Origin of the sequence: Methylocella tundrae, from assembly GCF_901905185.1 — a bacterium.
Lineage (GTDB): Bacteria > Pseudomonadota > Alphaproteobacteria > Rhizobiales > Beijerinckiaceae > Methylocapsa > Methylocapsa tundrae.
In genome coordinates this window covers 1-57,671 of record NZ_CABFMQ020000046.1, presented here as the reverse complement: position 1 = coordinate 57,671, position 57,671 = coordinate 1, and the positions used below count along the sequence as shown (strand labels likewise).

The 57,671-nt window shown below is 62.5% G+C and carries 48 protein-coding genes and 1 riboswitch (1 of these 49 running past the window's edge); of the genes, 25 read left to right on the top strand and 23 right to left on the bottom strand.

The window, feature by feature from the left end:
- The 4 genes from MPC4_RS05065 to MPC4_RS05050 form a co-directional block, all read right to left on the bottom strand.
- On the bottom strand, positions 1–1,035 hold the 5' portion of the coding sequence (locus MPC4_RS05065) for a M16 family metallopeptidase (RefSeq protein WP_174511564.1). The gene continues 234 nt to the left of window position 1, outside the view; the window shows 1,035 of its 1,269 coding nt (coding positions 1–1,035); its start codon is at positions 1,033–1,035; its stop codon lies off the left edge, out of view.
- Positions 1,032–2,465, bottom strand: a complete 1,434-nt coding sequence (gene thrC / locus MPC4_RS05060; protein WP_174511563.1) for a threonine synthase — start codon at positions 2,463–2,465, stop codon at positions 1,032–1,034. Before thrC ends, MPC4_RS05065 begins: the two co-directional genes overlap by 4 nt.
- A gap of 151 nt (positions 2,466–2,616) precedes the next feature.
- Positions 2,617–3,351, bottom strand: a complete 735-nt coding sequence (locus MPC4_RS05055; protein WP_244628853.1) for an SURF1 family protein — start codon at positions 3,349–3,351, stop codon at positions 2,617–2,619.
- A complete protein-coding gene (locus MPC4_RS05050) occupies positions 3,348–3,725 on the bottom strand; it encodes a DUF983 domain-containing protein (RefSeq protein ID WP_134486575.1) in 378 nt (125 codons plus the stop codon). The genes MPC4_RS05055 and MPC4_RS05050 overlap by 4 nt, the downstream gene beginning before the upstream one ends.
- Before the next feature lie 925 nt (positions 3,726–4,650).
- Here MPC4_RS05050 and MPC4_RS05045 point away from each other — a divergent pair.
- From MPC4_RS05045 to MPC4_RS05025, 5 genes are all read left to right on the top strand, one after another.
- Positions 4,651–6,585 carry a non-ribosomal peptide synthetase gene (locus MPC4_RS05045; RefSeq protein ID WP_174511562.1) on the top strand — a complete coding sequence of 645 codons (1,935 nt, stop codon included), beginning with the start codon at positions 4,651–4,653 and terminating at the stop codon, positions 6,583–6,585.
- A gap of 10 nt (positions 6,586–6,595) precedes the next feature.
- Positions 6,596–14,704: a non-ribosomal peptide synthetase/type I polyketide synthase gene (locus MPC4_RS05040; RefSeq protein WP_174511561.1), complete on the top strand. Its 8,109-nt coding sequence runs from the start codon at positions 6,596–6,598 to the stop codon at positions 14,702–14,704.
- On the top strand, positions 14,701–17,559 hold the full coding sequence (locus MPC4_RS05035; RefSeq protein WP_174511560.1) for a condensation domain-containing protein: 2,859 nt from the start codon (positions 14,701–14,703) through the stop codon (positions 17,557–17,559). Before MPC4_RS05040 ends, MPC4_RS05035 begins: the two co-directional genes overlap by 4 nt.
- A gap of 216 nt (positions 17,560–17,775) precedes the next feature.
- Positions 17,776–18,891 (top strand): RuBisCO large subunit C-terminal-like domain-containing protein, encoded by a 1,116-nt coding sequence (locus MPC4_RS05030; protein WP_174511559.1) that lies wholly within the window; start codon positions 17,776–17,778, stop codon positions 18,889–18,891.
- A 294-nt stretch (positions 18,892–19,185) separates the two neighbouring features.
- A complete protein-coding gene (locus MPC4_RS05025; RefSeq protein ID WP_174511558.1) occupies positions 19,186–19,674 on the top strand; it encodes a cupin domain-containing protein in 489 nt (162 codons plus the stop codon).
- 53 nt (positions 19,675–19,727) lie between these two features.
- Here MPC4_RS05025 and MPC4_RS05020 read toward each other — a convergent pair whose 3' ends face one another.
- The 6 genes from MPC4_RS05020 to coxB form a co-directional block, all read right to left on the bottom strand.
- On the bottom strand, positions 19,728–20,594 hold the full coding sequence (locus tag MPC4_RS05020; protein ID WP_134486593.1) for a cytochrome c oxidase subunit 3: 867 nt from the start codon (positions 20,592–20,594) through the stop codon (positions 19,728–19,730).
- Between the two features lie 180 nt (positions 20,595–20,774).
- Positions 20,775–21,386: a cytochrome c oxidase assembly protein gene (locus MPC4_RS05015; protein ID WP_174511557.1), complete on the bottom strand. Its 612-nt coding sequence runs from the start codon at positions 21,384–21,386 to the stop codon at positions 20,775–20,777.
- A gap of 10 nt (positions 21,387–21,396) precedes the next feature.
- Positions 21,397–21,564 carry a hypothetical protein gene (locus MPC4_RS05010; protein ID WP_174511556.1) on the bottom strand — a complete coding sequence of 56 codons (168 nt, stop codon included), beginning with the start codon at positions 21,562–21,564 and terminating at the stop codon, positions 21,397–21,399.
- A gap of 4 nt (positions 21,565–21,568) precedes the next feature.
- Complete coding sequence (locus MPC4_RS05005; protein ID WP_174511555.1) at positions 21,569–22,519, bottom strand: heme o synthase; 951 nt, start codon at positions 22,517–22,519, stop codon at positions 21,569–21,571.
- Positions 22,520–22,731: 212 nt separating this feature from the next.
- Positions 22,732–24,396, bottom strand: a complete 1,665-nt coding sequence (gene ctaD / locus MPC4_RS05000; protein ID WP_174511554.1) for a cytochrome c oxidase subunit I — start codon at positions 24,394–24,396, stop codon at positions 22,732–22,734.
- Between the two features lie 36 nt (positions 24,397–24,432).
- Entirely contained in the window at positions 24,433–25,323 is an 891-nt protein-coding gene (gene coxB, locus MPC4_RS04995) for a cytochrome c oxidase subunit II (protein ID WP_134486605.1), read from the bottom strand.
- A gap of 343 nt (positions 25,324–25,666) precedes the next feature.
- Between coxB and MPC4_RS04990 the strand changes: the two genes are divergently transcribed.
- Entirely contained in the window at positions 25,667–26,233 is a 567-nt protein-coding gene (locus MPC4_RS04990) for an invasion associated locus B family protein (RefSeq protein ID WP_244628852.1), read from the top strand.
- A 261-nt stretch (positions 26,234–26,494) separates the two neighbouring features.
- Here MPC4_RS04990 and MPC4_RS04985 read toward each other — a convergent pair whose 3' ends face one another.
- Positions 26,495–27,448 carry an N-formylglutamate amidohydrolase gene (locus tag MPC4_RS04985; RefSeq protein ID WP_174511553.1) on the bottom strand — a complete coding sequence of 318 codons (954 nt, stop codon included), beginning with the start codon at positions 27,446–27,448 and terminating at the stop codon, positions 26,495–26,497.
- A gap of 278 nt (positions 27,449–27,726) precedes the next feature.
- Between MPC4_RS04985 and cpdR the strand changes: the two genes are divergently transcribed.
- Both cpdR and MPC4_RS04975 read left to right on the top strand, forming a co-directional pair.
- Positions 27,727–28,125, top strand: coding sequence for a cell cycle two-component system response regulator CpdR (gene cpdR / locus MPC4_RS04980; protein WP_174511552.1), 399 nt, complete (start codon positions 27,727–27,729; stop codon positions 28,123–28,125).
- Between the two features lie 92 nt (positions 28,126–28,217).
- Complete coding sequence (locus tag MPC4_RS04975; protein WP_174511605.1) at positions 28,218–29,396, top strand: lytic murein transglycosylase; 1,179 nt, start codon at positions 28,218–28,220, stop codon at positions 29,394–29,396.
- Between the two features lie 33 nt (positions 29,397–29,429).
- Here the strand turns inward: MPC4_RS04975 and MPC4_RS04970 are convergent, their stop codons facing one another.
- The 3 genes from MPC4_RS04970 to MPC4_RS04960 are packed head-to-tail and all read right to left on the bottom strand — an operon-like array spanning position 29,430 to position 31,542.
- Positions 29,430–30,038 (bottom strand): TPM domain-containing protein, encoded by a 609-nt coding sequence (locus tag MPC4_RS04970; protein ID WP_174511551.1) that lies wholly within the window; start codon positions 30,036–30,038, stop codon positions 29,430–29,432.
- Positions 30,038–30,991, bottom strand: a complete 954-nt coding sequence (locus MPC4_RS04965) for a TPM domain-containing protein (RefSeq protein WP_342343610.1) — start codon at positions 30,989–30,991, stop codon at positions 30,038–30,040. Before MPC4_RS04965 ends, MPC4_RS04970 begins: the two co-directional genes overlap by 1 nt.
- The gene (locus MPC4_RS04960) at positions 30,988–31,542 is read right to left on the bottom strand and encodes a LemA family protein (protein ID WP_244628858.1); all 555 of its coding nucleotides are present in this window, start codon (positions 31,540–31,542) and stop codon (positions 30,988–30,990) included. The genes MPC4_RS04965 and MPC4_RS04960 overlap by 4 nt, the downstream gene beginning before the upstream one ends.
- Before the next feature lie 307 nt (positions 31,543–31,849).
- Here MPC4_RS04960 and MPC4_RS04955 point away from each other — a divergent pair, with 307 nt between their 5' ends.
- From MPC4_RS04955 to MPC4_RS04875, 17 genes are all read left to right on the top strand, one after another.
- A complete protein-coding gene (locus tag MPC4_RS04955) occupies positions 31,850–32,623 on the top strand; it encodes a DUF1223 domain-containing protein (protein WP_244628851.1) in 774 nt (257 codons plus the stop codon).
- 309 nt (positions 32,624–32,932) lie between these two features.
- Positions 32,933–33,625, top strand: a complete 693-nt coding sequence (locus tag MPC4_RS04950; RefSeq protein WP_174511550.1) for an invasion associated locus B family protein — start codon at positions 32,933–32,935, stop codon at positions 33,623–33,625.
- Between the two features lie 115 nt (positions 33,626–33,740).
- Complete coding sequence (acs, locus tag MPC4_RS04945; RefSeq protein WP_174511549.1) at positions 33,741–35,678, top strand: acetate--CoA ligase; 1,938 nt, start codon at positions 33,741–33,743, stop codon at positions 35,676–35,678.
- A 161-nt stretch (positions 35,679–35,839) separates the two neighbouring features.
- A complete protein-coding gene (locus tag MPC4_RS04940; protein ID WP_425312421.1) occupies positions 35,840–36,448 on the top strand; it encodes a L,D-transpeptidase in 609 nt (202 codons plus the stop codon).
- 366 nt (positions 36,449–36,814) lie between these two features.
- Complete coding sequence (locus tag MPC4_RS04935) at positions 36,815–37,084, top strand: acyl carrier protein (protein WP_134486626.1); 270 nt, start codon at positions 36,815–36,817, stop codon at positions 37,082–37,084.
- 1 nt (position 37,085) lies between these two features.
- The gene (locus MPC4_RS04930; RefSeq protein ID WP_174511548.1) at positions 37,086–38,309 is read left to right on the top strand and encodes a beta-ketoacyl-[acyl-carrier-protein] synthase family protein; all 1,224 of its coding nucleotides are present in this window, start codon (positions 37,086–37,088) and stop codon (positions 38,307–38,309) included.
- A complete protein-coding gene (locus tag MPC4_RS04925; protein ID WP_174511547.1) occupies positions 38,306–38,761 on the top strand; it encodes a hypothetical protein in 456 nt (151 codons plus the stop codon). Before MPC4_RS04930 ends, MPC4_RS04925 begins: the two co-directional genes overlap by 4 nt.
- Positions 38,754–39,200, top strand: a complete 447-nt coding sequence (locus MPC4_RS04920; protein WP_174511546.1) for a MaoC family dehydratase — start codon at positions 38,754–38,756, stop codon at positions 39,198–39,200. Before MPC4_RS04925 ends, MPC4_RS04920 begins: the two co-directional genes overlap by 8 nt.
- Before the next feature lies 1 nt (position 39,201).
- Positions 39,202–39,990 carry an SDR family NAD(P)-dependent oxidoreductase gene (locus MPC4_RS04915; protein WP_174511545.1) on the top strand — a complete coding sequence of 263 codons (789 nt, stop codon included), beginning with the start codon at positions 39,202–39,204 and terminating at the stop codon, positions 39,988–39,990.
- A 401-nt stretch (positions 39,991–40,391) separates the two neighbouring features.
- Positions 40,392–41,708 (top strand): glycosyltransferase family 2 protein, encoded by a 1,317-nt coding sequence (locus tag MPC4_RS04910; RefSeq protein WP_174511544.1) that lies wholly within the window; start codon positions 40,392–40,394, stop codon positions 41,706–41,708.
- A 102-nt stretch (positions 41,709–41,810) separates the two neighbouring features.
- On the top strand, positions 41,811–42,455 hold the full coding sequence (locus MPC4_RS04905) for a hypothetical protein (protein WP_174511543.1): 645 nt from the start codon (positions 41,811–41,813) through the stop codon (positions 42,453–42,455).
- Between the two features lie 139 nt (positions 42,456–42,594).
- A riboswitch (glycine riboswitch) is annotated at positions 42,595–42,692 on the top strand.
- Positions 42,693–42,878: 186 nt separating this feature from the next.
- On the top strand, positions 42,879–44,012 hold the full coding sequence (gcvT, locus tag MPC4_RS04900; protein WP_174511542.1) for a glycine cleavage system aminomethyltransferase GcvT: 1,134 nt from the start codon (positions 42,879–42,881) through the stop codon (positions 44,010–44,012).
- A complete protein-coding gene (gcvH, locus tag MPC4_RS04895; protein WP_174511541.1) occupies positions 44,012–44,389 on the top strand; it encodes a glycine cleavage system protein GcvH in 378 nt (125 codons plus the stop codon). The genes gcvT and gcvH overlap by 1 nt, the downstream gene beginning before the upstream one ends.
- Before the next feature lie 56 nt (positions 44,390–44,445).
- Complete coding sequence (gcvPA, locus tag MPC4_RS04890; RefSeq protein ID WP_174511540.1) at positions 44,446–45,792, top strand: aminomethyl-transferring glycine dehydrogenase subunit GcvPA; 1,347 nt, start codon at positions 44,446–44,448, stop codon at positions 45,790–45,792.
- Entirely contained in the window at positions 45,786–47,333 is a 1,548-nt protein-coding gene (gcvPB, locus tag MPC4_RS04885) for an aminomethyl-transferring glycine dehydrogenase subunit GcvPB (RefSeq protein WP_174511539.1), read from the top strand. Before gcvPA ends, gcvPB begins: the two co-directional genes overlap by 7 nt.
- A gap of 706 nt (positions 47,334–48,039) precedes the next feature.
- Positions 48,040–48,459 (top strand): CopG family transcriptional regulator, encoded by a 420-nt coding sequence (locus MPC4_RS04880; RefSeq protein ID WP_134486656.1) that lies wholly within the window; start codon positions 48,040–48,042, stop codon positions 48,457–48,459.
- Positions 48,460–48,531: 72 nt separating this feature from the next.
- Entirely contained in the window at positions 48,532–49,761 is a 1,230-nt protein-coding gene (locus MPC4_RS04875) for an extracellular catalytic domain type 1 short-chain-length polyhydroxyalkanoate depolymerase (protein ID WP_174511538.1), read from the top strand.
- Between the two features lie 146 nt (positions 49,762–49,907).
- On the opposite strand, the gene MPC4_RS04870 is transcribed toward MPC4_RS04875, so the two are convergent.
- From MPC4_RS04870 to yihA, 9 genes are all read right to left on the bottom strand, one after another.
- Positions 49,908–50,456: an invasion associated locus B family protein gene (locus tag MPC4_RS04870; protein WP_174511537.1), complete on the bottom strand. Its 549-nt coding sequence runs from the start codon at positions 50,454–50,456 to the stop codon at positions 49,908–49,910.
- 129 nt (positions 50,457–50,585) lie between these two features.
- The gene (locus tag MPC4_RS04865; protein ID WP_244628850.1) at positions 50,586–51,536 is read right to left on the bottom strand and encodes a prephenate/arogenate dehydrogenase family protein; all 951 of its coding nucleotides are present in this window, start codon (positions 51,534–51,536) and stop codon (positions 50,586–50,588) included.
- Positions 51,529–52,680: a pyridoxal phosphate-dependent aminotransferase gene (locus MPC4_RS04860; RefSeq protein WP_244628849.1), complete on the bottom strand. Its 1,152-nt coding sequence runs from the start codon at positions 52,678–52,680 to the stop codon at positions 51,529–51,531. Before MPC4_RS04860 ends, MPC4_RS04865 begins: the two co-directional genes overlap by 8 nt.
- A gap of 22 nt (positions 52,681–52,702) precedes the next feature.
- A complete protein-coding gene (locus MPC4_RS04855) occupies positions 52,703–53,575 on the bottom strand; it encodes a chorismate mutase (protein ID WP_174511535.1) in 873 nt (290 codons plus the stop codon).
- A gap of 105 nt (positions 53,576–53,680) precedes the next feature.
- A complete protein-coding gene (locus MPC4_RS04850) occupies positions 53,681–54,172 on the bottom strand; it encodes a hypothetical protein (protein WP_174511534.1) in 492 nt (163 codons plus the stop codon).
- Positions 54,172–55,029, bottom strand: coding sequence for a 2,3,4,5-tetrahydropyridine-2,6-dicarboxylate N-succinyltransferase (dapD, locus tag MPC4_RS04845; protein WP_174511533.1), 858 nt, complete (start codon positions 55,027–55,029; stop codon positions 54,172–54,174). The genes MPC4_RS04850 and dapD overlap by 1 nt, the downstream gene beginning before the upstream one ends.
- A gap of 77 nt (positions 55,030–55,106) precedes the next feature.
- The gene (locus MPC4_RS04840) at positions 55,107–55,880 is read right to left on the bottom strand and encodes a pyrimidine 5'-nucleotidase (protein WP_425312423.1); all 774 of its coding nucleotides are present in this window, start codon (positions 55,878–55,880) and stop codon (positions 55,107–55,109) included.
- A 20-nt stretch (positions 55,881–55,900) separates the two neighbouring features.
- Entirely contained in the window at positions 55,901–56,785 is an 885-nt protein-coding gene (gene argB / locus MPC4_RS04835; protein WP_174511532.1) for an acetylglutamate kinase, read from the bottom strand.
- Between the two features lie 75 nt (positions 56,786–56,860).
- On the bottom strand, positions 56,861–57,541 hold the full coding sequence (yihA, locus tag MPC4_RS04830; protein WP_174511531.1) for a ribosome biogenesis GTP-binding protein YihA/YsxC: 681 nt from the start codon (positions 57,539–57,541) through the stop codon (positions 56,861–56,863).
- Positions 57,542–57,671 lie beyond the last annotated feature (130 nt).

Genomic DNA, 57,671 nt, shown 5'->3' with positions numbered 1-57,671 from the left:
GAGCAGCGAGACCTTCATCTGCGCCTTGGCGCGGCGCGCTTCGGCCTCGCTCAGCCGTTGCGCCGCTTCGCCGAGGCAATCAAGGGCGACTGGCATCAATTCCGCGACGTCCTTGGCGCCAGTCGCCGCGTAAAAGCCGAAAAGGCCGGTATCCGAATAGCCCCAGTGAAAGGCGTGGATGGAATAGGCAAGGCCGCGCGTCTCGCGCACTTCCTGGAACAGGCGCGAGGACATGCCGCCGCCGACGGCGTTGGCGAACACCTGCAGGGCGTAAAAATCCTCGTCGGCGTAGGAGAGGCCTTCGAATCCGATGACGATATGGGCCTGTTCGAGCCGGCGCTTCATCAGGATTTCGCCGCCGCGATAAAGCGCGGCCGGCGCCGCGGCGCGGGAATCGCCGCCGGCCGCAAGGCCCGAAAAGCGCTTCTCGACATCCGCGCAGATGCGATCATGGTCGATGGCGCCGGCGGCGCCGATCACGGTCGCGCGGCTGCAGTAATGGCTGTCGAGATAAGCGCCGATGGCGTCGCGGCTGAAGCCGGCGATCTGTTCGGGCGTTCCCAGAATCGGCCGGCCGATCGGCTGGTCGGGAAAGGCCGAGGCGTTGAACAGGTCGAAAACGAAATCGTCCGGCGTATCCTCGACCGCGCCGATCTCCTGAAGGATGACGCCTTTTTCGCGCTCGAGCTCTTCCGCGTCGAAGATGCTGTCGGTCAGGATGTCGGCGAGGATGTCAAGCGCGAGCGGCGCGTCCTCGGCGAGCACATGGGCGTAATAGGCGGTGTGTTCGGTGCTCGTCGCGGCGTTGAGATCGCCGCCCGCGGCCTCGATTTCTTCGGCGATCGCCCGAGCCGAACGCCGGCGCGTGCCTTTGAAGGCCATGTGTTCGAGAAGATGGGAGAGGCCATGTTCGCTCTTGCGCTCGTGGCGCGACCCGGCGCCGACCCAGACGCCGAGCGAGGCGGTTTCAAGATGCGGCATGGCGTCGGTGACGACGCGAAGCCCGGACGGCAATGTCGTGACCTTTGCGCTCATGACGCCGCCTTTTGAGGCTCTCGGCCCGTCTCGCCCGAGACGGCGGCGCGAATGAAGCGTTCGATTTCGCCCTGATCATTGGGCAGGACCGAGAAATGCTCGGGCCGCTCCATGAGGCCGGCGAGATGTGGCGGCAGTTCCGGGCGCAGGCCCGTGGCGGCCTCGATGGCGTCGGGAAACTTCGCGGCATGGGCGGTGCCGAGCACGACGAGCGGCGTTCTTGCCCCGCGTGAAAGAGCCTCCCGCCGCGCGGCGCTGACGCCGACGGCGGAGTGCGGATCACAAAGATAGCGCGCTTCGCGCCAGAGCCGCGCGATCTCCTGGCTGGTCTGTTCTTCGCTGACGCTGAACGCGTCGAAATCGGCGCGGATGGCGTTCAGCGCGCCGGCGTCGATGTCGAACGAGCGCGACTGGGCGAGTTGCGCCATCTTGGCGCGGATCGTCGGCGCGTCGCGGCCAGAGGCTTCAAACAGAAGCCGCTCGAAATTGGACGAAACCTGAATGTCCATCGAGGGCGATTGCGTCGGGCGCACCTCGCCGAGGGCATAGGCGCCGCTCGCGAGGGCGCGCGGCAGGATGTCGTTGGAATTGGTGGCGATCACCAGCCGGTCGACAGGTAGCCCCATGCGCTTGGCGATCCAGCCGGCGAAAACATCGCCGAAATTGCCCGTCGGCGTGACGAAGGAAACAGGACGATAAGGGGCGCCAAGAGCGACGGCGCTCGTGAAGTAATAGACGGTCTGGGCGAGGATGCGCGCCCAATTGATCGAGTTCACGCCGCAAAGATTGAGTTTCTCGCGCAGCGGCGGGTTGTTGAAAAGAGCTTTGACCGCGGCCTGCGCGTCGTCGAAAGAGCCCTCGATGGCGATTGCGTGAACGTTGTCGGCGCCGACCGTGGTCATCTGGCGCCGCTGCACCTCCGAGACGCGCCCATGCGGGTAAAGAATAAACACATCGACCTGTCGCAGGCCCGAGAAGGCCTCGATCGCCGCGGCGCCCGTGTCGCCAGAGGTCGCGCCGACGATTGTCGCCCGCTGTCCGCGCGCGTGCAGCGCGTGTTCGACGAGGCGCGCCAGCAGTTGCATCGCGAGATCTTTGAAGGCCAGCGTCGGACCGTGGAAAAGTTCGAGCGTAAAGAGATTATCGTCAAGCTGGGCGAGGGGAGCGACGGCCGGATGCCGAAAGCTCGCGTAGGCGGCCTCGATCATGCCGCGCAGGGCCGGCGCCGCGATCTCGTCCGCCACATAAGGCGAGATGACGGCTTCAGCGACTTCCGCATAGGATCTGCCGGCAAAACCAGCGATTTCCTCCTGGCTCAGCCTTGGATAGTCTTGCGGCAAGTATAGGCCGCCGTCCGGCGCGAGCCCTGCGAGCAGCGTCTGGGTGAAGGATAGCGGCGCAGCTTCGCCGCGGGTGGAGATGTATTTCAAGACAGGGATCCAGATCTCGCCGGAGCGACGAATTTATCGATTGAGTCAAGGCGTCTAACATAATTCAGCGAGGCGGGCAGCAACAGGCGCTGTTGCATAAGACGAAATCGCGCCACTGTTCTCAAACGAAAATCAGGAGAATATGGCGCAATTAGCGGTTTTGCCATGCAAAGACGACGAATACCGCGACAAGCGCGAAAGCGAGGCCGAACCAGGTCAGGGCGTAGGAGAGGTGATTATTGGGAAAAACCAGCTCCGTCGCGCCCCCTTGCGGCCAGCCGCCGGGGATCGGCGCCGCGTCCGCGTCGATGCTGAAGGGCGCCGCCGGGGAAAGACCGAAATGGGCGGCGATCAAGGCTGGGTCGCGCGTGAAATACGCGCCCGTTTCGGGATCGTCGGCAGGGGTGAACAGGTTTCGCGATTCCGGCTGGCGCATCAAGCCCGTGATATGGGTTTCGCCTTCGACCTGTCCCTGCGGCCGGCTGCCGGGGTCTTTCCGGTCGAGCGGCGCGAAGCCTCGATTGACGATGACGTAAGCGCCTGAGTCGAGCCGCAGAGGCGTGAGCACGAGATAGCCCGGCTGCCTCGCCGCGCCGCCGGCTGGGCGAAAGATCAGCGCTTCCTTGCCATTGTCAAAGACGCCCGTCAGTTCGACGTGGCGATACTCATAATCGTCCGGGCGCAATTGCGCCCACTGGCTCTCTGGCGGCAACGCCGAGGGGGGGGCCTTGGCGCGGGTCTCGATCTGCGCGATCAGGCCTTCCTTCCAGGCGAGGCGATGCAATTGCCAGACGCCGAGCGCCGTCAGAAAAGCACAGCCGAGAAGCGTCGCGATCGCAGGCCAGAGCAGCCTAGCCGGCCGTTCTTTCGTCAACGTCCGCGTCAACGCTCGAACCGCCCTTGTTCGGCCTTGGTGCGATATTGCTGCGCGACAAGTACGCCTTTCAGCGGACGCAAAAGTCCGATGCAGACAATCAGCGTCAGCGGCAGAAACACAACGAGATGAACCCACATCGGCGGTTCGAAAGTCAGCTCCGTCCATAAAGCTATGCCGAGCACGATGAAGCCGCCGATTAGGGAAACGAAAACCGCCGGGCCGTCAGCCGAGTCGGCGAAGCCAAAATCAAGACCGCAGACATCGCACTTCGGCGCGAACGTCAGGAAGCCTTTGAAGAGCGCTCCCTTTCCGCAGCGGGGACAGCGGCCTTTCAGTCCTGCGGCCAAAGGCGATGGGGGCAAATAGCCGTCTTCATGTGTCATCGCATATCCTTACGGGGTTGATCCGAAGCGGGGCCCGTCTCAAGCCTGCGCGGCGCGCAGTTGGCGGTCCGCGCCTGTCGTCCAACGTCATACCACGGCTTGGCGCAGTTTACGCCGCCCCGATAGGGGCGGCTCTTGCTAGCCCTCCGCCAGGAGCGCGCCGACATCGCTGCGGGACAATTATGGACAAGCCATCATTTGTATCGGTAAATGGTATATGGTAGTGTTTACGCGTGGTTTCATCTTGAGTGGCCGCACTCCTCAGCCGGGGAAACTACGAAGCCATGATGAATAATCACATTTAACACTAATTATTATTTAGAGCTTAAATTTATTGACCGGATCGGTTTCAGATCGAGGCATTAAGGCCTAATTTTTTGACTAATCTATTTAAGCGCGGAGTCTCCCAGGATAGCGGGATTTAGTAGAATTGCGTCCATTCGGGCGGCTCTTTGTCCACCTATTTTTGCGAATTGGGAGGGCGCGCGACAGCTACACCCACGCTCTTTCCGCGAGAGGCGGCATGCGTCGTTCGCCGGATTGATCGACGACTAATTGGAGCGCTGAATGAGTTTTCGCAAGGGTCGGGCTTTGCCCACGAGGGACCTCCCGGAGAGTCTTTGCCCGGGCGCGCGTCAAAACAATTCATTGATCTCGATTGGACGTATTCCCGCATGAGAAACACATTTTCGCCATATTGCCAAAAAGAGTTGGCCGGTTTTCAAAGCGAATATATAGTGTGTTGGAGAGTTATTATTAATCAATGGCTTAAGTCTCAACTCGAAAACATCCGCGGCGCAGTTTCCAAAGGTGCGAACGGTCGCTGTCTCTTGGGAGTCTCGTTGGGAGCTATCCGGCGTTGTCCCTGAATGGAGAGGTTGTTGCCATGTTTCACCATTCTGGACGCAGAGACGGGAATTCCGACGTGGCTGCTTTCGATGTGCGCCGGACAATTCATTCCTTTTTTATTGAAGTCGCGCGTGACCACCCGGACCATGCGGCGGTTTTATATGACGGTCGTGCTCTTTCATATTCGGAGCTCGATCGAAAGTCGAACCAGTTCGCCAGGTTCTTGACGTCGAGAGGGATTCGTCCCGGCGCGATCGTCGGATTGTTTCTATCGCGATCGCCCGAAGCGATCATTGCGATGCTTGGCGTTCTGAAGGCGGGCGCCGCCTTTGCGCCGCTTGACCCTGCCTATCCGGCCGATCATCTCGCCTTTATCGCGTCGGACGCTGAGCCATTCATCGTGGTTTCGGCCTCGCACATGTTTTCCAAAGCCCGATCGCCCGCCGACGGCGTCGCGTTCTCGCCGGCGGCGCTTCCATGGACGGCGCCAACTCTTTTGATGGACGCGGAAGAAGAGGCCATCGCGCGCGAGAGCGGCGGCGCGCTGGCGGAAACCGTCGCGGGCGATGATCTTGCCTATGTCATGTACACTTCGGGGACGACCGGGCGGCCGAAAGGGGTCATGGTTCCCCACCGCGGCGTGACCCGCCTTGCCTTCAACAGCTTCGTCGACCTCGGCCGGCATGATGTTGTCCTGCATCTCGCGCCATTGGCCTTCGATGCGTCGACATTCGAAATCTGGAGCCCCTTGCTCAACGGAGCCGCGCTCGCCATTGTTGGCGCCGCGCATCCGAGCTTCAATGAAATCGGCGCCGCCATCCGCGAAGGCGGCGTGACGACGGCCTGGTTCACCGCCAGCCTTTTTCATGCGATCGTCGATCATCAGATCGAGATTCTACGGTCGCTGCGCCAGCTGATCGCCGGCGGCGACGTGCTGTCGCCGCGACATGTCAGGCGCGTGCTCGACGCGCTGCCGCAATGCCGTCTCGTCAACGGTTATGGCCCGACGGAAAACACAACTTTCACCTGCTGCTACGATCTGCCGCGAGATTTCAGCGCGGATGCGGCGGCGCCGATCGGGCGGCCAATCGAGCACACCCGCGTCTATGTGCTGGATCAAAACCTGCGGCCCGTGCCGGCTGGTGAGGAGGGCGAACTGTTCGCGGCCGGCGATGGCGTGGCGCTCGGCTATCTGAAGCGGCCGGAGCTCACCGCCGAAAAGTTTCTGCCCGATCCTTTCTGCGGGGAGCCGGGTCAACTGATGTACCGGACAGGCGATCTCGTCCGGCGCCGGGTGGATGGTGTCATCGACTTCACCGGCCGCGTCGATCGCCAGGTGAAGATTTTCGGCAAAAGGGTCGAGCTTGACGAGGTCGAAGCGCTGTTGCGGCGACTGCCGCAGGTCGCCGACGCGGCCGTGCAGGTGCGCAAGCGCACAGACGGGGATCGGCAGATCATCGCATATGTCAGCTCACACTCATCAATCGATCCAGAGGCGTTGCGGCGGCACATGCTTGATCTTGCTCCAGACCATTTGGTCCCGGCGCATTTCGTCGTGCTGCGCGATTTGCCGCGCACGCCCAATGGCAAGGTCGATCGCGCGTCGCTTCCCGAATTCGTCGGCGCAAGGGCGGCGGCGCCTGCCGTCGCGCAGGATCTGAACGCCATCGAGGCGACGCTCGCCGGGGTCTGGAGCCGGCTGTTGAAAACGGATTCCGTCGGAGTCGACGCAAATTTTTTCGATCTCGGCGGCGCTTCGCTCGACGTGATGGCGTTGCAAGAGGAAATCAAGGCGCGCTTCTTCTGTGATGTGCCGATGACCGCCCTCTTCGAATTTACGACCATCCGTTCGCTCGCGGCGCATCTGCAAAGCCTTGATGCGTCCGCCGCGGGCAAGGGCGCTGAGGCCTCGACAGACAGAGTCGCCGTCGACGATCTCAACAGCCGCAAGGCGCGTCAGGCCGAGGCGCTCAAGCGCGCCTCCCGCCGTCGCGTGGTTTCGGCATCATAGAGCAAACGCCATGAAAGAGAACGCATCCGCCCCTTCGCCGGCTCCGCCGGGGATCGCCATCATTGGCATGGCCGGCCGGTTTCCCGGCGCCGCCGATGTCGCCTCGTTCTGGCGTAACTTGCGCGCGGGCGTCGAATCGATCAGCCATTTCACCGATGCGGAGCTCGAGGACGCTTTCGACGCAAGCGTTCGCGGCGATCCGAATTTCGTCCGCGCGCGCTCGGTGATCGAGGGCGTCGAGGAGTTCGACGCGGGCTTCTTCGGCATGCACGCGCGCGAGGCTGAACTCACCGATCCTCAGCACCGCGTGTTCCTCGAATGCGCCTGGCATGCGCTGGAGGACGCAGGCTACGATCCGGCCGCCTACAAGGACGCGATCGGCGTCTTCGCCGGCTGCAGCATGAGCACCTATTTTCTGCGCAACGTTCTCCAGGATCGCGCGGCGGTCGAGCTTTTCACCAGCAATTATCAGGTCGGCAGCTACGGCGAACTGATCGGCGCCTTGCCGGATGTTTTTGCGACGCGCGTCTCCTACAAGCTCGGCTTGCGCGGACCGGCGATGACGGTGCAGACCGCCTGTTCGACATCGCTCGTCGCCATAGCGCAGGCGTGCCAGAGCCTGTTGCTTTTTGAATCCGACATGGCGCTCGCGGGCGGCGTCTCGATCACGCTGCCGCAGCGCCGGGGCTATCTCGCGGTCGAGGGCGCCATGGTGTCGCCGACGGGGCGCGTGCGCACCTTCGACGCCAAAGCGGACGGCACCGTATTCGGCAGCGGCGCCGGCGTCGTTCTGTTGAAGCGGGTCGAGGACGCGATTGCTGACGGCGATCATATCTACGCGGTGATTCGCGGCGCCGCGCTGAACAATGACGGCGCCGCGCGGGCCGGCTTCACGGCGCCGAGCGTCAACGGCCAATGGGAGGTGATCGCGGCGGCTCTGGCGAACGCCGAGGTCGATGCGCGGTCGATCAGCTATGTGGAGTGTCACGGGACGGCGACGCCGCTCGGCGATCCGATCGAAGTCGCGGGCCTGACCCGCGCCTTCCGCGCCAGCACTGAGGATGTCGGCTTTTGCGCGCTCGGATCGGTGAAGCCGAACGTCGGTCATCTCGACGCGGCCGCCGGCGTCACTGGCCTCATCAAGACGGCGCTCGCCCTGCAGGACCGGCAACTGCCGGCGACGCTGTTTTTTGAGACTCCCAATCCGCATATCGCTTTCGAGGGCGGGCCTTTCTACGTCAATGACACATGGCGCGAATGGCCACGCGGCGACGAACCGCGCCGAGCCGGGGTCAGCGCCTTCGGGGTCGGCGGCACCAATGCGCATGCCGTGCTGGAGGAGGCCCCTTTGGCCTTTTCGGAACCGACCCGGCGGCCGGCGCAGATTATCTGCGTTTCGGCGCGCAGCGCCATCGCTCTTGAAACGGCGCGGCGCAATCTGGCCGCGCATCTTCAATCTCATCCTGAGCTGACGCTGGCCGACGTCGCTTATACGACGCAGGCCGGGCGGCGCGCTTTCAGCCATCGCGCGGCGGTTGCCGTCGGCGATCTCGAATCGGCGGCGGCGGGCCTCGAGTCGGGGAAGGGCTTGATCACGGGCGAGCCGCGCGGCGCGCGAACGCTCGCTTTCATGTTCCCCGGGCAGGGCGCGCAATATCCGGCCATGGGATTGGAGCTCTATCGGACCGAGACGGTGTTCCGCGAGAGCATGCGCCGCAGCGCGGAGATTTTGCGTCCGGCGCTCGGCGCGGACCTCTGCGCGCTCCTCTATGGCGAGACCGGGGAGCGCGCCGACGCGGAAGGGCTGCAGGCGACCGAAATCGCGCAACCCGCCCTGTTCGCCGTCGGCTATGCTCTGGCGGCGTTGTGGCGGAGCATCGGCGTGACGCCGCAGATGATGATCGGCCACAGCGTCGGCGAATTCGTCGGTGCCTGCCTCGCCGGCGTATTCTCGCATGAGGATGCGCTTCGTCTGATCGCCGCGCGCGGCCGTCTGATGCAGGAAATGCCGCGCGGCTCCATGATGGCGGTGCGCCTGCCGGAAGCCGAATTGACGCCTTTCCTGCAAGAGTCTCTGGCGCTCGCCGCGATCAATGGACCAAAGCTCTGCGTCGCGGCTGGCCCCGACGACGCCATCGCCGAACTCGACGCCGAACTCTCCGCGCGGGGCGTGATGACGCGCCGCCTGCATACCTCGCACGCGTTCCACTCGCCGATGATGGAGCCGGCCGCGAAAGCCCTGCGCGAGCAATTTGCGGGCGTTCGGCTCGCGCCTCCCGCGATGCGCCTGATTTCGTCGACGACGGGAGAGTGGCTGACCGCCTCCGAGGCGACCTCCCCCGATTACTGGGCGACCCATTGCCGCGCCCCGGTGCGCTTTGCCGCCGGGCTCGCGACGCTGCTGCGCGAGGCCGGACCAGACGCCATTCTGCTCGAGGCCGGCCCTGGCGTGACCCTCTCGACGCTCGCGCGGCAGGGTGGGGCGGGAAGCGCGCCCGACGCCGTGCTCGCCTCGCTGCCGGACGCGGCGCGCGAAGCCTCCGACAGCGAGGTCATCGCGCGCTCGACCGCGCAGCTCTGGTGCGCCGGCGTTCCGATCGATTGGCGCGGCGTCCATTCCGACGCCAAACGGCGCCGGGTTTCTCTGCCAGCCTATCCATTCGAGCGCGTCCGTCACTGGATCGACGCGCCGCCCGTCGAGCGGGTCAATGAGCGCCAGGCCCCGGCTCCCTCCCTTTCCACGTCAGCCTCAGCCGAGGTTCGTGAGTTATTTTCACGCGACGCCGCGTTCACAGGAACAATTTTGCCCCAGGCCTCTTTGTTTGAAACATCTTTTCCAGAGATTTCCCCGCCCATGACCGCAGCGCCCATTACTCCGACTCAAAGCGATTCCACGGCCGCATCCGCCGCAACGAGCGCGAGCCTGCATCAACGCGTGGTGGAGCTTTTCGAAGCTTTGTCGGGCGAGGCTATCGCCGATCTTGCGCCGGAGACGACCTTCCTTGAGATGGGCTTCGACTCCTTGTTCCTCAGCCAGGCGACACAGCAGCTGCAGCGTGAATTCAAAGCCAAGCTGACTTTCAGGCAATTGCTTGGCGATCTCTCTACGATCCCGGCGCTCACCGCTCACCTCGAGGCGAATTTGCCGCCCGAACTGCACGCCCCGCAAGCCGCCACGGCGGTTCCCACCGCCCTCACTCAGTCAGCGCCGGCGCCGGCAGCCGCCGCGCAGCCCTCCCTGTCGCAAGCGGCGTCTAACGCGCCGCCCGCCCCCGGATCGGCTGGCGTCGAGCAGGTGATCCGCGAACAGCTCGACGTCATGAGCCGCCTTATGGCGCAGCAACTCGAGGCCTTGCGCGGCGCTCCCGTGACCGGCGCGCTTCCTGCCCCTTCGGCGATGTCGGCTCCTCCTCAGCCGGCCGCAGGGGCGGCCGCCGCCGCGGCGAAAGCGCCGATTTCCGCGCCGATTTCCCTGGCGGTTTCCGCGCCGACCGCGAACGAGCCGAAGTCACGTTTCGAGATGATCGCGGCGTCCCGCTCCGCGCCGCCCGTCGACATGAATGAGAGGCAGCAGCGCGCCCTCGCCGAGCTCATTGCGCGCTTCAATGAACGGACGGCGCAATCCAAGCGGATGACGGCCCAATATCGGTCGGTTCTCGCCGATCCGCGCGCCGCCTCTGGCTTTCGTTCGGAGTGGAAGGATCTCGTCTATCCCGTCGTCAGCGATCGCGCGAAGGGCTCGCGCATCTATGACGTCGACGGCAATTCCTACATCGATCTCGTCAATGGCTACGGCCAGACTTTCTTCGGCCATGCGGCGCCCTTCGTCGTCGACGCCGTCGCCGAACAATTGCGCGAGGGTTTCGCGATCGGGCCGCAATCGGCTCTCGCGGGGCGCGTCGCGGCGCTTTTCGCCGAAATGACGGGCAATGAGCGGGTCACCTTCTGCAACACGGGGTCCGAAGCCGTCATGGCGGCGATGCGAATCGCCCGCACGGTGACAGGCCGCAACACGATCGCAACGTTCACCGGCGATTATCACGGCCAGTTCGACGAGGTTCTGGTCAAAGGAACGCTGCGCTCCGGCGTCGCGCGCGCCATTCCCGCTGCGGCTGGCATTCCGGGCAAGTCGGTCGAGAACATGGTGGTGCTGCCCTATGGCGCTCCGGAATCGCTCGAGTGGATCCGCGCCCATGCGGACGATCTCGCGGCGGTGCTGGTGGAGCCGGTGCAAAGCCGCCATCCCGAACTTCGGCCGGTCGAGTTTCTGCGTGAAATCCGCGCCATAACTGAAAGCTCGGGCTCGGCATTGATTTTTGATGAAGTCGTCACCGGCTTTCGCATGCATCCTGGCGGCATGCAGGCCCTGTTCGACATCAGGGCCGATCTTGCGACCTACGGCAAGGTCGTCGGCGGCGGCCTTCCAGTCGGCATTCTCGCCGGCAAGGCCGCCTTCATGGACGCGCTCGACGGCGGCATGTGGAGTTATGGCGACGATTCTTATCCCGAAGTCGGGATGACCTTCTTCGCTGGAACCTTCGTGCGCCATCCGCTCGTCATGGCGGCGGTGTGGGCGGTGCTGAACCATCTGAAGGAGCAGGGGCCGCCCCTACAGGAGAGGGTCAGCGCGCGCACGGCCGCGCTCGTCAAGCGCCTCAATGAATTCGTGGAAAAGCGCGGCCTCGATTTTCAAATCGAGACCTTCGGCAGCCTGTTCTTCTTCAATCTCTCGAATGTGTCGCGCTACGCTGGCCTGTTCTATCCGCACATGCTGGAACGCGGCGTCTATGTGCAGGAGCATTATCCCTGCTTCCTGACGACGGCGCATAGCGAGGCCGACATCGCAGCCATCGCCGAAGCGTTCGAGGACGCCATCATAACGATGCAAAAATCCGACTTCATGCCGGCGCCCCCCGGCCTAGGGCCGGAGCCTGAAACCGACGTTCCGCTGACCGAAGCGCAGACAGAAATCTGGCTCTCTGCCCAGCTCTCGGACGAGGCTTCATGCGCCTTCAATGAATCGGTTACGTTGCGCCTTCGCGGCCGGCTCGACCGCAATGCTTTGACGAAAGCGCTGAACGAGGTGATCGCCCGGCACGACGCCTTGCGCGCGGTCTTTCAGGCCGATGGCCAGCGCATGCGCATTCTGCCCTCGCTTGAACTCGATCTTATCGAGCGCGATCTCGAGCGGACGTCACGACCGGCGGCGCAGGACGCTTGGCGCGACCTTCTCGCCCATGATGCGAGGACGGCTTTTGACCTTGTCAACGGGCCGCTCGTGCGGGCGCAACTGGTTCGCTTCGCGGCGGATGATCACGCGCTAGTCGTGACGGCGCATCACATCATCTGCGACGGCTGGTCGTTCAATGTCATTATCGATGAGGTGACCAAGCTTTATGAGGCCGGCGTCTCGGGCGCGGCCGCTGAGCTGCCGACGCCTCTGTCATTTGTCCGCTACGGCGCCGAGGAACGCGCGCGGCAGGCGCGGGAAGGAGCCGTCGTCGAGGCTTTCTGGCTGCCGCAGTTCACGCCGCCGCCGCCGGCGCTCGATCTGCCGACGGATCATCCCCGCCAGGCGCAAAAAAGCTTTGCCGGCGCGACTCTGACCCGGAGGATCGATCCCGAGCTGACCCAGCTTTTCCGCAAGGCGGCGGCGCGTCAGGGCTGCACCCTGTTTGTCGGTTTGCTCGCGGCGTTTGAAACCCTGCTCGCCCGGCTCGCGGGTCAGGAGGAAGTCGTCGTCGGCATTCCCGCGGCTGGCCAATCTCTCGCCGAGGGCGATAATCTCGTTGGCCATTGCGTCAATTTCCTGCCGCTGCGCGGGCGTTGGACTGCTGAGACGACGATGGCCGAACATCTGGCGGCGACGGGCCAGATTGTGCTCGCAGCCTATGAGAACCAGAGCTTCACGCTCGGCACGCTGGTTCGCAAGATGGCGTTGCCGCGCGAGGCGGGGCGTCGCCCCCTCGTCGAGGCCCAATTCAATCTCGAGCGCATAGCCGACAAGATCCACGTGGCGGGGCTCGAGATTGAGACGCAATCGAATCCGAAAAGCGCGGTTATCTTCGATCTCTTCTTCAACGTTACGGAACAGGACGGCGGCCTGCGCGTCGACTGCGACTATAATTCGGGCCTCTTCGATGAATCGACGATCGAACGCTGGATCGGCCATTATCGCACGCTCCTCGGCGAAATCGCCGCGAGCCCTGCGCAGCCCATATCGGCGCTGCCCCTGATCTCGACTGAAGAGCGCCATTGGCTAACGCAGGAGCTCAACAGGAGCGCGGCGAACGATCTCGACCTGCGGCCCGTGCATGAACTCATCGCCGCTCAGGCGGCGCGCACGCCGGGCGCCGTCGCCGCCCGCTTCGCCGACGCCGCCCTCAGCTATCGGGAGCTGGACGAACGAGCCAACCGGCTGGCCAATCATTTGCGCGGCGTCGTCAGCGATCCGTCCGCCCGCATAGGCGTCGCGACGGAGCGTTCGCTCGACATGTTGATCGCCTTGCTGGCGATCATGAAGACCGGCTGCGCCTATGTGCCGCTCGATCCAAGCCATCCGGCGGCGCGGCTGCGCCTTGTCCTCGACAATGCGGCCGTCTCTGCGGTCGTCTGCGACAATGCGTTCATGGGAGCTATGGCGCCGGGAATTCCGGTGGTGCGGATCGACGCCGATGCGGGCCTTATCGCAAGCCGCCCGTCGAGCGCTCCAGCCGTCGAGAGCGACGCTTCACGCCCCTGCTACGTCATCTTCACCTCGGGATCGACGGGCGCGCCGAAGGGCGTTGAAATCGCCCATCGCTCGGTCGCCAATCTTCTGTGGTCGATCGCACGGACTCTCGACGCTCGCCCAAGCGACGTTCTCGTCGCGGCGACGACCATCTCCTTCGACATCGCGGCGCTGGAGCTCTATCTGCCGCTGATCACCGGCGGCTCGGTCGTCATCGCGAGCAGGGATGACGTGCGGGGAGGCTTTGGCCTCGCCACGCTGATCGAGAAGACGCAGGCGACCATCGTCCAGGCGACGCCCTCGCTCTGGCGCATTCTGACGGAGGCTGGATTTGCGCCGCGCCGCGGCCTCAGGATGCTGTGTGGCGGCGAAGCCCTGCCGCGCGATCTCGCCGACACGCTGCTGAAAAACGGCGGCGAGTTGTGGAACGTCTACGGCCCAACCGAAACGACCATCTGGTCGAGCATCGGGAGAGTTTCGCCGGCGCCGGCGCCCATCACGATCGGCTCGCCAGTTCTGAACACCGAACTCTATGTTCTCGACAAGGCTCATCAGCTGACGCCCGTCGGCGTCGTCGGCGAATTATTCATCGGCGGCGCGGGACTGGCCATCGGCTATTTCCGCCGCCCCGATCTCAACGCCGCGGCGTTTCTTCAGATCTCCGTCGGAGATCTTGGCCCGCAGCGGCTTTATCGCACCGGCGATCTCGCGCGGCGGCTGCCGGACGGCGGCGTCGAAATCCTCGGCCGCGTCGATTCCCAGATCAAACTGCGCGGCTTCCGGATCGAACTCGAGGAGATCGAAGCCGTGATGCGTGGCTATCCCGGCGTTCTCGCCTGTGCGGCCGCGGTCCAGACGCCGGTCGGCGGCACGCCGCGCCTGATCGGCTATACTGTCGCGGCGGCGGATTGTCCGATCCCGTCATCGGAGCTGTCGGCCTATGCGGCGCAGCGTCTGCCCGACTACATGATTCCGGCGATCTGGATGCGTCTCGTGGCGCTGCCGCTTACGCCCAACGGCAAGCTTGATCGCAAATCACTGCCGCAGCCAGACCTGGCGCAATCGGCGGAAGCCCGCATCATCACGCCGCCGCGGGATGCGCTGGAGGCCGCGTTGGCGACGATTTGGCGCGAAGTTTTGCAGATCAACGAAGTCGGCGTTCATGACAACATTTTCGCTCTGGGCGCGGATTCCATTCACCTGTTCCGCATTGCAGCGCGTATGATGGCTCAAAATCTCGGCCTTGAAGCGAGGCATTTGATGCGGTTTCCGACGATTGCACAGCTTGCGCTGGCTGCCAGCGCCGAGCCATCCGCTGAGGGGAAATCGGCTGCGGCGCCCTCTCTGAAGAGTTTCAGGCGAGGCCAAGTGAAGGAATCGTCCGCATGACCATGCGTCGGAGTGAAGATGAGATCGGGACTCCGGCCGACAGCGGCTTATCGCACGAGCAGCACTCGCCGGCGTCCGGCAATCTGATCTTTCCGTGCTCGGCGTCGCAGAACCGGTGCTGGTTCATCAATTCGTTGAGCCCTGGCAATCCGGCCCTGAACGTCGCTTTGCGCTGGGAGGTGACCGGCCGCCTCGGCCCGGCTACGGCCGAGCAGGCGTTCCAGACGATCGTCGACAGGCACGAAATCCTGCGTTCCCGCTTCCTCGAAAAGGACGGCGAAGCGATGCAGGAGGCGTTGGAGCATGTGAGCTTCAAGCTGTCCGTGATCGATCTCTCCATGCTGCCCGAAACCGAGCGGCTGAAAGAGGCTTTGGCGCAAGGCGAACGGGAGGCGCACAAATCCTTTGACCTTTCGCAGGCCCCGCTGATCCGGGTCACGTTTTTGCGCCTTTCCGGCGATCATGCGATCCTGCTCGTCACGGTGCATCAGATCGCTTTCGATGGTTGGTCGATCCGCGTGCTGGCTAATGAGTTCGGCGTCATCGCCGAAGGCCTCAACGCCAAGCGTCCCTATGATCTGCCCCAGCCGCCGCTGCAATATGGCGATTACTGCCTCTGGCAGAAGGAATATTTCGCGAGCGGCGTGTTTGAAGGCGAGACCGCCTATTGGAAGAACAAGCTTGGCGGCGCGCCCTATTTCGAGGTTGTTCCTGACCATGAGCGTCCGAGCCGGCCGACCTATCGCGGTGAGATATTGGCCGCGGTCCTGCCGCCGCAACTCGGCGAACAATTGGAGGAAGCCGCCCGCCGGCACAATCTGACCTTATTCAGCTTCGGCTGCGCGGTGACGGGAGCGATGCTGCATCGCTACACCGGTGAAAATGACGTCATCTTCGGGACCCAGATCGCCGGGCGCGACGATCCGGACCTTGAGAACATGATCGGCATGTTCATCAATAATCTTGTCATGCGCTTCGACGCGTCGGATGATCCGACGTTCGACGAATTTCTGACGCGGGTGAACCAAACGGTTCAGGACGCGCTGATCAATCAGCGCATGCCGTTCGACAAGCTGGTTGAAATTCTCAATCCGCCACGTGATCCGAAGCGGACGCCGCTCATTTCGGTCAATTTCACCGTCCTGCGCGACGTGATGGACCATAAGAGCTACGGGGATTTCGTCCTGCACGGGCAGCCCTCGCTGTCGGCGGGCTCGCTCTATGATTTGATCTTCTTCATGGTCCATTGGCCGAGCGGCTGGCGCATGGCGATGGAATATAATCCGGATCTCTTCGAGCGGCGAACGGCGGAACGGCTGCTCGATTTTCTTCTGGCGACCTTCGAATTCGCGATTTTGCGTCCAGACGCCAAATTGTCCGCCCTGACGCCGCCCGTGCGTGATCTCATCGAGGCGCCAAAGCCGCGCCCGCATCTCGACGCCATTGAGTTGGCCCTGCGCCAGCATATGGACGTCAAGGACGCGGCCGTGATCCCAGGTTTGGATTACGGCGAGCGATCGCGGCCTTACGCCTATGTCACGCCGGTTCCGGGCCTTCGCATTCCACTCGAAACGCTTCCCGCCAAGCTGAGCGCCTATCTTTCCGACGCCCTGCCGGGCGGATCGACGGCGCCGAGCGGCGTCAGCGTGTTGCTGGCTTTGCCGCGAAATGGGCTGGGCGACGTTGATTACCGGGCCCTGCCGCCGCCGCCCGCCGGCTCCTTTGCCGCGACGCCGGCCGCAACTGGGAGCGCGGCGCGTCTGGACATCATCGAAATGAAGCTGGCGTCGATCTGGCGCGAACTCCTGAAGGTTAGGGAGATTGGCCCAAACTCGAACTTTTTCGAACTTGGCGGCCATTCGCTTCTTACCATTCGGCTAATGGCGAGAGTCGCCGCCGATTTTGGCGTCAAACTAGATCCCGTGACTCTGTTCCAGGCTCCGACTTTGCGGGAATTTGCCGCGCGTCTGCCGATTTCCGAAGGCGCGCAGGAAAGTCCCCGTCTCGTTCAAATCCAACCCGAAGGCGACAAGACGCCCATTATCGCCATCAACAATTCTGTTCTCTATTATAATCTCGCGAGACGGATTGGATTGGACAGGCCGTTCATCGGGATTCCCCTGCTCGAACCGGCCGGCGGAGTTCCGGCGCCAGTTCGGACGCTGAATGAGATCGCGGTCGATTACGTCCGTGTCATTCGTGAGGCTCAGCCGCGCGGCCCCTACATTTTATGCGGCCTCTGCGTCGCCGGCGCGCTCGCCTATGAATGCGCGCAGCAACTAAGGAAGGCGGGCGAATCCGTTCCGCTGCTCATTCTCTCGGATATCTGGGCGCCGGGCTTTCTCGCGGCCTATCCGTTGCACAGAAAGCTGGTCTACCACTTCAACTACCGGCTTCGCACCTTGCGCCATCGCATCGATCTGCTTCGCACGGGCAAGCTCTCGCTGGCGGAGGTCTTGTCGACTTTCACGCTTGTTCGCAAAAGCCGCGTTCTCGACTTCGCGGCCTGGATCGGCCTGATCGACGGCGCGCAACTGGCCAAAAAAGTCCGTGGCCGCGACAATTGGCTGTTTCTCCTTTCGCTGGAGACGGCACGGAACGCCTATGAAATTACTCCGACCCCAAGCAATGTCGTCATTCTCCAGAGTGACGAAATCGTTACGGATTTCGCCGATCCGAACATGGGCTGGACCGATCTCGTCAAAGGCGGCCTTTTCATCCGTCGAATTCCCGGCTGGCATGAAGACATGTTTCAGGATGAGGGCGCGCGCCTGATCGCCGAATATCTTCAGCCGCGCCTTGAAGAAGTTGACGCCGAACGCGACCATTCGGCTGCGTCTTTGAAGTCGAACTAAGGTCGCCGTCCGGCCATCGGATAGGTTGATCGAGGCGAATTCCAGACCGAAAGCAAGAGGAAAATCCTATCTCCGCCTCACAGAAAAGGCCGGGCGTGGCTGTTGCGCCGCGATCTGGCCGTATCGATTTTCTCGAATTTTCCTTCGGAGGAGACGTCGCTGCGATGATCGGCGCCTCGAATCGGCCGTTGTGACCGTGAGACGAGGAAAACGCCCATGACTTCGAGACTGACGGTTGTTTATGGCGTTCGCGCCAGCGCCTCGGAGATCAAGGCGCGCGCGCAGGCAATCGCCGTCGAGCAGAGCGTCGAGATGCCGCTTTCGGCCATTCACGACGGTTCGATCTTATCGGACATTGTCGGACAGGTTAGGGCGATTGACGATCGCGGCAATGGCGCGTTCGACGTCACCATTGATCTCGCGGCCGCGACGATCGGCTCCGACGCCGGTCAGCTTATCAATATGCTGTTCGGCAACACTTCTCTGCACGATGACGTCGTGCTTTCCAGCGCGATCCTTCCGAGTGAGATGCTGAGCGCGTTTGGAGGTCCCTCGCATGGGCTGTCGGGGCTTCGCGAGCGCGTTGGCGCAAAGGGGAGGGCGATGACATGCTCCGCCCTGAAGCCGCAAGGGCTCGGCGCGGAGGATCTCGGAAAGCTCGCCTTTGAACTGACGATGGGCGGTCTCGACTTCATCAAGGATGATCATGGGCTCGCTGACCAATCCTATAGCCCTTTCGTTGACCGTGTCCGCGTCTGCGCCGCGGCGGTTCGCAAGGCGAGCGAGCGCACAGGCCATCCGACGCGCTACGCGCCGAGCCTCTCGGGGTCTTACACCGACATGGAGCGCCAGCTCGGGCTCGCGCGGGAAGAGGGGCTCGATGTCGCGCTGATCGCGCCGATGCTCGCCGGCCCGTCGAACTTCAGCGCCTTACGCCGCAATCATCCCGACTTTGCATTTTTGGCCCATCCCACGATGACAGGCGCGCGTGTCTCGCCGGTCTTGTTCGCGCAGCTTTTCCGTTTGTTTGGCGCCGACGCGTCGATCTTTCCAAATTATGGCGGGCGGTTCGGCTATTCGCTCCTGACGTGCAAGGCGATTGCCGCGGGACTTCTTGGGAGCTTCGGCGGTCTCGCGGCAAGCGTTCCCGCGCCGGCGGGAGGCATGAGCCTCGACCGCACGCCGGAGCTGCTCGATTGCTATGGCGAAGACGTTATGTTGCTGATTGGCGGGGGCCTGCTCAGCGCGCCGCGTGAGCGCCTCGCGGCGGAGGCCGGACGCTTCGTTCGCGCGGTCGCGGATCATTGCTACCCGCGCCTCTCGACGCCATGAGCTGATGAGCAATTCTCCTTCCATTCGAACGATATCTTTGCGTTCAAGGCCAGGAACTGCCCCCCGATCTCCCTGAAACAGATTTTCGAGAAGATCGCGAAACCGCGGATCAGAGTTTTCCGGGCGCTTCAACAAAACGCGGTAAGATGCCGAACTCAGTTGACGCATCGCCTCCTGTGGTTCGAGCGGAGCGGCATGCGTCGAGGTGAAGACGCGCCGAGTTCGATAGTGACTGGGCAAAGCTGAAGGGTTCCTTATTGAACGAGGAACTCCACGTTACCGGAGGGCCGTCGAATGCCGTCGAATTCCGAGGGACGATCAATTAGCGACCACAAACCCGAGCCGACTTTGCGCCGGTCATTGGAGGGGTTTCGCTGGGAAGGCGTCTCCCATCGCCCCTACAAGGAGGCGGAAAGCGCGCCATTCAAGGCGATCTCCCGCCAGACTTTGTTCTCCGATCCCCGTCTTTTGGGCGAACTGCGCTACTTCGAGATCGAGCCTGGCGGTTTCTCGACGCTTGAGCGGCACGAGCACATGCACGCGGTCATGGTGCTGCGCGGAGAAGGCGCATGTCTCGTCGCCGGGACGATCCGGACGCTGCGTCAGCATGATCTCGTCACCATCGCGCCCTGGACCTGGCATCAGTTCCGCGCGGGCGACAAGGAGCGGCTTGGCTTTCTCTGCCTCGTGAACGCCGAGCGCGATCGCCCGCAACTTCCGAGCGACGAGGATCTCGAAGCGCTGACGGCGAACCCTGAGATCGCAGCGTTTCTTCGTCGATGACGCAAGAAAAAGGCGCCTGGACAGGCGCCTTTTTCACGATCGCTCGCGAAGCCCTATTTCATGGCCTCGATCGGCGCCCCCCACGATCCCCAAACGTAAATGCACGAGAAAAGGAACAGCCAGATCACGTCCACGAAATGCCAGTACCAGGCGGCAAATTCAAAGCCGAGGTGGTGATCGAGCGAGAGTTGGCCGATCAAGGCGCGCAACAGGCACACAGCCAGAAAAATCGTGCCGACAATGACGTGGAAGCCATGAAATCCGGTTGCCATGAAGAAGGTCGAGCCGAAGATCGATCCTTTGAAGGCAAAGGGCGCATGAATATATTCATAGGCCTGCACGGTCGTGAACAGGACGCCGAGCAGAATGGTAAGCACGAGGCCGGCCTTCAGGCCCTTGCGATCACCGGTCAAAAGGGCGTGATGGGCCCAGGTCACCGTCGTTCCTGAGGTCAGGAGGATGAGCGTGTTGAGCAGCGGCAAATGCCACGGATCGATCGCCTCGATGCCCTTCGGCGGCCAGACGCCGCCGGTGGCCTGAACGCGAGCATATTCGATCGCCTCGTTCGGAAAGAGGCTCGAGTTGAAGAAGGCCCAGAACCACGCGACGAAGAACATGACCTCGGAGGCAATGAACAAAATCATGCCGTAGCGAAGGCCAATCTGCACGACATGGGTGTGGTAGCCGACGTTCGATTCCTTGATGACGTCGATCCACCAGGAGGCGGCGATGAAAAGCAGGGCTATCACGCCGACGCCAAAGATGAGGCCTTCGGGCTTGAACGCGCCGACCGAAAGATGCTTCATCCAGATTATGCCGCCGACCGCCATGACGAACAGGGCAATCGACGCCAGGACGGGCCAGGGGCTTGGATCGACCAGGTGATAATCGTGGTTCGGTTTGGCGTGGGCGTCCGACATCAGCTTTGACCCTCTTCCCGCTCTGAAGGCTCATCGAGCCTTATATTGATCACAACCGCGGCGCGCGGCTTCTCAACTATTCGCTGGCGCTTCCGCCCGTTTTTCACGCCGTTCGTTTGCGCGGCGCATTCCATCGCCTCTGCCAAGTTTAGACGCCTTGGTCAAGAGATCCCGAGGGGCTCAAAGCGGCTTTCCCGCTTCGCCCGATTTTCCATCGCCGATGACCACGGCTTTCTCCGGCTTCGCGGCGAAAAACGTGTAGGACAGCGTCACCACATCGACGTCCGTCATGCTGTTGTCCTGCTCAAGCGCCGGATCGAGAAAGAAGACAACCGGCATCTCCACCGTTTCATGCGCGTCGAGCTTTTGTTCATTGAAGCAGAAGCAGCTGATCTTGTCGAAATATGCGCCCGCGCTCGTCGGCCCAACATTATACATGGCCTGTGCGGAAAGGGCATGATCGGACAGATTGGTGACTTTGAAGTAGACCGTTGCGGTCTTGCCGGTACGCAGCTTGATCTGCGGCGTTTCCGGCTCGAAAGTCCAGTCGAGCCCTGGCGCGACATTGGCGTCGAAACGGACGATCAGATCGCGCTTTCCTTGATGGGCCGGCGCAACTTCCGCGACCTGTGTCGTGCCGCCGTAACCTGTCGAGGCGCAGAACATACGGTAGAGCGGCACAGCTGCGAATGAGAGCGCCAGCATGCCGAAGCTCGCGGCCACCGCGATTCCGGCGATGAGCCCTTTGCGATCCGCCTTCGATGGTCCGGCCGGCTCAGGGGAAACATTCATGGCGCGCGCCTCAAAGAGGACGAACGAGCACGGCGGGGCCGAGCTTGGCGATCGTCACGACATAGACGAGCGCAACGAATAATGCGATCGCGACGCCGATCGCCACATTGCGCTGGCGCCGGCTCTTTTCCTGCTCCGGCGTGAGCCGGACGCCTTCTGGCTTATTATGGATCGTCATAGAGTCACCATGACAGAGGAGCCGCAATCTGCATCATCGCAAGAGTGCGCTCGCCGACGATTTCGGCGAAAAGCAGAAACAGATAAATAATCGAGAAGGCGAACATCCGCATGGCGAACCGGTTGGCCTGATCGCCGTCGCGCACCAGGTAGACGCGGGCGGCGTGGAACAGCATGAGGACGCCGAGCACGAAGGCGAGAAGCCCATAGACGGGCGAGGCGAAGCCGATGAGCCACGGCGCGAGGCCAAGCGGGGCGAGAATGAAGGCGTAAAGCAGGATGTCGCGCCGGGTGCGGTCCGCCCCCTTCACATTGGGCAGCATCGGAATGCCGGCGCGAGCGAAATCATCCGCCTTGACCAAAGCAAGCGCCCAGAAATGCGGCGGCGTCCAGACAAAGATGATGGCGAACAGCGTGAGGCTCGCAAGGCTAACGTGGCCGGTCACGGCGAGATAGCCGACCATTGGAGGAAAAGCCCCCGCGGCGCCGCCGATGACGATGTTTTGTGGCGTCGAGCGCTTCAGCCACATTGTGTAGATGACGACATAGAAAAAGATCGTAAAGGCCAGCAGCGCCGCCGCGAGCCAGTTGGCGACGAAGCCGAGCGTCAGGACCGAAAGGACGGTGAGGATCGCGCCAAAGCTGAAGGCGCTTTCCTTCGTCACTCTGCCCGCTGGAATCGGCCGCTTTTTGGTCCGCCGCATCACGGCGTCGATATCGGCGTCATACCACATATTGAGCGCGCCAGACGCCCCGGCGCCAACGGCGATGGCGAGAAGCGAGGCGAAGGCGATAATGGGATTAACATGCGTCGGCGCGATCAACATGCCTGTCAGGGCGGTGAAGATCACGAGCGACATGACGCGCGGCTTCAGTAAGGCGATGTAATCGCCGGGAGTGGCGATCGAAACCGCGAGGTCCTGCGCGCCGTTGCCGGTCTCGCTGATGAAACTCATGTGTCGGACTGCTTCAACGTTGGAGTTGACGACATATTCCGGCGCCCTCCGGCAAAAGCCCTGGCGTTGCGGCGAAGAAGTCAGGAATGACGCGCCGATCGATCTAAAAGGGGTGGTCGATGGGCGTAGGCCGAAGGCCGAAGGCGTCTTGATTCTCTCGAAAGTCCTTTTGTCTTCCGAAATTTTCAACGACGCCCTCGCTTAAAGGCCGCTCAGTGATCCGAGCTCACAATCCGGGGCAAGGTCTCGAACGTATGGAACGGCGGCGGAGAGGACAAGGTCCATTCGAGCGTGGTCGCGCCGACGCCCCAGGGATTGTCGCCTGCGAGGCGCTTCCTGGCGAAGGCGTCATAGACAACATAGAGGAACAGGATGACGCCGGCGAAGGAGAGGTAGGAGCCGAAGGACGAAACCCGGTTCCATAGCGCGTAGGCGTCGGGATAATCGATATAGCGGCGCGGCATGCCGGCGAGGCCGAGGAAATGCTGCGGGAAGAAAGTGAGGTTGACGCCGACGAACATCAGCCAGAAATGCGCGTTGGCGAGGGTTTCGTTGTAGAGGTAGCCCGACATTTTCGGGAACCAGTAGTAGAAGCCCGCAAAGAGCGCGAACACCGCCCCGAGAGACAGAACGTAGTGGAAATGCGCCACGACGTAATAGGTCTCGTGGAAAGCGCGGTCGATGCCGGCGTTCGCGAGGACAACGCCCGTGACGCCGCCGATGGTGAACAGCAGGATGAAGCCGGCGGCCCAGATCATCGGCGTCCGGAAGCTGATCGAGCCGCCCCACATCGTTGCGATCCAGGAAAAGATCTTAACGCCGGTCGGCACCGCGATGACCATCGTCGCAAAGACAAAATAACGCTGCGTGTCGAGCGACATGCCAACCGTGAACATGTGGTGCGCCCACACGACGAAGCCGACGACGCCGATCGCGACCATGGCGTAGGCCATGCCGAGATAGCCGAAGATCGGCTTGCGCGAGAACGTCGAGACAATGTGGCTGATGATGCCGAAGCCGGGCAGAATCAGAATGTAGACTTCGGGGTGGCCGAAAAACCAGAAGAGATGCTGGAACAGCAGCGGATCGCCGCCGCCTGACGGATCAAAGAACGTCGTGCCGAAATTGCGGTCCGTCAGCAGCATGGTGATGGCGCCCGCGAGCACCGGCAGCGACAATAAAAGCAGGAAGGCGGTGACGAGGACAGACCAGGCGAACAGCGGCATCTTATGCAGGGTCATGCCCGGCGCCCGCATGTTGAAGATGGTCGTGATGAAATTGATCGCGCCGAGGATCGAAGACATGCCGGCGAGATGCAGCGACAGGATCAGGAAGTCCATCGCCGGCCCCGGATGGCCGACATTGCTCGACAGCGGCGGATACATGACCCAGCCGCCGCCAAAGCCCAGCATGCCGGGCGCGCCTTCCATGAACATTGAGGTGACGCCGAGAGCGAAGGACGCGGGCAGCAGCCAGAACGAGATATTGTTCATGCGCGGGAAGGCCATGTCCGGCGCGCCGATCATGATCGGCACGAACCAGTTGCCGAAGCCGCCGATGAGCGAAGGCATGACCATGAAAAAGATCATGATGATGCCGTGCATCGTGATCGTCACATTATACATGTTCTTCGCCACGTCGATCGCCGTGTCGGGCGTCGCGCCTTCGAGAGCGATGGCGAGATGATTGAAGACCTGGATGCCGGGCTCTTGCAGCTCCATGCGCATCAGGACAGATAGAAAGCCGCCGATGACGCCGGCGATGATCCCGAAGATGAGATACATCGTTCCGATGTCTTTGTGATTGGTCGAATAGAGGTAGCGGCGCCAACCGGTCGGATGGCCGTGCTCTTCATGGATTGTCGTGCTGGTCGCCAACGGGAGTCTCCCTAGATTGCTGTTTTATTGTCGCGCCTAGCGCAGCTCGGCCGCTGGCGCGTTCGTATTGGCCAATTGTATCGAATGAGGCGCGTTCGAAGCAAATTTTTTGGCCGCCGAGGCGAGCCAGGCCGTATATTGCTCGGGGCTTACGACGCGGAAGGCGATCGGCATGAAAGCATGATCCTTGCCGCAGAGCTTGGAGCATTGGCCGTAGTAAACGCCTTCGCGCTCGGCCTTGAACCAGGTCTCGTTCATGCGGCCCGGAACCGCGTCGATGCGAACGCCGAAAGACGGAATCGTGAACGAATGAATGACGTCCGCGCCGGTGACCAGCACATGCACCACCTTGCCGACGGGCACGACGGCCTCATTGTCGACGGAGAGCTGGCGGATATCGCCGGGCTTTAGATCTGATTCGGGGATGAGATAGGAGTCGAAGGAAAAGCCGCCGCCCTGATCTTTCGGATAATCATAGGTCCAGTACCACTGCTTGCCCGTCACCTTGACGGTGATGTCGGCCGGGGGAACGACCAATTGATGCGTGAGCAGCCGGAAAGACGGGATTGCTATGATGACCAGGATCATCACCGGCAGCACGGTCCAGGCGACTTCAAGCGTCGAATTGTGTGTCGTCTGCGCCGCGACCGGATTGTTCTTCTCGTTGAAGCGGATCAGGACGTAGGCGAGCAGGGCGAGGACGAAAAGCGTAATGCCGACGATGATCGGCAGCAGCACCCAATTATGGAAGAAGTGCATCTCATGGGCGATAGGGGTGACGGCTTCCTCGAAGGTGATCTGGCCCGGGCGCGGAAAGCCATCGGCGTAGGCCGAGCCTGCCGCGAGGGTCGCCAAGGAGAAAGCGGAGGGAAACAAGCCCGAGCGAAGGGTTTGAAACAGACGGGCTGCAGTGCTGGCAAATCTCATAAAGGTCGAAGCTCCGGTTGCACGGCTGACCCTCCGCGCCTACCATTTCCCATTCAGCTCGTCCAGAGCCGCTGACAAAGGGTGGGGAGAATAGTTCAAAACCACAAAGTTTCCTTGAGCGCAATCAACCCGGCCGCGCCAGCCTTGCGGCATAAGCGCGCGATCGCTTCCCCGGCGCTCCGCCGTCTGGCGCAAACGCCTCGCAAAACGCGGCGGCCAGGGCGAAGCCGGCAAATCCGTCCTACTTTACTTGACAGCCCGACGCGATTTGCTAGGCAGCAGGTCGGCGCGTGATGATGTTGAAAAAATGGATCAAGCGCGCGAGTCGAGTTCCGGAGAAAACATGGCTGACGCCGTTGAACATCATCGCAAGCATGTCTTCGCGCGTTCTCTCCGGACGCCCTCGCGCAGCGGGGTCTGGATCGTTGGCGCCGCCCTGTGCGCCGCCGTGATTTTGGCCGCGGGCAGCGGGGCTCGGGCGCAAGGCGTCGTCAAATCCAAGAATGGCGACTGGGAAACGCGTTGCGAGACCCCGCCCGGCGCCTCCAAAGAACAATGCGCGCTGCTGCAAAGCGTCGCCGCCGAGGACAAGCCGAACATTAATCTCGTCGTGATCGTGCTGAAGACGGCGGATGGGAAAAGCCGGCTCCTGCGCGTCATCGCTCCGCTCGGCGTGCTGCTGCCGTCGGGCCTCGGGCTGAAAATTGACAATGTCGACGTCGGCCGCGCGGGCTTCGTGCGCTGTCTGCCGACGGGATGCGTCGCCGAAGTCGTCATGGAACAGAAACTGATCGACCAGATGAAGAGCGGCGCCAACGCGACCTTCATCATTTTCCAGACGCCGGAAGAAGGCATCGGCATCCCGCTGGCCCTCGCGGGCTTCCGCGAAGGTTTCGACGCATTGCCCTAAAGACGGATTTCGTCCAGCCTCTGACTGCGTCTTTCATCAAAAGTCAAAGCATGATGTCGCCGGGAAACCGTCGCCGCTTTCCGACGGCGTGCTGCAAAGCGCGGCCGCTTCCTGACGATCCCTTCGGCTGTCGCGAGGGTTGTCGCATTTTCTGAAAGCCGGCCGACGGTCGTGGCGACTGAAGGGGGCGATCGCGTCGTCCACGAAAAGGCGTCCTTTGGCGACTCGCTGGCGGGAACGGGCCGGCGCCAAACCGAGCGGCTATTCGGCGGCGTCCCGCAGCACGACAAGGCGCGAGGCGACCGTCTCGGCGAGCGCGGCCGCGACCCGCGTCATGGCGGCGCGCACCTCCTCGAAGCGCTCCGACCGGACCACATTGTGTTCATCCATGTAGAGACCGCGGCTGACCTCGATCTGAAGCGCGTGGCGATTGGCGGCGGGCGCGCCGTAATTCTCCGTGATGTAGCCGCCGGCATAGGGCTTGTTGCGGGCGACGCTGAAGCCCTGACTGCGCAATTCCGCCTCGACGACGTCGACAAGAACCGTCGCGCAGCTGGCGCCATGCCGATCGCCAAGCACGAAATCGGCTTTCTGTTTGGGGGCGCCCGCCATCGCTTCGCGGCCGTGGCTCGAAAACAATCCGCCGGCGGGACTCACGGCGGAGGGCATCGAGTGGCAATCGACCAGCACGGCCAGTCCAAAATTCAGCTGCGCGCGGTCGATCAGTGCGCTGAGGCGGGCATGATATGGCTTGTGCAGCTTGTCGATGCGCCGCAGTCCTTCTTCCAGCGGCAGCCGTCCGGCGTAGATCTCTTGCGCCTGGCCGACGACGCGCGGAATTGTGCCGAGCCCGCCTGCGACCCGGATCGAGCGCGTATTGGCGAAGGCCGGCAGCCGTCCTTCGAACATGCGCGGATCGAGCTCATAGGGCTCGCGGTTGAGGTCAAGATAGGTGCGCGGAAAAAGCGCTCGGATCATCGGCGCGCCAAGCGCCACGCAGCCGTTGAACAAGGCGTCGACGAAAGCGTCTTCGGAGCGCCGTAACTGCAGCGAATTCAGCCGCGTGCGCTGAAGAAAGCGCCGCGGATAGACATCGCCCGAATGGGGTGAGGAAAACACCAGCGCGGAGGTCAGCGCCTGCGGTTCGCTCACCTCAAAGCCTGGATCAAGCTCCGGTTCGATGTCGCCGCGTTGGCCCGGGGGCTCGGAAATCATCAATCGTCCTCAAGGGAGCCGAAGCTTTGGGAAATCCTAAAGGGAGCTAATTTGCCAAGGACGCGGCTCGCTGTCCACATCTATCCGCGATCGCAGCGATTGGCCGGCGCTGATCGTTGAAAACGCAGCGGCGGTTTGACCGGCAGGACAAATTTGTCACGTGCTTTCGGAAAACATCCGCGATGGGCCGCAAACACGCCTGGCCGCGTTTGCGGCCTCAGATTTTCATGGGATTTTTACCTAATGCGCCTTTGCTTGGCCGGCATTGCGAGGCTCCCATGAATGACATGAATTTCCCGACACAATCAAAAATCCAGCTTGGCAAGATCCTGCTCGCCGAAGACGACAGCGACATGCGCCGCTTTCTGGGCAAGGCTCTGCAGAACGCCGGTTACTCCGTCGCTTCCTTCGACAACGGACTTTCGGCGTATGGGCGGCTGCGCGAAGAACCGTTCGAGCTGCTTCTGACCGATATTGTCATGCCCGAGATGGACGGCATCGAACTCGCCCGGCGGGCGACGGAGCTCGATCCCGACATAAAGGTGATGTTCATCACCGGCTTCGCCGCCGTCGCGCTCAACCCGGACAATAATGCGCCGCCGCAGGCGAAGATCCTGTCGAAGCCTTTCCATCTCAAGGATCTCGTCAACGAGGTGCAAAGGCTGCTCGCGGCGTGAGGCGATTTCCGTTTGCCGCGCGTGCTGCTATGCTTCCCCGCATGACGTCAGCAAACGCTCCTGATCGCGCGGCGCGGCGCCGGGTTCCGTTCATGGCGCTTTGCGTCGCTTTCGGCGCGATGAACACGGCCGGCGCGTTTCCGGCCGGGGCCGCATCGTTCCAGGAGTGTCTCGCGGCGCTTCGCCCTTCCATCCTCGCGAGCGGCGTCAGCGCGGCGACCTTCGATAAGGCGACAAGCGCGCTTCAGCCCAATCCCGACGTTTTTGTGCTGGCGCAGGCGCAGCCCGAGTTCAAGACGCCCATCTGGGACTATCTCGCCGGCCTCGTCGACGAGGAGAGGGTGAACGACGGGCGCGCGATGATGCAGCGGTGGGCGCAGGCGCTGGCGACGGCGCAGGCAAAATTCGGCGTCGACGGAGCGACGATCGCGGCCGTCTGGGGCGTCGAATCCGATTTCGGCCGCAGTTTCGGGACGCGGCCAATCATACAGTCCCTCGCGACGCTTTCATGCGGCAGCTTCCGGCAGGCCTACTTCCGGACCGAATTCACGGCTGCTCTCAAAATTCTCGATCATGGCGACATAGCGCCAGAGCAATTCGTCGGGTCGTGGGCGGGAGCGTTCGGCCAAACGCAGTTCATGCCCTCGACCTTTTTGCGCACGGCGGTCGATCTCGACGGCGACGGGCGCAAGGACCTCATCAACTCCGTGCCGGACGCCCTCGGCTCGACCGCCGCCTATCTGCGCAAGGGCGGCTGGACGCCGGGCGTCGAATGGGGTTTCGAAGTGCGGCTGCCCCAGCGTTACGCGGGTCCCTCCGGGCGGACCCGCAAAGAGCCGATGGCGGCCTGGGCTGCGCGCGGAATCGTCCGGATCGACGGCTCGCGGCTCGATGGCGGCCCCAACGCAGGCCTGCTGCTGCCAGCTGGCCCGAACGGGCCGGCCTTCCTCGTGACGCGTAACTTTGATGCGATCTATTCATACAATGCCGCGGAGTCTTACGCGCTCGCGATCGCGCTCCTGTCTGACCGGCTTCGCGGGCGCCGAGGGCTTGCGACGCCCTGGCCAACCAACGACCCCGGCCTCTCGCGGGCCGATCGGCGTGAGCTGCAATCGCTTCTCATGCGGCGCGGCTATGACCTCGACGGCAAGGCGGACGGCGTCATCGGGACCAAGACCAAGCAGGCGATCAGCGATTTCCAGGCGAAGGCCGGACTGCCGCCGGATGGCCGCGCCAGCGTTTCCGTGCTCGCCGCCGCGCGGGGCCGGTGAGATTGTGAGACTGACGCCGCGCCGTCACCAGACCTAAATCACATAGATCTTGTCGGTCAGTTCGTCCTTGCCGCCGCCCGGCGGAAAATGCTGGTTCAGCACCGCGCCGCATTGCTCGACTGCGGACACGAATCCCGTCGCGAGATCGCCTGCGCGAATCTGGGCGAGCAGGGCGTCGACCGCGCCCTGCCACACGGACCGGTCGACCTTTGACGCAATGCCGTCGTCGGCGACGATGCGGACGTAATGCTCGGCGAGCGACACGAAGATCAGCACTCCGGCGCGGTTCGTCTTGCGTGTCATGCCTCTGATCATGAACTGCTCCATCGCGGCGCGATGCGCCTGCTCGCGGCGCACGCGGCCCGGCACGAGCTGATGTCCGAGGCCGGACGACGAAAAAACGAGATAGAGCGCGGTGAAAATGAAAACTTGAACCAGCAGGATTTGCTGCACTGAAAGTTGTGTCATGGCGATGAGGGGCCAGGGGGCGGCGAGCGCGATCAGCGCCGACCAGGCGACCGCATAGGTCATGTAGTCCGACGAAGCGCGCGAGAGAACGCAGACGATCTCTCCAGCGGTTCGCGATTCGGCCGCGGTGATGGCGGCGTTGATGCGATTCTGGTCTTCGGTCGAAAGGATCATCACCAACTCCCTGAAGCGCCGCCGCCGCCAGACGATCCGCCGCCGCCGGAAAAGCCGCCGCCGCCCCAATCGTCAGAGCCGCCGCGTCCGCCTCCGCGGCCAGAATTCGCCAGCATGCCGAGGATGAAGGACAGAAGATTGCTCCAAAAGAAATCGCGATCGTTCCGCGGCCGCTCCTGGCCTTCGCCGTAGCCGTCGCCGCGCTGCGTGCCCCAGCGCGGATCGCCGCCCGTCGAGACGCTGGCCATCCCGCCCTGCCGGGGCGCGCGAAACAGCAGCAGCACGACAATGACGAACAGCGCGAGGACGAGCCACGGCGTCAGCGAATCGCTGCGCGAATCGTGGCGGTCGAGACGCAGGTCAGGACGCTTTTGCCACTCCGAGGCGTCCGTCGTGAGCACGGTTATGACATCATCGACGCCGCGCTCGACGCCGCCGCCGAAATCGCCGGTCTTGAATCGCGGCGCCATCGCGTTGGAGATGATGATTTTCGACAAGGCGTCGGTGAGCGTCCCCTCGAGGCCGTATCCGACCTCAATGCGCACCTTGTGCTGTTTTGGCGCGATGAGCATCAAGACGCCGTTATTCTTGTCCTTTTCGCCAAGCTTCCATTCGCGAAAGAGGGCGTTGGCGTAAGGCTCGATTTCGTCGCCATCGAGCGAATTCACCGTGGCGACGACCAATTGGATGCCGGATTTGGTCTCCAACGTTTCGAGCTTGGTCTCGATCGCGGCCTTCGTCGCGGCCGGGATGACATTGGCCGCGTCGACGACGCGCCCCGTGAGCGGCGGAAAATCATAGGCGAAAGCAAAGCCGGCGCAGAACAAAACGGCGAGGCATAGAAAAGCTGCTGCGATCCGCCGCGAAAGAGCGAGGCGGCGCGGAGCCGGAGCGGATGCGGCGAGGAGGCCGCCCCCGCGATCAGTCCAGAGCGGGAAAAGGCCGACGCTCAAAATTTCACTTGGGGCGCGGTCTGCGCCGCATCATTCGCGGTGAAGCTGGCGAGCGGCTGTTTGCCGGCGAAAACCGTCTTGGCCCAAAGGATCGTCGGAAAGGTTTGCAGGGCCGTATTATAAACGCGCGCGGCTTCAATGTAGTCGCGCCGTGCGACGGCGATGCGGTTTTCCGTGCCTTCGAGCTGCGACTGCAGCGCCAGGAAGTTCTGGTTCGATTTCAGATCCGGATAATTCTCGCTGACCGCCAGGAGCCGCCCGAGCGCGCCCGACAATTGGCCTTGAGCCTCCTGGAATTGTTGCAGTTTCACGGGATCGGTCAGCTGCGAGGCGTCGATGTTGATCGAGGTCGCCTTCGCTCTTGCCTCAGTGACGGCGGTGAGCGTGTCTTTTTCCTGCTTGGCGTAGCCCTGGACCGTGGCGACGAGATTGGGAATGAGGTCGGCGCGCCTTTGATACTGGTTCTGCACGTCCGCCCATTTTGCTTTCGCCTGCTCTTCGAGCGTGGGGATGGTATTGTAGCCGCATCCCGAAAGGCCCAGCCCGAGCATGAGGACGGCGATGACCGACAACAGCCGTCTCAGCGGTCGGTCGAGCGGCGAGACCTGTGATTGACTTTGAATCGAGGTTTCAGAAAGCGTCATGCCCAGGTCTCCCAGCTTCAGAAGAGGTCGATCGTCGCCAGCAATTAAACCAATTGTGATAAGGTTGAAAGAGAGATAGCTATTACCCTCTCGCAGATAGTTGCTCCCGCCGCGGTCAACAGGATTTGACTGGCGCGCGCCTTTGGTTTCACTACAGTCCACTACTATCATGACATCTATGCCGATACGGCTTTCCACGACAATGAAGTGATCAATGGGATTATTCAGAGGATTTCCACTGATTTCCTGTTCGGGAGCCTTGTCGCGGATCATCCTGCGCGCGGCGCTCATTGTCACAGCCTGCTGCTCCGCCGAGGCGGCCTCGAACAATGCCGTCGCCGTCACTTCGGTGCTGGAGCTTTTTACCAGCCAGGGTTGTTCGTCCTGCCCTCCGGCCGACGCCTTGCTGGCGACGCTGGCGCGCAAGCCCGATGTGATCGCTGTTTCTTTCCCGGTTGATTATTGGGATTATATCGGCTGGAAAGATACCCTGGCTGCGCCAGCTTTTGCGGCGCGGCAGAAAGCCTATGCGGCGGCGCATGGCGAACAGCATGTCTATACGCCGGAAATCGTTGTGAATGGACTGGCCGGCGTAGTCGGCAGTGACCGCCAGGAGATCGAGGAGGCCGTTCGCGCCAGCAAGGGACGCGAAGGCGCTCTGACGCTGCCTATGCGGCTGTCGCGTTCCAACGGCGCCATTGTCATCGAGGTCGGGGAGGGCGAGGGTGGCCCCGCCGAGGTCGTGGCGTTGCGCGTCGTGCGGTCCAAGGCGGTGCACATCGGCCGCGGCGAAAATGCCGGACGCAGCGTGACTTACATCAATGTCGTGCGCGCTATCGACAAGCTTGGCGACTGGACCGGCTCGACTGCCACCTTCAGGCTGCCCGAGACCGGCGAAGAGGGCGAGGGCTACGTCGTCCTTCTGCAAAAAGGACCGCTGGAGAAGCCGGGCGTGATTCTCGGCGCCGCCAAGACCGCGGGCCTCTGAGGCGCTTTGAGGCGACACGGGTGCGCGGGGGATGATCGTCCTTGGGGGCGCCGCAGTCAGCGCCGCCTTCTCTCGTGAGCTGCCGAAACCTGATATTTTGGCGCTATCAGCCGCTAGGGGCTCTTTTCCCTGCCGAGCTTCCCTCCTATAAATGAGGCGTCGCTTTTCCCGCCCTGTCCAATTCCCACAAAAGTTGAAAAGTTTTCTCGGCTGCTTTTTGCTTTATCGCATTTTCTCTGGCGCGAATCCGTGTCTGCTTCGCTGGAAAGTGCTCTAATGCGTCGGATCGACAAGGAGCGTTACAGACTCATGAATTTCCGTTTCTCTCCGGGCGCGGCCGTCGCCGTCGCATCGGCCCTTGTGGCGGCCTTTATCCCCGCCGCGGGTTTTGCAGCAATCGGCGACGCGTCCCTCCGGCAAAAGGCGAGGCTGTCTCAGGATGAGGCCGGAGCCTGGCTCGAAGCCAAAAAGGCCGATCCAAGGTCGATGGACGCCAAAAAAGGAGACGCCAAGAAAGATGATTCGAAATCTGATTCCAAATCGGGCGACTCGAAGAAAAACGGCAAGCCGGTTCAGGTCGGCTCATATGGCGACTGGGGCGCTTTCGTAGCGCAGGGGTCGAAGGATAAGACCTGTTATGCGCTGGCGACGCCGAAAGAGCGGGCGCCGGCGTCGCTGAAACGTGATCCCGCATATGTTTTCATCGCAAACCGGCCGGCGGAGAAGGTGCGTAACGAAGTGTCGATCATCATGGGCTTCGCCATGAAGGACGGCGCCGAAGCGCGCGCGGACATCGGCGGCTCGACTTTCGATCTTGTCGCCAAGGGCGCCAACGCCTGGATCAAGAACCCTGCCGAAGAGAGTCAGTTTATTGAGGCTTTGAAGAAGGGCTCGAAGCTGATCATCAAAGCGCCGTCGATCAAAGGGAACCTGACGACCGACACATACTCCCTTTCGGGGATATCGCAGGCGCTTGAGAGAGTTCAAAAAGATTGCCCCTGAGAGGATGCCGGGCGGCAGGCGCACGTCGCAAAAGGATCGCCTTGTGCGTTTCATGGGCGCATAATGACTTTAGCTGAGGAAGACGCGGCAAACGCGCCACCGGGAGGAAGATCAAATGTCCGAGAAGATTTATCCCGTCATTCCGGAATGGAGTAAAGACGCCTACGTCGACGCGGCGCAGTACAAGGCGATGTACGAAAGCTCCACGGCGGACCCCGATCAGTTCTGGGGCGCTCACGGTCGCCGGATCGATTGGATCAAGCCGTTCACGAAAGTAAAGAACACCTCTTTCGATCCGCATAATGTCTCCATCAAGTGGTTCGAGGACGGTCTTACCAATGTGTCGCTGAATTGCATCGACCGTCATCTTGCCGATGACGGCGAGCGGACTGCGATCATCTGGGAAGGCGACGACCCGAACGAATCCAAACATATCAGCTATAAGCAACTGCACGCGGAGGTCTGCCGGCTCGCCAACGTCCTCAAGGCGCATGGAGTCGGCAGAGGCGATACGGTTACAATCTACCTGCCGATGATTCCCGAAGCGGCCTACGCCATGCTCGCTTGCGCGCGCATCGGCGCCATCCATTCAGTCGTCTTCGGCGGTTTTTCGGCCGATTCGCTGGCTGGCCGCATCGAAGGCTGCAAATCGAAGCTCGTCATCACCGCGGATGAGGGCTTGCGCGGCGGCCGAAAGGTGCCGCTGAAGGTCAACGCGGACGCCGCGATCAAGAAGACGTCGGGCATCGTTGAGACGGTGCTGGTGGTGCGGCGCACGGGCGGCAAGGTCGCCTGGACCGACGGCCGCGACGTCTGGTACGACGAGGCTCTGGCGAAGGTGGGCGCCGACTGCCCTTATGAGCCGATGAACGCGGAGGATCCGCTTTTCATCCTGTTCACCTCCGGCTCGACCGGCGCGCCGAAAGGAGTCGTGCATACGACTGGCGGTTATCTCGTCTACGCGTCGATGACGCACCAATATGTCTTCAACTATCACCCAGGCGAAGTCTTCTGGTGCACCGCGGACGTCGGCTGGGTGACCGGGCATAGCTACATCCTCTATGGCCCTCTCGCCAATGGGGCGACGACGCTGATGTTCGAAGGCGTCCCGACCTATCCCAGCGTGTCGCGCTTCTGGGACATCATCGACAAGCACAAGGTCAATATCTTCTATACCGCTCCGACGGCGATTCGCTCTTTGATGGGCGCCGGCGATGCGCCGGTCAAGGCGTCGAGCCGGGCCTCGCTGCGGCTGCTCGGCTCCGTCGGCGAGCCGATCAATCCGGAAGCCTGGGAATGGTATTACCGCGTTGTCGGCGAATCACGCTGCCCCATCGTCGACACCTGGTGGCAGACGGAGACCGGCGGCATTCTGATCAGCCCGCTGCCGGGCGCAATGGATCTGAAGCCCGGATCCGCGACGCTGCCTTTCTTCGGGGTCCAGCCGCAGGTGGTCGACGCCGGGGGAGAGGTGCTGGAAGGCGCCTGCAGCGGCAATCTCGTCATCGCCGATTCCTGGCCGGGGCAGATGCGCACCCTCTACCAGGATCATGAGCGCTTTGTGCAGGCCTATTTCATGGCCTATCCCGGCAAATATTTTACCGGGGACGGCTGCCGGCGCGACGAGGACGGCTATTATTGGATCACCGGCCGCGTCGATGATGTCATCAACGTCTCGGGCCACCGCCTCGGCACGGCGGAAGTCGAAAGCTCTCTCGTCGCCCATGTGATGGTCGCCGAGGCCGCCGTCGTCGGCTATCCGCATGATCTGAAAGGGCAGGGCATTTACGCTTATGTGACCTTGATGAGCGGTGTCGAGCCGAGTGATGCGCTGCGCGCCGAACTCGTTTCCTGGGTGCGCAAGGACATTGGCCCGATCGCTTCGCCGGACGTCATTCATTTTGCCGATGGGCTGCCGAAGACGCGGTCGGGCAAGATCATGCGGCGCATTCTGCGCAAGATCGCCGAAAAGGAATTTTCGGCGCTTGGCGACACCTCGACCCTCGCTGATCCATCGGTGGTCGACGATCTCATCCGCAACCGCGCCAGCTGAGACGCGGCGGCTTGATGCAAAAAGGCCACGGTTCCGCCGCTTTTTCGCCGCGGCGGCCGAGTTTTAGGCTTGGTTAAAGTCGTCTTTGCTATGGTCGGATCGACCGTTGGGGTCTGCCCCCAATAGCGTCGATTCGACAATATCGGTGGACGACAATGGGTATGACGCGCCGCTGCGGCGGGCTCTCTTTCTTTCAGTTGGATTTTGTAAGTTTTCCTGGTTCCGGCGCTTCCCGGGCGAGCGTCGCAGCGGCGGCCAAAAAGGGCGCTCTTATCGCCGGCGCGATGGCGGCCAGTCTCGCGGCCCTTGCTCCCGCCGGCGCTCTCGCGCGGGAAGTCGTTGCTTTTCCGCTGTCTTACCCGCCGGGAATGATCGTCATCAAGGAGAGCGAACGCAAGCTCTATTATGTCATGGGCAATGGCGAGGCCATCCGTTATCCGGTGGCGATCGGCAAGGCCGGCAAGGCGTGGCGGGGCGAGGCCTATATCGCGGGCAAGTTCGTGCGGCCCGCGTGGTCGGCGCCGGCGGACGTTCGCCGCGACCATCCCAATTTTCCCGACGTCATTCCGGGCGGCTCGCCGCGCAATCCGATGGGCGCGGCGGCGCTCACGCTGTCTTTGTCTGAGGTTGCGATTCACGGCACCAGCCAGAGCATGCGCAAGTCGGTCGGCACGGCGGCCTCATACGGCTGCATCCGCATGTTGAATGAAGATGTCGTCGATCTCTATGGCCGCGTCCGGATCGGCACGCCGGTCATCGCAATCCCCTGATTTTCGCGCGGCTTGGCGCCGGCCGGATCACGTCTTGAGACAATGGCGTCAAGAACGTGATGGCCTGAAAGCGATGTCGCGCGCCTTCGACGGCGGCGCGCCCTTTATTTTCGTGACGGATTAGCGTAACCAACGATTTGGCTTGGCGATAGCGCGGCCGCAACCGGCGTCGCGGCCGCAGCTTCCGCAGTGGGAAACGCGAGCGCGGAGTTGACGCCGCACCGCGGGTTGTGCTCGACTTGGCCAGGGGCGCCGCTATTGTCGGCGCCGCGGGCCTCGGTCCGCTCGGCGAGCGCCGCGTCTTGCTCGAGCTAATGGGCCGGTTCGAGCGGGACTGTCTGAGAACGCATGGCGTAGGAGTAATCGGTGGAAACGAAGGCTCTCGATCAAACCGAACTCGTCAACCAGATCATCGATGTTATCGTCAAAGAAGGAATGATCGATCGCGAGAAGGTCACCCTGGATGCGACGATTGAAAGTCTTGATCTGAAATCAATCGACATTGTGATGATTTTGACGGCCATCGAGGAAAAATTCGACGTGTATATCCCCATGGATGGTCCTTTCCACGAGGCGAAGGACATCAAAAGCCTGATCGACGCGATCGCGGCCTATATCATCAAAGAAAAATCATAATATGAGCGCCAAGCGACGGGTCGTCGTCACAGGCATGGGGGCTGTGTCGTCTGCGGGAATTGGGGCCGACGCCCTTTGGCGCGCCGCCCGCGACGGACGCTCCTGCGTCGGCGAAACGCAATTCAATCGGCCCTATCGTGGCCGCATCAAGATTTCGGCGCAAGTGCAAGGGTTCGACGGGGCGGCCCATATCGAAGCCAGCGTGCTGCCCTTCTGCGATATCGTTACGCAATATCTGTTGACCGCCGCGGATGAAGCGATGGCGCAGGCCGGGCTTTCCCGCGCCGAGCCGATGGGCGCGCGCACCGCCTCGATCATCGGCACCGGCGTCGGCGGCATGCATACGATCGAGGACGGGCTCCATCTTGCGCTGGTGGAGCAGGGCCGGCCGACGCCGCTCACCGTGCCGCGTCTTATCGCGAGTTCGCCGCCGTCGAATATCAGCATTCGCTACGGCGCGACGGGCCCCTGTTTCGCGGTGGCGAGCGCGTGTTCCTCCGCGACCCAGGCGATCGGGATCGGCGCGCATCTCATTCGCTCCGGCCTCATTGACCGCGCCATCGTCGGCGGCACGGAAGACTGCATCACCAACAGCTCGATGCTGGCCTGGGAGGCGCTTCGCGTGCTGACGCCGGACGTGTGCCGGCCGTTCTCCAAGGGGCGCAACGGCATGATTCTTGGCGCTGGCGCCGCCGTTTTCATCCTTGAAAGCGAAGACGTCGCCCGGGCGCGGGGCGCTGACGCGCTGGTCGAACTCGCCGGCTACGGCACGACGGCCGACGCCAAGGATCAGGTCCGTCCGGACGCCGGCGGCGCCGCGGCCTGCATGCGCCAGACGCTGCGGGACGCCGACTGCTCGGAGGAGGAGATTGATTACATCAATGCGCATGGGACCGGCACGACGGTCAATGATCTGACCGAGTCGGAGGCCCTCGGCATGGTGTTCGGCCAGCGGCTGCCGCATATCCCGGTTTCGTCGACGAAGCCGATTCACGGACATGGGCTCGGCGCCGGCGGCGCGCTCGAGCTCGTCGTCACCATTGGCGCTGTGCGCAACAGCATCGCGCCGCCGACGATCAATTGGCGCGAAGCTGACGCAAAATGCCCGATCGACGCGGTTCCGAATGAGGCGCGGCCCATGCCCATCCGCACCGCGCTCACTAATTCCTTCGCGTTCGGCGGCATCAACGCGAGCCTCATCGTGCGTCGCGCCGAGGCGGCATGATCGCGGAGGTTCTGCGCGCGGCTGAGGGCGGCGATGCGCCGGTCCAGCTGCGTGGCGTTGGGGTCAGGACCGACGCGGAAAAGATCGCGGCTTTTCGGCGTGAGTCAGGCGATGCGGTGGGGCAGACCGCAGGCGAAAACTTCGACCCGAACGCGGTCCCGCTGACCTATCCATTCTGCTGGCTGACGATGCCCGAGATCCGGCCGACGCTCGAGGGACGGATCGGCGCCGGCTTTCTGCCGGTGCATGAGGCGCAGAGCTTCGACTATGATCGTCCTCTCGCAGTCGGCCGCGATTATCTGCTGGACTTCACGTTCACGCGCACGAGCGATCCGGAGCGGCTCACCGTCAAGGTCGCCATATCGACGCCGGACGCCGGAACATGGGCGACCTTCGAGACGGTGCTGCGCATTGTCCCTTTGGCGGCCATCGCGGCGCCCAGCAATGAGTGAGGCCGCGGCCGGCGCGCCGCTTTCCAACTGGCCGAAAGTCGGAGAGACGATAGGCCGGACGGATTTTGGTCCCTTCGCAGCCTCGCATCTTCGCCGCTACGCCCTCGTCTCCGGCGATGACAATCCTTTGCATCTCGACGCCAACGTCGCCGCGGCGGTCGGGCTCGAGGCGCCGCCCGTGCACGGCATGCTGATGATGAGCTGTTTCGAGCCGGCGCTGCGCCACTGGCGGCGGGACATCATCATCTGCCGGCTTTCGGGCAAGTTCCTGCGTCCGGTCCTCAGAGATGGCGCGATCAGCATTACGGGGCGCGTCGCGCGCGCGGTTCTCGAGCCCCGGCCTGAACTCTTCCTGCGCTTGATGGCGTATGGCCCGAATGGCGATCTCGCCATTTTGGCGGAGGCGACGGTACGGCGTCTTGAGCCTTGGCCGCTCTGACATGCAGCCCCGGTCAATCCTCATCACCGGCGCGTCGAGCGGCATCGGCCGCGCCCTCGCGCTCGGCTATGCCGCACCCGGCGTCAGGCTGGCGCTCATCGGACGCAATAAGGAACGGCTCGACGCCGTGGCGGCGCTGGCGCGCGGGCAGGGGGCGGAAGTCGACGCCGGGCTTATCGACGTCCGCGATCAGGACGCTATGGCGCGCTGGATCAGTGCCGCTGACGCGCGCTGCGGCTTTGATCTCTGCGTCGCCAATGCCGGAATTACGACAGGGCTGGCGCCAGGCGAACTGACGGAGGACCCGCAAGCCGTTCGCGCCATTTTGAGCTCCAATCTTCTTGGCGTGCTCAATACCGTCGAACCGCTCATCGCGCCGATGTGCGCCCGCAGGAACGGGCAGCTTGCCTTCGTCGGCTCGATCGCGGGGCTGCGTGGCCTGCCTTATTCGCCGGCCTATTGCATGACCAAGGCCGCGGTGCACGCTTATTCCGAATCGGTGCGCGGCCGGCTCGAAGCGGAAGGCGTGTGCGTCAGCCTCGTCATCGCCGGATTTGTGAAAACCCCGTTGAACGACAGTATCGACGCCATGAAGCCGCTCGAGATCAGCGACGCGCAAGCAGCGCGAATCATTCGCCGCGGTCTCGACCGGCGCAGAGCCGTCATCGCCTTTCCACGGCGGCTTTACTTCCTCGCCCGGCTCGGCAGGCTTTTGCCGATTCGGCTTGTCGACAAGATTTTATCGCGTGTCGAAGTCAAAGCGCCGAAGACGCAAGAGCGCGTCCGATAGAGCCTCTTTCGCGCCTGATGTTTGTTTTCTTGCGGGCCAATAATGGCGTTCGCAAGTTTGCCTGATCACAAATGCGGCAGTTTTAAGACTTTGGTAATGTTAAGTTTTTATCACGAAGGTCTACTCAATTCCTGCAACAATCTGTTGCAATTTGTTGGTTGTTCCACTGCTCGATTTATTGCTTGTTCCAGCCTGAGAGTTTCTCTCCGCGGAAGTCGTTCGAGCCTTCGCTCCATCCGGCGCGCCGTTGCGCAAAGGTCTGGGGCCAATCCTCGCGGCGACATCCCCGTGTAAGGCGACCGGCGATTTTAGCGCCGCGAACGGCACCACGTTCGCGCCAAGATCAACGGCAAGCCGAGCGCGGCGCGGACGAGAAGACGACGTTCGCGGGGGCTTGACGCTTGACCTTAATCGATTTCTTGACGTTGCTCAGCGACGCGACCCTTGTGATTGCCGTCCTGGGACTTCTTTTCGTCGGCGGCGGATTTCTGGCGCTCATCGGCATCAATGTTTTCGAGCGGCTCACCGGCAGGAAACTTGGGCGCCCGCTTCGTCATCTCATTCTGACAGACGGCGACCTGCCTCATGTCCTCGTGCAAATTCCCGTTTTCAATGAGCCAGAAACGGTCGTCGGCGCCTTGCGCTCGGCCGCCGCTCTCGACTGGCCGCGGGACCGTCTGCACATTCAGCTGCTCGACGATAGTTCGGACGAGACGAGCGTTGTCGCGACGCGCGTGATCGGCGAGCTGCATGACCGGGGCTTCGACGTCCTGCATCTGCGCCGCGGCGACCGCTCGGGCTATAAGGCGGGAGCGCTCGCCGCTGGCCTCCTGCATTCGAATGCCCCCTATGTCGCGGTGCTCGACGTTGATTTTCGTCCTCCGGCGAATTGGCTGCGCAAGGTCATGCCGGCTCTCATCGCCGATCCGAAGGCGAGCTTCATTCAGTCGCGCTGCGAATTCGCCAATGCGAGCGCCAACTGGCTGACCAGAGCGCAAGGGCTGATGCTCGATGCGCATTACGTGCTGGAGCAGGCGACGCGTTATCGCGCCGGCTGGCTGTTCCAGTTCAACGGCACCGCTGGCGTATGGCGGCGCGCCGCCATCGCCGCCGCTGGAGGCTGGTCGTCTGATTCGCTGTGTGAGGATCTCGATCTTACCGTGCGCGCGGAAATAGCCGGATGGCACGGGCTGTTTTCAATGGACCCTCCGGTCCCCGGCCTTGTTCCCGATCAGGTCAAGCATTGGCGCGTCCAGCAGAGGCGCTGGTCGAACGGATTCGTGCAGGTCGCCCGCAAGCTGATGAAACAGATCTGGACGTCGGACTGGTCCGTGCGCCGCAAATTCTCGGCAAGCTTCCTGATCCTCGTCCAGGCTTTCTATCCCTGCGCTGCGATCGCGACAGGAGCGCTCCTCGCAAGCATCATGTTGCGGGCGGGGGACCCCACCGCCTATCTGCCGATCATCAATGTGATCGCCGCCTTGATCGCGATTGTCGCCATCGGCATGACGCTGACGCCCTATATGGTGTTGCGGCGCGGCTCCGTGTCTCGTTACGTCGCGACGCTTGCCTCGCTCACCCCTCTCATGATTTTCGTCAGCCTTTCCAATGCGCCTTCGATTCTGAAAACCGTTTTCGGCGCCGCCGACACCTGGACGCGCACGCCGAAATCGGTATCGATCCCGGTTGCGCCGACTGATCCGATCCGACGCTTTTGAGCAATCCGCATACCGGGGCGTCCGGCAAGCAGAGATCTGGAGCTTTTGCGCGTAGTCATGTAGAGCAAGTCCTTCACATGATGTGAGCAGGAGCGGTCTTGAATGCGATTGAGCAATGTGATTCGCGGCGCCCGAATTGGCTTCGCCGCCGCCGCGGCGCTCGGACTTAGCGGTCTTGCCGGCGGGGCCGCTGCCGATTCGGGTGGTCTGCTGAACGGCTTCAACAACTTCAACTGGAAAGAATTCTTCACCTATCACGGGTCGAAGGATAAGGATAAGCACGAGCAGGAGCAGCAGAAGGAACACCACCTCTACTGCCCGGAGATCCTCGTTCTCGACGGCACGGCCGCCTCCCAGGTGCATGCCGGCACGCCGCCGACTAACATGAATCTGCGCTATCAATATGCGCTCGGCGACGTCGTGCGCGAATGTTCGCAGCAGGGCGACCAGCTTGCGATCAAAGTCGGCATCGCCGGCAATGTGCTGCTTGGGCCAGCCGGATCGCCGGCGAGCTTTAGCGTGCCTTTGCGCGTCGCCATCGTCGACGCCAAGGACAATGAGCCCGTCGTGACGAAACTCTACCGCGTGGCCGCGACCATTCCCGCGGGGCAGGCGCAGACCGAATTCTCGCTTGTGACCGAGCCGCTGCTGGTTCCGTTCACGAAGGATCACGCCGACGATGATTACACCATCAAGGTCGGCATCGACGAAGGGCCGGAAAAGCCGGCTGCGAAGCACAAAGAGTGAAGCGCCGACGATCGACCGGGTGTTTTCGCGTGCGGGGCAAGGCGTCTGAATCCGCAGCGTTTCAGTGCTCGGCGCGGGTCTGATTTTGCGTCGCACCATTGACAAAAGACAGGCGCGCGCCGATAATTCAGCCGTCAAATATATCCCAGCGGAAGAGTCCGGCTCTCTAATTGGAGAGTCGGCGCCGAAGGCGCAACCGCCCCGGAAACGCTCAGGCCCATGGACCGCTGGGACGATGACGCTCTGGAAAGCGATTTTTCGGCTTGCGAAAAATCCACCGACGGACGCAACTTCGCGCATGCCGAAGGCCGCAAGGCCGAGGCGGCCGCGAAGGAACACTCTCAGGTCACAGGACAGAGGGGGCTTAGGACTATGCACGGCGTTTGCCGGGCGTAGCGTCTTGGCATCCAGTCCGGGGACCTTATGACCGTTCATCTTTCCGTCGCAGCGCTTGCGCAAACGCCGCTCCATAGCCTGCATCAGACGCTTGGCGCGCGCATGGTGCCTTTTGCCGGCTATTCTATGCCGGTGCACTATGCCCCAGGCATCATCCAGGAGCATCTTCACACGCGCGGCCACGCGGGCCTCTTCGATGTCTCACATATGGGGCAGGCGATCCTTGAAGGGGTCAACGCCGCGACTCGCTTTGAAACGCTGGCGCCGGGCGATATCGAGACGCTGCGTCCGGGGCAGATGCGCTACACGCAATTGCTCGACGGCGACGGCCATATCCTCGATGATCTCATGGTCACGCGCCTTGCCGACGCCGTGGGCCGCGAGCGCCTCTTTCTCGTAGTCAACGCCGCATCCAAAGCGGCCGACTTTGCGCTGATCGCCAGCGCCCTGCCTGATTGCGCCCTGACGATTCTCGACGACAGGGCGCTGCTCGCCCTGCAGGGTCCAGGCGCCGCCGCGGCGCTGGAGCGCCTTGCATCCGGCGTTTCGCGTTTGACGTTCATGTCTGCGGCCGAGTTCGAGACAAGGGGCGCCGCTTTCAGAATTTCCCGCTCCGGCTATACGGGCGAGGATGGTTTCGAGATTTCCATTCCCGCCGCCGCCGCGCCCGACTTTGCGAAAACCCTGCTCGCCGATCCGGAGGTCTGGCCGATCGGGCTCGGGGCGCGCGATTCGCTCCGGCTCGAAGCCGGTCTTTGCCTTTGCGGCCATGATATCGACGCGACGACGGATCCCGTCGAGGCCGGGCTTTTGTGGTCGATCCCGAAGCGGCGGCGCGAGCAGGGCGGATTTCCTGGATATGCGCAGATCGCCGAGGCGATCGCGAAGGGCCCCGCCCGTCGCCGCGTCGGCTTTCTCGTCGAGGGCAAGGCGCCCGCGCGGGAAGGCGCTGAGATCGAGACGCCGGAGGGGCGTGCAATCGGCCGCCTGACCTCCGGCGGTTTCGCGCCGAGCCTCGGGCGCCCGATCGCCATGGGTTATGTCGAGGCTAAGGCCGCCAAAATCGGCGCGCCTGTTCATTTGATCGTTCGCGGCAAGTCGGCGCAGGCAAAGATCGTATCGATGCCTTTCGTGCCGCATGCCTATTTCAGGGGAGTTTGATGTCGACCACGCGTTACACGAAAGACCATGAATACATCCGAGTCGACGGCGGCGCGGCCGTTGTCGGCATCACGGACTATGCGCAATCGCAATTGGGCGACGTTGTTTTCGTCGAGCTTCCGACGATCGGCAAGACCGTCGCGAAAGGGGATGAGGCCGCGGTCGTCGAAAGCGTCAAGGCTGCGAGCGGCGTCAATGCTCCTGTCTCCGGCGAAGTCGTCGAAATCAATCGGGAGCTGGAAGAATCGCCCGCGCTCGTCAACGAAGACCCGACCGGCAAGGGCTGGTTTTTGAAGCTGAAGCTCGCCGACGCCGCCGAGCTCGACCAACTGCTCGATGAGGAGGCCTACGAAGCTTTCGTCAAGACGCTGTCTTAAGAACGCTTTTCCACCCGCCGCGCGACCACCAAAGATCGTAACCCGATTGGAACTCCATGCGCTATCTGCCCCTAACTCCTGAAGACCGCTCCGCTATGCTGGCGCGCGTCGGCGTCGACAAGATCGACGCCCTGTTTGAGTCAATTCCCGCGAACAAGCGGCTCTCCCGCAATCTCGATCTGCCCTTGCGCCGCGCCGAAATGGACGTGCAGCGCCTGCTCTCCGACATGGCCTCGAAAAACCGCGCGGCGGGGTCGGGGCCGTTCTTCGTCGGCGCCGGCGCCTATAAGCATCACATTCCGGCAAGCGTCGATCACCTGATCCAGCGCTCGGAGTTTTTGACGAGCTATACGCCTTACCAGCCGGAGATCGCGCAAGGCACGCTGCAGGCGATCTTCGAATTTCAGACCCAGGTCGCGGCCCTGACCGCCATGGATGTCGCCAACGCGTCGATGTATGACGGTTCGACCGCGACGATTGAAGCCGTGCTGATGGCTCATCGCATCACGAAGCGGCGCAAGGCCATCCTGTCCGGCGGCCTGCATCCCCATTACGCCGAGGTGGTGCGCACCATTTCCCGGATGACCGGCGACGAGGTTTCGAGCCTGCCGCCTGACGTGCCGGGCGCCGAAAATCTCGGGGCCGAGATCGACGCCGGCACGTCCTGCGTCGTCGTGCAAAACCCCGACGTTTTCGGCAATCTGCGCGATCTGTCCGGCCTCGCCGCCATCTGCAAGGCGCAAGGCGCCCTGCTGATCGTGGCCTTCACCGAGGCGGTTTCTCTCGGCCTTGTCAAGGCGCCCGGCGAGATGGGCGCCGACATCGTCGTCGGCGAGGGGCAGTCGATCGGCAACAGCCTCAATTTCGGCGGTCCTTACGTCGGCCTCTTCGCCACACGCTCGAAATATCTCCGGCAGATGCCGGGGCGGCTCTGCGGCGAGACCCTCGACGCGGAGGGGCGGCGCGGCTTCGTCCTGACGCTCTCGACGCGGGAGCAGCACATCAAGCGCGACAAGGCGACCTCCAGCATCTGCACCAATTCGGGCCTGTGCGCGCTGGCTTTCACCATTCATATGAGCTTGCTCGGTGAAGCAGGCCTGAGACGCCTCGCGAAAATAAATCACGCCAACGCCGTCGATCTCGCGGACCGCCTTCGGCGCGTCCCAGGCGTCGAAGTTCTCAATCAGTCCTTCTTCAATGAATTCACCGTTCGCGTGCCGGTCCGGGCTGATGCGCTGATCGAGCGTCTCGCGGAAAAAGGCGTCCTCGCCGGCGTTCCGGCCTCGCGCTTATGGCCGGGCGAAAGCCTCGACGATCTCATTCTCGTCGCCTCGAGCGAAGTCAATACTGACGAAGACCGCCGGGCTTTTGTCAAAGCTCTGAAAGGAGCGCTGTCATGCTGAACCGCCCGGAACATCCGCTTGAGGCGCGTGACTCATTTCACGGCGCGAGGACATTCACCTCCAATCGCGGCCTTGAGCTCGAGGAGCCGCTGATTTTCGAGATCGGCCGGCCCGAGACTACGGGCGTTGATCTCGACGAGCCGGAGCCTTTCGAATCGCGGCTCGGCGTCCTGGAGCGCCATTCGCCGATCGGTCTGCCGGGGCTCAGCGAGCCGGAGGCGGTGCGCCATTATGTGCGCCTTTCGCAGAAGAACTATTCGATCGACGCCGGGCTCTATCCGCTCGGCTCCTGCACCATGAAACACAATCCGCGCCTCAACGAGGCGATGGCGCGGCTGCCGGGCTTCGCTGATATCCATCCGCTACAGCCGCAATCGACCGTTCCGGGGGCGCTGGAGCTGATCGGCGAAGTCGCCCGCTGGCTGATGACGCTGACGGGCATGCCGGCGATCGCCATGTCGCCAAAGGCCGGCGCGCATGGCGAGGCCTGCGGCATGATGGCGATCAAATCCGCCATCGCGGCCAAGGGCGAAGCCTCGACGCGAAAAATCGTGCTTGTGCCGGAATCGGCGCATGGCACCAATCCGGCCAGCGCGACCCTGATCGGATTCGATGTGCGCCCGGTCCCGGCTGGCCCCGACGGCAGGGTCGATCTCCAGGCGTTCCGCGCCTTGCTTGGTCCAGAGGTCGCCGCCATCATGCTGACCAATCCAAACACCTGTGGATTGTTCGAGAGCGACATTGTGGAAATTGCCGACGCCATGCATGCGGTGGGCGCTTATTTCTACTGCGATGGCGCCAATTTCAACGCGATCGTCGGCAAGGCGCGGCCGGGCGATCTTGGCGTCGACGCTATGCATATCAACCTGCACAAGACCTTTTCGACCCCGCATGGCGGCGGCGGCCCCGGCGCCGGACCGGTCGTGCTCTCCAGGCGGCTGGCCCCTTTCGCGCCCGCGCCTTTTTTGCGCCAGGAGGAGGGCGGGCTTCGTCTCGTCGAACATACGCGCGATGACTCGCAATCCTTCGGCCGCATGACGGCGTTTCATGGCCAGATGGGCATGTTCGTGCGGGCGCTGAGTTATATGGCCTCGCATGGGGCGGACGGCCTGCGGCAGGCTTCGGAAGACGCCGTCCTCAGCGCAAATTACATTCGCGCCAGCCTCAACGATCTGATGTCGCAGCCCTTCGGCGACGCCCCCTGCATGCATGAGGTCCTGTTCGATGACGCATGGCTGAAGCCGACAGGGCTCACGACGCTCGACTTTGCCAAAGCGATGATCGACGAGGGCTATCATCCGATGACGATCTATTTTCCGCTCGTCGCGCATGGCGCCATGCTGATCGAGCCGACTGAGTCGGAATCTAAGGCTTCCCTCGATCTGTTCATCGCGACCTTGCGCGACCTCGCACAGGCGGCCCTGCGGGGTGAGACGGAGCGTTTCATCGGCGCTCCGATCCATGCGCCACGCCGCCGGCTCGATGAGACGAGAGCCGCGCGCAATCCCGTCCTCAAATGGACGAAGCCAGCGCCGAAATAGGCGACCTCACCTTTGCCAAGGGCAACAAGAGCATGGTCGATTGAAATCGATCATGCTCATTTTTTTGGATCGCCGATTTTGAATGGCGTCGAAGCGTGACTTGAGGGCGCCGCGGGCCTTTGTTCGTTCCTCGAACAGCTCTGCGAGCCTTTCACGACCGAATGATTGCGAGGCGGCGCAGTCCCCGCAGGCGGAATGCGCAGCCTTCGAGCCGGGTTACTTTTTCTTTCCGGACGTCCCCGTCTTCAAAAGGTTCGGAACGGCGGTTTCCTTCGGCTTTTCCTTCTTCGGCTTCTTGGCTTCGCGGTTGCTGCGCACTTGACCCTTTGCCATCATGAATCTCCTTCCCGGAGGATGCTGCCGGCGCGCTTGCCTCGCAGGGCGCCCAGCGCCAATCAAATGCGCCCCGCATCTGAATCTGTCCAGCCGATACGGTTTTGAAAGGCTTGTTGCTTAGCCTTTCATTTAGTCCAATCGCGCCGGGGCCGCGTCACCTTGCCTCATGATCGATTCGCGAGCGCAGGCGTTACCGGCAGCGCCCGAATGTGATCCGCCAATAAATTTGACGTATTTGTCAAAAATAAAAGAACGTCGAATCAAGGCTCTCGCCTCTGATCCCGCTCTTTTGATCGGGCCGACCTCCTTTCGTGCTTGCGAGATAGGACAAAAACATCCATATACCATCCAGGTGGATGGAGAACAGGGTATGGGCGCCGAAATTCATCGCTTACGCGACAAAGTGTGCGAGAGCGAAAAGATCACGATCAACCTTGGCTATGTGGACCTTGGCCATATCGATCTGCTTGTGCGCGAAGGCTTTTACTCCAATCGCACCGACTTGATCAGGACGGCGATCCGCAATCAGCTGACGCACCATGCGGAGGCCGTCAAACAAACCATTGTGCGGCAGACCCTCGAGATCGGGCTGCGGCATTACAGCAGAGAGGATCTTGAAGGGGTTAAGGCTGCGGGCGAAATGCTCAGCATCAAGGTCGTCGGCCTCGCTATCGTCGCCGATGACGTTTCTCCCGAACTTGCCTGCGCAACCATTGAGGCGATTACCGTTCTCGGGGCTTTGCAGGCGAGCAAAGCGGTCAAGACAGCGCTTGCCGATCGCATCCGCTGATTACCTTTTCGTCGTTTTTTTTGGCGAAGCAGACTTCCAATCTTGGCCGCGCATCTGAAAGGATCAAAAACAATGAAGTCCATTCTCGACGGCGCCATGCGCAAGGCCGCGGCTCTGACGTCACGCCAGAATTTGACCGAGGCGACAAAGGTCATTCAAAACGCCCTCTCGGGCGAGGCGTGGGGACAAAATGCGGATTCAGGCGCGCAGGCGCGAGAGGACAAGGGACCATCGAGGCTAGCCGCCGGCAATATCTGGAGCGCTCTGACGCCGCTTCAAAAAGAGCCCGCGCCGGCCGAAGCTTTGACGGAGACGGCGCGCAAAAGCTCGCCGATAGGCGAGATCATGCATCAATTGCAGAACGGATTCCTTTCCGGCGGCCTGCCGGACCTCGGCTTGGGGTCGGCTTCGCACGCGCGCGCCGAACCGGGTTCTGCGACCTTCGACGGCGCGCAATTCCTCACGCGCACCTATTCCTGCGCCGCGGGTTCGCGAGATTATAAGCTGTTCGTGCCGAGCATGGCCGCAAGCGCGACGCATCGCGGGCAGGGCCTTCCGCTCATCGTCATGCTGCATGGCTGCAAGCAGGATCCCGATGACTTCGCTCTCGGCACAGACATGAATGCGCTGGCGGAGCAGTGCGGCTTCTTCGTCGCCTATCCAAAGCAGTCGTCAAGCTCGAATCAGATGGGCTGCTGGAACTGGTTCAACCGCAAGGATCAGGTGCGAGAATCAGGAGAACCGAGCATCATCGCCGGCCTGACGCGCGAGATCATGACGGAGTTCAACGTCGACGCCGATCAGGTCTTTGTCGCGGGCCTTTCCGCCGGGGGCGCGATGGCGGCGATTTTAGGCGCGACCCATCCAGACCTTTTCAGGGCGGCGGGCATTCATTCGGGACTGCCCTGCGGCGCCGCGACGGATGTTGCATCCGCTTTTACCTCGATGCGCCACGGCGCCTCGATGGAGGCCACGGCGCTGCCCGAGACCAACGTGCGAACCATCGTTTTTCAGGGAGCCGCCGATCGCACGGTCCATCCGTCGAACGCGGATCTGATCGTCGCCTTCGCCAGCGCTGGTCTCGACAGCGCCGTCGAGACCAAGCAGCGCGGCCGATCGGGCGGCGGCATCGCTTATGAGCGGACCGTCATCACGGATATGAGCGGCGTTCCACAGGTCGAATACTGGGCGGTAGAGGGTATGGGGCACGCCTGGTCGGGCGGACGCGCCGAGGGCTCGTTCACCGATCCGAATGGTCCTGACGCGTCGCGCGAAATGCTGCGCTTCTTTCTGCAGCATTGAGCGCGAAAGCCCGGCGTCGATGAGGCGCGCCGGGCTTCGGCTCACTTTGGAGCATGATGATTCCGCAGGGAACCATCATGCTCATTATTCTCTGTTTTAACGCATGATGTCGGCCCGAAAAGTCTGCACCTTTTCGGCATCATGCTCTATTGCGTCAGCAGGGCGGCGAGCGCCTCATCGAGGCCCTTCGACGGCACGGACAAGGACAACTGCTCGCCCGCGGCGTTCTTGATCGTCAACCGGCCGGTTTGCGTCTGCGAACGAAAAGCCTGCATCTGGTCTTGCGACAGTTCGGCGTCGGCGAGGCAGGCGCTATTGAGACAGGATTTGAAGGGCAGAACAACGCCGGGTTTGGCCGCGTCGCTCGCGATCTCAACGCCGGGGGCCAGCGTCAGATTGGCTTGCACGATCGCGACGAGGCGCAAAGGCTTGTCTTTCGCAGCGCGGACGAAGGCGACCTTCGCAACCGGCGGCAATTGCGCCTCTGGCTGCAGCGAGACGTCGGCTTCGCAGCTTTCCTCTGATTCCCCTGGCGTCGTCGCGCAAATCAGCGTCCAGGAGCCGAATATCTTCTTGTGGGGCGCGGGTTTCGGCGCAGCCTCGTTCTGCGCGACCTGCGTTGAGGGGGGCTGCGCCTGTCCTGCGGACGACCAGACGAGCGGGAGAAAGGCAAAGGCTATCAGGCTGCGGCGCATCTTCATCCGATCCAGAAATGTGCACGATTGCTTGTGGTGGTCTTCAATCGATCGCGGGCGCGATCTTTTTGTCTTTAAGCACAATCTTTTTCAAAATGTCTGCTCCTTTCTGGAAGAGGCGCGCCGTCATCAGCCGTCGTCTTTCGTGCGGCGGCCGAAATCGGGCGCTGCGGTTTCCTGGCCTTGATCGATGATGCTGCGCCGGATTGCGCGCGTGTGCGTGAAAAGGCTCTGAAGACCCTCGCCATCGCCGCGCCGGATCATACGCTGCAGGGCGGTCAGGTCCTCGTTGAAACGCCCGAGCATTTCGAGCACGGCTTCCCGGTTGTTCAGAAAAATGTCCCGCCACATGATCGGATCGGACGCCGCGATGCGCGTAAAGTCGCGAAAGCCGCCGGCCGAAAATTTGATGACCTCCGATTGAGTCACTTCTTCGAGATCCGCGGCGGTGCCGACGATATTATAGGCGATGAGATGAGGCACATGGCTCGTGATCGCGAGCACGAGATCGTGATGGGCGGCCGCCATCGTTTCGACATTGGCGCCCGCGCCTTTCCAGAAGGCGGCGAGCCGCGCGACCGCCTTGGGATCGGCGCCTTCAGGCGGCGTCAAAATCGTCCAGCGGTTGAGGAAAAGCGTCGCGAAGCCGGAGTCGGGGCCAGATTCCTCCGTGCCGGCTACGGGGTGGGCGGGGATGAAGGTGACGGACGCCGGCAAATGGGGCGCAACCGCCGCGACAATCGACGCCTTGACCGATCCAACGTCCGAGACAGTCGCCCCGGCCATCAGACGCGGTCCGATCTCTTCGGCGATTTCGCCCATCGCGCCGACTGGCGCGCAGAGAACCACGAGATCTGCGCCCTCGACGGCCGCGGCCGCGGTTTCCGCCACGTGATCGGCGATCGCAATGTCGCGCAGGCGCGCGCGGACCTTGCTCGAAGCGTCAAAAGCGACGATCTCCCGCGCCAACCCCTTGCGGCGGATGACGCGCGCAAGCGACGAGCCTATGAGCCCGACGCCGATGATCGCCGCGCGTTCGAATAAAGGCTCGCCAAGCGCGGACCCGAGACCGTCAACCAATGGCGTTTCCCTGACTGACGAAGTCGCGCAAACCCTCGACGACGAGCCGGTTCGCCTCCTCGGCTCCAACGGTGAGGCGCAGGCAGTGCGGCAGCCCATAGGCTCCGACGGCGCGCAGAATGAGGCCCCGGCTGGTCAGGAACCGGTCGGCGTCGGCGGCGCGCGCCGGGTCGGCGAAATGCAGCAGCAGGAAATTGCCGGCGCTGGGAGTTGTCTCGATGCCGAGCGCGCCGATCTCTCGCGCCAGCCATTCCCGCCATCTATCATTATGAGCGATCGCCCTTTCGATATGGGCTTCGTCCTGCAGGGAGGCTGCTCCCGTCTGAATGGCTGCGCCACTCGTGTTGAAAGGCGGCCGGATGCGGTTCAGCGCGTCGCAGACATCAGCGGGCGCATAGCACCAGCCAAGGCGGACGGAAGCAAGGCCATGGATCTTTGAGAATGTGCGCGTCACGACGACATTTTCCCGCGACGACACCAGATCCTGGCCCGTCGCATAGTCCGTCTGCGTCGCATATTCCGCATAGGCCGCGTCGATGACGAGCAGCACGTCGCGGGGCAGGCTGTCCGCCAGCCGTTCAACCTCCGCGACCGGCAGATAAGTGCCGGTCGGATTGTTCGGATTGGCGAAGAAAACCACTTTTGTGCGCGAAGTGACCTTGCCGAGAATGGCGTCGACGTTTGCGGTGAGGCGCGTCTCTTTGGCGACGACAGGCACTCCGCCCGCCGCCAGTATGGCGATCTTGTAAACAAGAAAGCCATGCTCGGTGAAAATGCCTTCATCGCCCGGGCCGATATAGGCGGAGGCGAGAAGATGCAGCAATTCGTCGGAGCCGTTCCCGCACACGATCCGCGCCGGATCAAGGCCGAATCTCTTGCCGATGGCGGCGCGCAAGACGCCCGCCGTTCCATCCGGATAGGCGTCGAGATGATCCGCGGCGGAGCGGAACGCCTCGATCGCCAGAGGCGAGGGGCCGAGCGGCGTCTCATTCGACGACAGCTTGTAAACCTTGGCGACGCCGGGCGCTGAGCTTTTGCCGGGCACATAGGGGTCGATGCTGAAAACGCCCGCGAGCGGACGCGGACGCACGGCCGCGTCAAGGCTGGCCTTCCCGACCGCGGGCATCGCCTGTATCTTGGTCATGAAAATGAACTCCGACGTAAATTCATCGCGCCGCCACGAAAGGCGTTTGCTGGCGTTGGGCCTCCGAGGCCTCGAAACGCGCTGCATGGCCGCCGACTTCGGCGATGGAAAGCTGGATCGCGCCGGCTTTCGTCAAAGTTTCGCGCAATTGCTGCGCGCTGACAGCGCCATCGGCGGCGACGAGAAGCGATGATCTGGCGCCGTCGGGCGCGGCGCTGACGATTTCGGCGTCGGGCAGGCCAAGATGCGAAGGCGGGGCGTCCCGCCAGCCGTCGCATTCGACGTCATAGAGAACCACGTCGCGCACGGCGGCTTCCGCCAGCGGCTGCGCGATGACGAAGAGCGGCATTCCCGCCGGGTGGTCAGGCCTTTCGACGAAGGGCAGGCGCGCGATGATTTTCGGCGCGCGCGGCTCTCTTAGGCTTCGCCACCAAGGCCCCGATGCGGCATCGCCCTCGACGCGGACGAGGCCCAGATCGCCCCTCGAGTTCGCCACCGCCGCGATGACGCTGTTAACGTCGGGATGAGGCGCGTAAGGCACGGTGAATCCGAAATGAAAACGGCAGCAATCGCGCATTTTGGCGTCGCCGCCGGAAATGTCGGCGTGGACGCTATAATTCGACTGCACATAGGTGAAGGTCGAGATGATGATGCGCCAGATGCTTTCGACCGTGTCGAGCGGCAAAAGCCCCTGGTGGCGAGCGACGAGCCCGCGCATCATATCCGCCTCGCGCCCCGGCCGGAACGCTGAGCCGCCGCCCTGCCGCGTCTTGGCCTCGATCAGGCGGTGAATGATCTCGCCGCGCTTGATCAACAGCTGATGAAGCTCGGAATCGATGCAATCGATCTCGACTCGGAGGTCGGCCAGGGTCTCAAGACGGGCGGGATGGGTCATGATCCAAGTCGGCTCGATGGGCGAATAGCCTCTCTTAGCGCATTTTTCGCCGGAAGTTCAAACAGGGGCGTCGGTTCGGCATTTTGCGCTTCCGCCCCTCAGCGGCTACTTCGCTTCCACGTCGAGCGGCTCGCGAAAGCCGAGTTCGAGCGCCGTCCAGACGATCGCGCCGACGAGCAGCGAATCGATCCCGACGACGTACCAGCCGGACAGAACCTCGGCGACGCGCGGCTGGAGCCAGTGCGCCGAGCCGGAAAACAGAGCCGCAAGCGGTACGACGCCGGCGAGCCCCGTCGGCAATTGCCTTGCGCGCAAACGCTTTGCCGACAAATTATAAAAGGAGATGCCGATGAATAAAACCGCGAAGGCGTAAAACAGCAGATAGACGAAGGTCAGAAACGTCTTCCAGTCGAAGAGGCCGGACGATGGCGACAGATGGCGATGGGCGTTGGGCTCCAGAAAAAGCCAGATCGTCGTCAAAAAAGCAAAGATGACGGCCAGGAGCCCGGCGCCCTCACGCCAGGTCCTTGCGTCCAGAAGTCCCTGATCCGTGCGAAAGCCGAAGCGCCGGATGAAGGCCGACCACGCCGCGGCCATCAGTCTCTCAGCAGATCATTGATCGCGGTCTTGGCCCGCGTCTGCGCATCGACGGTCTTGACGATAACCGCGCAATAGAGCGACGGCCCGGGCGAGCCGTCGGGCAGCGGCTTGCCCGGCAGATTGCCGGAGACAACCACGGAATAGGGCGGCACATAGCCGATGTGGATCTTGCCGGTCGCGCGATCAATGATCTTGGTCGAGGCGGAAATGAAGGTTCCCATCGAGACGACGGCGCCTTCGCCGACGATGACGCCCTCCACAATCTCGGAGCGCGCGCCGATGAAGCAATCATCCTCGATGATCGTCGGATTGGCCTGCAAAGGCTCCAGCACGCCGCCGATGCCGACGCCGCCCGACAAATGCACGTTTTTGCCGATCTGCGCGCAGGAGCCGACCGTCACCCAGGTGTCGACCATCGAATTGCTGTCGACATAGGCGCCGAGATTGACAAAGGATGGCATCAGCACGACGCCCGGCGCGATATAGGCCGAGCGGCGCACGACGCAGTTCGGCACCGAGCGGAAGCCCGCCGCGGCGTGCTCTTTCGGCCCCCAGCCGGCGAATTTGGAGGGAACCTTATCCCACCAGCTGGCGCCGCCGGGGCCGCCCGAAATTTCCGCCATATCATTGAGGCGGAACGACAGGAGCACCGCCTTTTTCAGCCACTGATGCACCCGCCAGGATTCGGGCCCGACCGCGCCGGGGATTTTCTCCGCGACGCGGAGCTTTCCCGAGTCGAGAAGGTGGAGCGCGGCGTCAACAGCCTTGCGGATATCGCCTTGCGTCCCGGCATTGACATTGGCGCGATCCTCGAAGGCCGCTTCGATGATCGTCTCCAGGGCTGTGTGCGTCATCTTTCAATGTCTTTCGATGGGAAGGGTGAGAAAGCCGTTACAGGGTTCGCGCGGCGCAATCAATGGTCGCTCAATGGTCACGCCTTGTTTTCGGCCGCGCCTTCTTCGCCGCCTTGCAAGGCGGCGACAATCTCGACGAGGAAAGCCTCAAGGTCGCTGATGACGAAATCAATGTGCGGCGGCGCGACCTCGCTGGTGATCTCAAAAGCCTCGCGATGATCCATCTGGCCGGGCTTGGGCACGACAAGGGCCGTGGTCATTCCTCTTGCATGGGGCACGATGAGATTGCGCGCGAGATCCTCGAACATCACCGATCGTGTTGGATCGACGTCATGCTTTTCGAAAAAGCGCTCATAGGTCGCGGCTTCCGGTTTCGGCATGAAATCGGCCGCGACGATATCAAAAATGTCCTCGAACATCGCGTCGAGGCCCAGCGCCTTGGCCGTGCGGATGGCGTGATCGCGTGAACCATTGGTCAAGATCAGCTTGCGCCCGGGCAAAGCGGTGATGGCGCTGGCCAGCGAATGGTTGGGAACAAGGCCGGATCTGTCGATATCATGCGTGAAATCGAGATAGGCTTCGGCGCTGATCGCATGCTCCTGCATCAGGCCGCGCAGGGTCGTGCCGTAACGCTCGTAGTAATATTTTTGCAGCGCGCGGGACGACATGCCGTCGAGGCCGAAAAGATGGGCGAGGAACAGCGTTATGCGCGCGTCGATCTTCGGCCATAGGTCGCTGTCGGCCGGATAGAGCGTGTTGTCGAGATCGAAAACCCAGATGTCCTTTTGCGCGAACTGACCGAGGGGCGCGGGTTCTGGCGCCCGCGCCGCCGCGTCGGCCTCGATTTCCACTGAAGATTGTTTCGCCTTTTTCACTGCGTGATCAGCGTTCCCGCGCCATGATCGGTCAAAAGCTCGACCAGCACCGCATGCGGCGTCTTGCCATCGAGGATGACGACGCCTTCGACGCCCTGTTCAAGGGCGTAGATGCAGGTCTCGACCTTGGGGATCATGCCGCCCGTGATGGTGCCGTCGGCGATCAGAGCGTGAATCTCGTCGACGCGCAATTCCTTGATCAAATTCTTGTCCTTGTCGAGGACGCCGGGCACGTCGGTCAGAAACAAAAGCCTTTTGGCCTTCAAGGCGCCGGCGATCGCGCCGGCGAAAGTGTCGGCGTTGACATTGTAGGTTTCGCCGTCCTCGCCCTGTGCGATCGGCGCGAGAACGGGGATCAGTTCCCGGCCCAGCACCTGATCGAGCACTGTGGCGTCGACTTTCGACGGCTCGCCGACGAAGCCGAGATCGATGGCTTCGCTCGTCTGCGGCGCCTTTTTAGCGATGACCATATTGCCGTCCTTGCCGCAAAGGCCGATGGCGCGGCCGCCCTCGGCATTGATGAAGCCGACGATCTGCTTGTTGATGGAGCCGGCGAGCACCATCTCGACGATTTCGACCGTCGGCTTGTCCGTGATGCGCAATCCGTCCGAGAATTCGGACTTGATGCCGAGCTTTTTCAGCATCGCCCCGATCTGGGGGCCGCCGCCGTGGACGACGACGGGATTGACGCCGGATTGCTCGAGCAGGACCATGTCGCGCGCGAAATCGCGACCGACCTTGTCGTCGCCCATCGCGTGGCCGCCGTATTTCACCACGACGATCGCGTCGTCATAATGCAGCATATGCGGTAGGGCCTGCATCAGGATCGCGGCCTGTTCCTGAGCTTTCTCCTGCTCGCTCACCTTGGTCGTATCGTTCATTTCGACGTTCCGATCGCTTTGCTCGAATTTTCTAGCCGCTTGCTGTGACAAGCTCAACGCGGAGCCGCGCCGTCTTCAAAAGCCGCGCTCGGCCATGAGCCGCGCGATCCCGGCGCGCAGGTCCGGAATGCCGGCAAAACTTTGCGAGGATGTGAAGATCACCTGCGGAAAAGCGGCGGGACGTTTTTCGATGGCTTTCAGCGTCTCCTCGACGCGTTTGTCTAGCTCGGCCGCCTTAACCTCGTCGCGCTTCGTCAGCACGATCTGATAGGACATGGCGGAGCGGTCCAAAAGGTCCATCATCTCGGCGTCGACGGGCTTTAAGCCGTGGCGGCCATCGACCAGCACAAAGACGCGCAGGAGCGAGGCCCGCCCGCGCAGAAAATCCCGCATCAGATCGGTCCATGAGGCGATCTTCTGCTTCGAGGCCGCCGCATAGCCATAGCCTGGCATATCGACGAGGCGGAGCCTTGCTGTGTCGACGTCGCCGCCGAGCCCAAAGAAATTAAGCTCGCGCGTGCGGCCTGGCGTGTGCGAGGTGCGCGCGAGAGTCTTGCGATTGGTCAGCGCGTTGAGCAGCGAGGATTTGCCGACGTTGGAGCGTCCGGCGAAAGCGATTTCCGGGGCGCCCGGCGGCGGCAGCTGGCTCGCCGAACTCGCGGCCCAGAGAAAATCGCATTCCTGCGCGAAGAGCTTGCGCCCGATTTCGTTAAAATCGGGCTCGTCCGCCGCCGCCTCGCCGGAGGCTTCACTCATCAGCTCGTGGCCTTTTTTCTGAACATTCCGGCGATATTGTCGAAGAGCTCTATTTTGACGCCGGCTCTTTTCATGATGAGCGTCTGCTGGGCGACGGAGAGGGTGTTGTTCCAGGCCCAGTAGATGACGA

Coding starts and splice junctions, on each gene's coding strand:
- MPC4_RS04855 (WP_174511535.1), bottom strand. CDS start 53,575: ATGACCCATCCCGCCCGTCTTGAGACCCTGGCCGACCTCCGAGTCGAG.
- MPC4_RS04990 (WP_244628852.1), top strand. CDS start 25,667: ATGGCTGACGCCGTTGAACATCATCGCAAGCATGTCTTCGCGCGTTCT.
- coxB (WP_134486605.1), bottom strand. CDS start 25,323: ATGAGATTTGCCAGCACTGCAGCCCGTCTGTTTCAAACCCTTCGCTCG.
- MPC4_RS05015 (WP_174511557.1), bottom strand. CDS start 21,386: ATGAATGTTTCCCCTGAGCCGGCCGGACCATCGAAGGCGGATCGCAAA.
- MPC4_RS05005 (WP_174511555.1), bottom strand. CDS start 22,519: ATGAGTTTCATCAGCGAGACCGGCAACGGCGCGCAGGACCTCGCGGTT.
- argB (WP_174511532.1), bottom strand. CDS start 56,785: ATGAACGATACGACCAAGGTGAGCGAGCAGGAGAAAGCTCAGGAACAG.
- MPC4_RS04875 (WP_174511538.1), top strand. CDS start 48,532: ATGAAGTCCATTCTCGACGGCGCCATGCGCAAGGCCGCGGCTCTGACG.
- MPC4_RS04860 (WP_244628849.1), bottom strand. CDS start 52,680: ATGACCAAGATACAGGCGATGCCCGCGGTCGGGAAGGCCAGCCTTGAC.
- MPC4_RS04870 (WP_174511537.1), bottom strand. CDS start 50,456: ATGCGCCGCAGCCTGATAGCCTTTGCCTTTCTCCCGCTCGTCTGGTCG.
- yihA (WP_174511531.1), bottom strand. CDS start 57,541: ATGAGTGAAGCCTCCGGCGAGGCGGCGGCGGACGAGCCCGATTTTAAC.
- MPC4_RS05020 (WP_134486593.1), bottom strand. CDS start 20,594: ATGTCGGACGCCCACGCCAAACCGAACCACGATTATCACCTGGTCGAT.
- gcvPA (WP_174511540.1), top strand. CDS start 44,446: ATGCGCTATCTGCCCCTAACTCCTGAAGACCGCTCCGCTATGCTGGCG.
- gcvH (WP_174511541.1), top strand. CDS start 44,012: ATGTCGACCACGCGTTACACGAAAGACCATGAATACATCCGAGTCGAC.
- MPC4_RS04905 (WP_174511543.1), top strand. CDS start 41,811: ATGCGATTGAGCAATGTGATTCGCGGCGCCCGAATTGGCTTCGCCGCC.
- MPC4_RS04850 (WP_174511534.1), bottom strand. CDS start 54,172: ATGGCCGCGGCGTGGTCGGCCTTCATCCGGCGCTTCGGCTTTCGCACG.
- gcvPB (WP_174511539.1), top strand. CDS start 45,786: ATGCTGAACCGCCCGGAACATCCGCTTGAGGCGCGTGACTCATTTCAC.
- MPC4_RS04970 (WP_174511551.1), bottom strand. CDS start 30,038: ATGATCCTTTCGACCGAAGACCAGAATCGCATCAACGCCGCCATCACC.
- MPC4_RS04960 (WP_244628858.1), bottom strand. CDS start 31,542: ATGCTCGGGCTGGGCCTTTCGGGATGCGGCTACAATACCATCCCCACG.
- MPC4_RS04880 (WP_134486656.1), top strand. CDS start 48,040: ATGGGCGCCGAAATTCATCGCTTACGCGACAAAGTGTGCGAGAGCGAA.
- MPC4_RS05050 (WP_134486575.1), bottom strand. CDS start 3,725: ATGACACATGAAGACGGCTATTTGCCCCCATCGCCTTTGGCCGCAGGA.
- MPC4_RS04930 (WP_174511548.1), top strand. CDS start 37,086: ATGAGCGCCAAGCGACGGGTCGTCGTCACAGGCATGGGGGCTGTGTCG.
- cpdR (WP_174511552.1), top strand. CDS start 27,727: ATGAATGACATGAATTTCCCGACACAATCAAAAATCCAGCTTGGCAAG.
- MPC4_RS05040 (WP_174511561.1), top strand. CDS start 6,596: ATGAAAGAGAACGCATCCGCCCCTTCGCCGGCTCCGCCGGGGATCGCC.
- MPC4_RS04950 (WP_174511550.1), top strand. CDS start 32,933: ATGAATTTCCGTTTCTCTCCGGGCGCGGCCGTCGCCGTCGCATCGGCC.
- acs (WP_174511549.1), top strand. CDS start 33,741: ATGTCCGAGAAGATTTATCCCGTCATTCCGGAATGGAGTAAAGACGCC.
- MPC4_RS04915 (WP_174511545.1), top strand. CDS start 39,202: ATGCAGCCCCGGTCAATCCTCATCACCGGCGCGTCGAGCGGCATCGGC.
- MPC4_RS05035 (WP_174511560.1), top strand. CDS start 14,701: ATGACCATGCGTCGGAGTGAAGATGAGATCGGGACTCCGGCCGACAGC.
- MPC4_RS05030 (WP_174511559.1), top strand. CDS start 17,776: ATGACTTCGAGACTGACGGTTGTTTATGGCGTTCGCGCCAGCGCCTCG.
- MPC4_RS05025 (WP_174511558.1), top strand. CDS start 19,186: ATGCCGTCGAATTCCGAGGGACGATCAATTAGCGACCACAAACCCGAG.
- MPC4_RS04940 (WP_425312421.1), top strand. CDS start 35,840: ATGACGCGCCGCTGCGGCGGGCTCTCTTTCTTTCAGTTGGATTTTGTA.
- MPC4_RS05010 (WP_174511556.1), bottom strand. CDS start 21,564: ATGACGATCCATAATAAGCCAGAAGGCGTCCGGCTCACGCCGGAGCAG.
- MPC4_RS04985 (WP_174511553.1), bottom strand. CDS start 27,448: ATGATTTCCGAGCCCCCGGGCCAACGCGGCGACATCGAACCGGAGCTT.
- MPC4_RS04975 (WP_174511605.1), top strand. CDS start 28,218: ATGGCGCTTTGCGTCGCTTTCGGCGCGATGAACACGGCCGGCGCGTTT.
- dapD (WP_174511533.1), bottom strand. CDS start 55,029: ATGACGCACACAGCCCTGGAGACGATCATCGAAGCGGCCTTCGAGGAT.
- MPC4_RS04920 (WP_174511546.1), top strand. CDS start 38,754: ATGAGTGAGGCCGCGGCCGGCGCGCCGCTTTCCAACTGGCCGAAAGTC.
- gcvT (WP_174511542.1), top strand. CDS start 42,879: ATGACCGTTCATCTTTCCGTCGCAGCGCTTGCGCAAACGCCGCTCCAT.
- MPC4_RS04955 (WP_244628851.1), top strand. CDS start 31,850: ATGGGATTATTCAGAGGATTTCCACTGATTTCCTGTTCGGGAGCCTTG.
- MPC4_RS04925 (WP_174511547.1), top strand. CDS start 38,306: ATGATCGCGGAGGTTCTGCGCGCGGCTGAGGGCGGCGATGCGCCGGTC.